The 56,293-nt window shown below is 69.7% G+C and carries 50 protein-coding genes and 1 tRNA gene (1 of these 51 cut by a window edge); 25 read left to right on the plus strand and 26 right to left on the minus strand.

Features of this window, described 5'->3' with window-relative positions:
- A partial coding sequence (locus B9O00_RS19420) for a transposase (protein WP_143596279.1) occupies nt 1-211 on the plus strand: 211 nt, incomplete at its 5' end.
- Between the two features lie 269 nt (nt 212-480).
- Nucleotides 481-1,524 carry a hypothetical protein gene (locus B9O00_RS32570; protein WP_143596280.1) on the plus strand — a complete coding sequence of 348 codons (1,044 nt, stop codon included), beginning with the start codon at nt 481-483 and terminating at the stop codon, nt 1,522-1,524.
- 218 nt (nt 1,525-1,742) lie between these two features.
- Here B9O00_RS32570 and B9O00_RS19425 read toward each other — a convergent pair whose 3' ends face one another.
- From B9O00_RS19425 to B9O00_RS19440, 4 genes are all read right to left on the minus strand, one after another.
- The gene (locus B9O00_RS19425) at nt 1,743-3,662 is read right to left on the minus strand and encodes a hypothetical protein (protein ID WP_143596281.1); all 1,920 of its coding nucleotides are present in this window, start codon (nt 3,660-3,662) and stop codon (nt 1,743-1,745) included.
- Nucleotides 3,659-4,225: a hypothetical protein gene (locus tag B9O00_RS19430; protein WP_143596282.1), complete on the minus strand. Its 567-nt coding sequence runs from the start codon at nt 4,223-4,225 to the stop codon at nt 3,659-3,661. Before B9O00_RS19430 ends, B9O00_RS19425 begins: the two co-directional genes overlap by 4 nt.
- Nucleotides 4,222-5,391, minus strand: coding sequence for a dsDNA nuclease domain-containing protein (locus B9O00_RS19435; protein WP_159460267.1), 1,170 nt, complete (start codon nt 5,389-5,391; stop codon nt 4,222-4,224). The genes B9O00_RS19430 and B9O00_RS19435 overlap by 4 nt, the downstream gene beginning before the upstream one ends.
- 1,005 nt (nt 5,392-6,396) lie before the next feature.
- The gene (locus B9O00_RS19440; RefSeq protein WP_085124372.1) at nt 6,397-7,443 is read right to left on the minus strand and encodes a 1-aminocyclopropane-1-carboxylate deaminase; all 1,047 of its coding nucleotides are present in this window, start codon (nt 7,441-7,443) and stop codon (nt 6,397-6,399) included.
- 156 nt (nt 7,444-7,599) lie between these two features.
- Here B9O00_RS19440 and B9O00_RS19445 point away from each other — a divergent pair, with 156 nt between their 5' ends.
- The gene (locus tag B9O00_RS19445) at nt 7,600-8,061 is read left to right on the plus strand and encodes an Lrp/AsnC family transcriptional regulator (RefSeq protein WP_085124373.1); all 462 of its coding nucleotides are present in this window, start codon (nt 7,600-7,602) and stop codon (nt 8,059-8,061) included.
- A gap of 19 nt (nt 8,062-8,080) precedes the next feature.
- Here B9O00_RS19445 and B9O00_RS19450 read toward each other — a convergent pair whose 3' ends face one another.
- Complete coding sequence (locus B9O00_RS19450) at nt 8,081-8,962, minus strand: LysR family transcriptional regulator (protein WP_085124374.1); 882 nt, start codon at nt 8,960-8,962, stop codon at nt 8,081-8,083.
- Between the two features lie 98 nt (nt 8,963-9,060).
- Here B9O00_RS19450 and B9O00_RS19455 point away from each other — a divergent pair, with 98 nt between their 5' ends.
- Together B9O00_RS19455 and plsY are read left to right on the plus strand one after the other, a co-directional pair.
- Entirely contained in the window at nt 9,061-10,092 is a 1,032-nt protein-coding gene (locus B9O00_RS19455) for an EamA family transporter (protein WP_085124375.1), read from the plus strand.
- A gap of 115 nt (nt 10,093-10,207) precedes the next feature.
- Nucleotides 10,208-10,831 carry a glycerol-3-phosphate 1-O-acyltransferase PlsY gene (gene plsY / locus B9O00_RS19460; RefSeq protein ID WP_085124376.1) on the plus strand — a complete coding sequence of 208 codons (624 nt, stop codon included), beginning with the start codon at nt 10,208-10,210 and terminating at the stop codon, nt 10,829-10,831.
- A gap of 96 nt (nt 10,832-10,927) precedes the next feature.
- On the opposite strand, the gene B9O00_RS19465 is transcribed toward plsY, so the two are convergent.
- On the minus strand, nt 10,928-11,143 hold the full coding sequence (locus tag B9O00_RS19465) for a hypothetical protein (protein WP_085124377.1): 216 nt from the start codon (nt 11,141-11,143) through the stop codon (nt 10,928-10,930).
- Between the two features lie 28 nt (nt 11,144-11,171).
- A complete protein-coding gene (rpoD, locus tag B9O00_RS19470) occupies nt 11,172-13,151 on the minus strand; it encodes an RNA polymerase sigma factor RpoD (protein ID WP_085124378.1) in 1,980 nt (659 codons plus the stop codon).
- Between the two features lie 433 nt (nt 13,152-13,584).
- Between rpoD and B9O00_RS19475 the strand changes: the two genes are divergently transcribed.
- Complete coding sequence (locus tag B9O00_RS19475) at nt 13,585-15,030, plus strand: aromatic amino acid lyase (protein ID WP_085124379.1); 1,446 nt, start codon at nt 13,585-13,587, stop codon at nt 15,028-15,030.
- A 72-nt stretch (nt 15,031-15,102) separates the two neighbouring features.
- Here the strand turns inward: B9O00_RS19475 and B9O00_RS19480 are convergent, their stop codons facing one another.
- The 3 genes from B9O00_RS19480 to B9O00_RS19490 form a co-directional block, all read right to left on the minus strand.
- On the minus strand, nt 15,103-16,179 hold the full coding sequence (locus B9O00_RS19480) for a PLP-dependent cysteine synthase family protein (RefSeq protein WP_085124380.1): 1,077 nt from the start codon (nt 16,177-16,179) through the stop codon (nt 15,103-15,105).
- Between the two features lie 234 nt (nt 16,180-16,413).
- On the minus strand, nt 16,414-19,524 hold the full coding sequence (locus B9O00_RS19485; RefSeq protein WP_085124381.1) for an efflux RND transporter permease subunit: 3,111 nt from the start codon (nt 19,522-19,524) through the stop codon (nt 16,414-16,416).
- Nucleotides 19,521-20,615 (minus strand): efflux RND transporter periplasmic adaptor subunit, encoded by a 1,095-nt coding sequence (locus B9O00_RS19490; protein WP_322111206.1) that lies wholly within the window; start codon nt 20,613-20,615, stop codon nt 19,521-19,523. The genes B9O00_RS19485 and B9O00_RS19490 overlap by 4 nt, the downstream gene beginning before the upstream one ends.
- A gap of 106 nt (nt 20,616-20,721) precedes the next feature.
- Between B9O00_RS19490 and B9O00_RS19495 the strand changes: the two genes are divergently transcribed.
- From B9O00_RS19495 to B9O00_RS19545, 11 genes are all read left to right on the plus strand, one after another.
- Nucleotides 20,722-21,405 carry a TetR/AcrR family transcriptional regulator gene (locus tag B9O00_RS19495; RefSeq protein WP_085124383.1) on the plus strand — a complete coding sequence of 228 codons (684 nt, stop codon included), beginning with the start codon at nt 20,722-20,724 and terminating at the stop codon, nt 21,403-21,405.
- Nucleotides 21,406-21,410: 5 nt separating this feature from the next.
- Complete coding sequence (locus B9O00_RS19500) at nt 21,411-22,226, plus strand: oxidoreductase (protein ID WP_085124384.1); 816 nt, start codon at nt 21,411-21,413, stop codon at nt 22,224-22,226.
- Nucleotides 22,227-22,723: 497 nt separating this feature from the next.
- Nucleotides 22,724-23,806 (plus strand): methyl-accepting chemotaxis protein, encoded by a 1,083-nt coding sequence (locus B9O00_RS34170; protein WP_089229748.1) that lies wholly within the window; start codon nt 22,724-22,726, stop codon nt 23,804-23,806.
- Between the two features lie 119 nt (nt 23,807-23,925).
- Nucleotides 23,926-24,162 (plus strand): DUF1858 domain-containing protein, encoded by a 237-nt coding sequence (locus tag B9O00_RS19510; protein WP_085124386.1) that lies wholly within the window; start codon nt 23,926-23,928, stop codon nt 24,160-24,162.
- Nucleotides 24,159-25,358, plus strand: coding sequence for an NnrS family protein (locus tag B9O00_RS19515; RefSeq protein ID WP_235017156.1), 1,200 nt, complete (start codon nt 24,159-24,161; stop codon nt 25,356-25,358). The genes B9O00_RS19510 and B9O00_RS19515 overlap by 4 nt, the downstream gene beginning before the upstream one ends.
- 135 nt (nt 25,359-25,493) lie before the next feature.
- Nucleotides 25,494-26,894, plus strand: a complete 1,401-nt coding sequence (locus B9O00_RS19520) for a YcaO-like family protein (RefSeq protein WP_159460268.1) — start codon at nt 25,494-25,496, stop codon at nt 26,892-26,894.
- A 118-nt stretch (nt 26,895-27,012) separates the two neighbouring features.
- Nucleotides 27,013-28,332, plus strand: a complete 1,320-nt coding sequence (locus tag B9O00_RS19525) for a YcaO-like family protein (protein WP_159460269.1) — start codon at nt 27,013-27,015, stop codon at nt 28,330-28,332.
- 419 nt (nt 28,333-28,751) lie between these two features.
- Nucleotides 28,752-30,653, plus strand: a complete 1,902-nt coding sequence (locus B9O00_RS19530; RefSeq protein WP_085124389.1) for a hypothetical protein — start codon at nt 28,752-28,754, stop codon at nt 30,651-30,653.
- A gap of 7 nt (nt 30,654-30,660) precedes the next feature.
- The gene (locus B9O00_RS19535) at nt 30,661-31,281 is read left to right on the plus strand and encodes a hypothetical protein (RefSeq protein WP_085124390.1); all 621 of its coding nucleotides are present in this window, start codon (nt 30,661-30,663) and stop codon (nt 31,279-31,281) included.
- Entirely contained in the window at nt 31,278-31,826 is a 549-nt protein-coding gene (locus tag B9O00_RS19540) for a hypothetical protein (RefSeq protein ID WP_085124391.1), read from the plus strand. The genes B9O00_RS19535 and B9O00_RS19540 overlap by 4 nt, the downstream gene beginning before the upstream one ends.
- Nucleotides 31,823-33,091, plus strand: a complete 1,269-nt coding sequence (locus B9O00_RS19545) for a hypothetical protein (protein WP_085124392.1) — start codon at nt 31,823-31,825, stop codon at nt 33,089-33,091. Before B9O00_RS19540 ends, B9O00_RS19545 begins: the two co-directional genes overlap by 4 nt.
- A 28-nt stretch (nt 33,092-33,119) precedes the next feature.
- Here the strand turns inward: B9O00_RS19545 and B9O00_RS19550 are convergent, their stop codons facing one another.
- A complete protein-coding gene (locus tag B9O00_RS19550; protein WP_085124394.1) occupies nt 33,120-33,812 on the minus strand; it encodes a DUF2306 domain-containing protein in 693 nt (230 codons plus the stop codon).
- 187 nt (nt 33,813-33,999) lie between these two features.
- On the opposite strand from B9O00_RS19550, the gene B9O00_RS19555 reads away from it, so the two are divergent.
- Nucleotides 34,000-34,818: a LytTR family DNA-binding domain-containing protein gene (locus B9O00_RS19555; protein ID WP_085124395.1), complete on the plus strand. Its 819-nt coding sequence runs from the start codon at nt 34,000-34,002 to the stop codon at nt 34,816-34,818.
- 101 nt (nt 34,819-34,919) lie between these two features.
- Nucleotides 34,920-35,558 carry a PAS domain-containing protein gene (locus tag B9O00_RS19560; RefSeq protein WP_089229747.1) on the plus strand — a complete coding sequence of 213 codons (639 nt, stop codon included), beginning with the start codon at nt 34,920-34,922 and terminating at the stop codon, nt 35,556-35,558.
- A 26-nt stretch (nt 35,559-35,584) separates the two neighbouring features.
- On the opposite strand, the gene B9O00_RS19565 is transcribed toward B9O00_RS19560, so the two are convergent.
- From B9O00_RS19565 to B9O00_RS19600, 8 genes are all read right to left on the minus strand, one after another.
- A complete protein-coding gene (locus B9O00_RS19565) occupies nt 35,585-36,817 on the minus strand; it encodes a metal-dependent hydrolase family protein (RefSeq protein ID WP_085124398.1) in 1,233 nt (410 codons plus the stop codon).
- Nucleotides 36,818-36,856: 39 nt separating this feature from the next.
- Complete coding sequence (locus B9O00_RS19570) at nt 36,857-37,558, minus strand: ABC transporter ATP-binding protein (protein ID WP_085124399.1); 702 nt, start codon at nt 37,556-37,558, stop codon at nt 36,857-36,859.
- Nucleotides 37,555-38,322, minus strand: a complete 768-nt coding sequence (locus B9O00_RS19575; protein WP_085124401.1) for an ABC transporter ATP-binding protein — start codon at nt 38,320-38,322, stop codon at nt 37,555-37,557. The genes B9O00_RS19570 and B9O00_RS19575 overlap by 4 nt, the downstream gene beginning before the upstream one ends.
- Nucleotides 38,315-39,205 carry a branched-chain amino acid ABC transporter permease gene (locus B9O00_RS19580; RefSeq protein WP_085124402.1) on the minus strand — a complete coding sequence of 297 codons (891 nt, stop codon included), beginning with the start codon at nt 39,203-39,205 and terminating at the stop codon, nt 38,315-38,317. Before B9O00_RS19580 ends, B9O00_RS19575 begins: the two co-directional genes overlap by 8 nt.
- Nucleotides 39,206-39,218: 13 nt before the next feature.
- Nucleotides 39,219-40,091 (minus strand): branched-chain amino acid ABC transporter permease, encoded by an 873-nt coding sequence (locus B9O00_RS19585; RefSeq protein ID WP_085124403.1) that lies wholly within the window; start codon nt 40,089-40,091, stop codon nt 39,219-39,221.
- Between the two features lie 74 nt (nt 40,092-40,165).
- Entirely contained in the window at nt 40,166-41,401 is a 1,236-nt protein-coding gene (locus tag B9O00_RS19590; protein ID WP_085124405.1) for an ABC transporter substrate-binding protein, read from the minus strand.
- 34 nt (nt 41,402-41,435) lie between these two features.
- The gene (locus tag B9O00_RS19595) at nt 41,436-42,086 is read right to left on the minus strand and encodes a TetR/AcrR family transcriptional regulator (protein WP_218822899.1); all 651 of its coding nucleotides are present in this window, start codon (nt 42,084-42,086) and stop codon (nt 41,436-41,438) included.
- Between the two features lie 146 nt (nt 42,087-42,232).
- Entirely contained in the window at nt 42,233-42,601 is a 369-nt protein-coding gene (locus B9O00_RS19600; protein WP_085124408.1) for a DOPA 4,5-dioxygenase family protein, read from the minus strand.
- A 455-nt stretch (nt 42,602-43,056) separates the two neighbouring features.
- Between B9O00_RS19600 and B9O00_RS19605 the strand changes: the two genes are divergently transcribed.
- Nucleotides 43,057-44,661 (plus strand): adenylate/guanylate cyclase domain-containing protein, encoded by a 1,605-nt coding sequence (locus B9O00_RS19605; protein WP_159460270.1) that lies wholly within the window; start codon nt 43,057-43,059, stop codon nt 44,659-44,661.
- A gap of 1 nt (nt 44,662) precedes the next feature.
- On the plus strand, nt 44,663-47,500 hold the full coding sequence (locus tag B9O00_RS19610; protein ID WP_143596286.1) for an nSTAND1 domain-containing NTPase: 2,838 nt from the start codon (nt 44,663-44,665) through the stop codon (nt 47,498-47,500).
- 126 nt (nt 47,501-47,626) lie between these two features.
- On the opposite strand, the gene B9O00_RS19615 is transcribed toward B9O00_RS19610, so the two are convergent.
- A tRNA-Val gene (locus tag B9O00_RS19615) sits at nt 47,627-47,701 on the minus strand.
- Nucleotides 47,702-47,810: 109 nt separating this feature from the next.
- Nucleotides 47,811-48,176 carry a response regulator transcription factor gene (locus B9O00_RS19620; RefSeq protein ID WP_085124413.1) on the minus strand — a complete coding sequence of 122 codons (366 nt, stop codon included), beginning with the start codon at nt 48,174-48,176 and terminating at the stop codon, nt 47,811-47,813.
- A 261-nt stretch (nt 48,177-48,437) separates the two neighbouring features.
- On the opposite strand from B9O00_RS19620, the gene B9O00_RS19625 reads away from it, so the two are divergent.
- The 3 genes from B9O00_RS19625 to B9O00_RS19635 all read left to right on the plus strand — a co-directional run bounded on the left by B9O00_RS19625 (nt 48,438) and on the right by B9O00_RS19635 (nt 50,700).
- On the plus strand, nt 48,438-49,340 hold the full coding sequence (locus B9O00_RS19625; RefSeq protein ID WP_085124416.1) for an N-formylglutamate amidohydrolase: 903 nt from the start codon (nt 48,438-48,440) through the stop codon (nt 49,338-49,340).
- Nucleotides 49,341-49,433: 93 nt separating this feature from the next.
- The gene (locus B9O00_RS19630; RefSeq protein WP_085124418.1) at nt 49,434-49,982 is read left to right on the plus strand and encodes a GNAT family N-acetyltransferase; all 549 of its coding nucleotides are present in this window, start codon (nt 49,434-49,436) and stop codon (nt 49,980-49,982) included.
- Nucleotide 49,983: 1 nt separating this feature from the next.
- Entirely contained in the window at nt 49,984-50,700 is a 717-nt protein-coding gene (locus B9O00_RS19635) for an MBL fold metallo-hydrolase (RefSeq protein WP_085124420.1), read from the plus strand.
- A gap of 48 nt (nt 50,701-50,748) precedes the next feature.
- Here B9O00_RS19635 and B9O00_RS19640 read toward each other — a convergent pair whose 3' ends face one another.
- Both B9O00_RS19640 and B9O00_RS19645 read right to left on the minus strand, forming a co-directional pair.
- A complete protein-coding gene (locus tag B9O00_RS19640) occupies nt 50,749-51,924 on the minus strand; it encodes a M24 family metallopeptidase (RefSeq protein ID WP_200808582.1) in 1,176 nt (391 codons plus the stop codon).
- A complete protein-coding gene (locus tag B9O00_RS19645) occupies nt 51,921-53,006 on the minus strand; it encodes a diaminopropionate ammonia-lyase (RefSeq protein WP_085124422.1) in 1,086 nt (361 codons plus the stop codon). Before B9O00_RS19645 ends, B9O00_RS19640 begins: the two co-directional genes overlap by 4 nt.
- 118 nt (nt 53,007-53,124) lie before the next feature.
- Between B9O00_RS19645 and B9O00_RS19650 the strand changes: the two genes are divergently transcribed.
- On the plus strand, nt 53,125-53,604 hold the full coding sequence (locus B9O00_RS19650) for an Lrp/AsnC family transcriptional regulator (protein WP_085124423.1): 480 nt from the start codon (nt 53,125-53,127) through the stop codon (nt 53,602-53,604).
- A 207-nt stretch (nt 53,605-53,811) separates the two neighbouring features.
- Here B9O00_RS19650 and B9O00_RS19655 read toward each other — a convergent pair whose 3' ends face one another.
- The 3 genes in view from B9O00_RS19655 to B9O00_RS19665 are tightly spaced (each overlapping or abutting the next) and all read right to left on the minus strand, a layout consistent with a single transcriptional unit that may run on beyond the window.
- The gene (locus B9O00_RS19655) at nt 53,812-54,855 is read right to left on the minus strand and encodes an ABC transporter ATP-binding protein (RefSeq protein ID WP_085124425.1); all 1,044 of its coding nucleotides are present in this window, start codon (nt 54,853-54,855) and stop codon (nt 53,812-53,814) included.
- Complete coding sequence (locus tag B9O00_RS19660; protein ID WP_085124426.1) at nt 54,852-55,658, minus strand: ABC transporter permease; 807 nt, start codon at nt 55,656-55,658, stop codon at nt 54,852-54,854. Before B9O00_RS19660 ends, B9O00_RS19655 begins: the two co-directional genes overlap by 4 nt.
- Nucleotides 55,658-56,293, minus strand: partial view of an ABC transporter permease gene (locus tag B9O00_RS19665; protein ID WP_085124499.1) — the 3' portion only. 228 nt of this gene lie beyond the right edge of the window; the window shows 636 of its 864 coding nt (coding positions 229-864); its start codon lies off the right edge, out of view; it ends in the stop codon at nt 55,658-55,660. Before B9O00_RS19665 ends, B9O00_RS19660 begins: the two co-directional genes overlap by 1 nt.

Raw genomic sequence — 56,293 nt, forward strand, 5'->3', positions numbered from 1 at the left:
CGATGAGAACCCAGCCGCGATGCGTCAGCGGCGCGAGACGGTCGAGCATCCCTTTGGGACGATCAAGGCGCGGATGGGCGCGACCCACTTCCTGATGAAGCGGCTCCGCAACGTGAAGACGGAGACGGCGCTCGCCGTCCTCGCCTACAACCTGACGCGGGTCATGAACATCCTGGGCGTCGGCGCGCTGATGGCGGCAATCCGGGCCTGATCCGCCTCCCTCCGGCCCAGAACACTGCTGGAGCCCGTCAGGTCGCCAACGACGGCAAGACGCCGAACCGCCAGCTCGATCCACGCCCGAGCACCAGCGGCGGCCAGGTTGAGCCGATGCCGCCAGCGTTTTCACACGACCAAGACCCAGAGGAGACATTCGTCAGATTCATCACCCGATGCTAGTCGAGGCGAATCCTCGCGGTCGCCTGCGAGTGCGCACCGACGTTTCGCGACCACTTGGTTGGTCCGTCAGAACGCGCCCGGACCATGGAAGTTGTCGATCCGTATCGCTTTGGGCACTATTCGCGGATGCTTCTCTTTCTTGCCGGCGTTCTCGAGCAGATGGACTTGGCGCTTGAGCATATCTCAACGCGCGAAGTCCATGATTCGCGATTTGGACTGATGCTTACCGACAACGCTATTGAGCTCGTTTTGCACCAGATTGCTAAAGAGAAAGATCTTCGATTGAAGGCATTCTATTTTTCTCAACCAGACTACGCGCACAAACGGGAGCTTGTCGAAGCGTTGGGAGGGTCGTTCGACGCGAAGCTGAAATTCGCGCGAATTGAAGGCATGATCTCTGAGGAACGCTCTCGCACAATTAAGATCCTACACTCGCTCCGCAATGAGTTGTATCACGTCGGACTCCAGCACGAGGCGATTTTGCCGGACCTTGCGGACCTCTATTTCGACACGGCCTGCCAATTCCTCGCTCGATACGAGCCTTATGGGCTTAGCTGGATTTCGAATCAAAAGCTACCTGAGCGGGCGAAAAAATACTTCAAAGGTCCCGAATCTTTTCCAGCACGCCCCGATGATTTTAGGAATGCTTGCAGCGAATTGGAAATCGCGTGCGCTCACGATAGTACTCAGACCGTCGAAAGCTTAGCCGATCACATGGAGCACGTGGTCAGCGAGTGTGACACCTATATCGACATCATTGCTGGCGGCATCTATGTCGGCCAGCAGAAGCCGCGTGATGCAGCGATTGTTGACTGCCAAGCATGGCCGCTTGCCTTCACGAAGGAAGGGCAGCTCTTTGCGAAGGAGCATGGTTGGGCGGGCGAGAACGTCCTACAGTTAGCTGAATGGTTGGGTCAAAACTACCCGTTTCGACTGAAGCGCGACCCGGTATCGTCATGGAGGAAGCAAGTGGCACGCCTACGGTCCAAAAAGAATCCACACGTTGCTCTCTTCAACTACCAGTCGTTTATGGACGCGACATCAAGCATTCGTGAAGCACTCTATGAGAATGCAGCTCAGGTCGAAATCGAAATCGATCGCCTGATCGATCAGCGGCGCGGCAAATAGGGTGAGCTTTGTCGATTTAGGTGAGCCGCCTCGCGCCTATATTGATGCCATCCAAGAGACCGCGGAATACAACTTGCCGCGCTTGTTGAGTTCGCGCAGTCGCAACGTCTGTGGCATGCCTCCGGTACGCAGCAAAGATCTACCCTCGACCGGCGGCGGCGGGCAGATTCCGAACTTTCTATGCATGACAGCGTCGTTCGGTCGAGTAGGCAGTGCGGCTAGGCTGTATAGACATGCTGCAGCTCCCTCCGCGTGACCTTCTCCAGTCCGCTGAAAGATGCACCAGTGATGATGAGTTGACAGCACTGATATTCTTCCCTGGACAATAAATCGATAAAAGGCTGGACGATAAAGTTTTCTTTGTCTTCAATAGACTCCCCTGAAAACTCCCCTGGAACGTCGATAATGGAGATGCCCGGGTAGTGGTAGCCGTCTTTGCCACTGAGGGTCAGCAGGCCGTAGTGGTAGGCCATGAGAAAATACAGAGTATCGGTTCCGCCCAGCACGGCGCTCCAACGCCGGGCTCCGACCTTGATGCTGAACCCGGACCTGGAAATATCGATGCGAACCCGATTGTGGCGCCAGGCCCCTGGCTTAAGCGTGTCGATCGCAGAGAGGTATCCGTTCATGCCGTCTTCGAGTTCGGCGGCCGCGGATTCAAAATCGGTTGATCTCGCTGCTTGATCGACCCGAGCCTGCAGTGGAACTATCTTCTTCTCAATCTCGCGGACACGCTCGATGATTTCAGCCCCCGCAGCAACTGCGGAGGATAGCCGCCCTATCTGACGCTGCCTCTCGCTCGCTTCTCCCAACGCTACGTCCAGGGCACTGACATCGTCTTGCACGAGCGCACTGACGGCTTCGCGCGAAGGCGCGAGTTCATTTTCGACAAGACGCAGCCGCTCTTGTACTGAAGTAATCTCACCTTGAAGTCGCCCAAATTCAGAACGCAGGGCGACGATAATTTCATCGACCTCTTTAATCTCGCCGGCAAGCCTTTCGCGTTCGAACCTGATGCGGACGGCGCCGAGCTCCTGCACTACAGGCTGTTCCGGGAGCGGTTGATGGCACAGGAAGCACTCACGGTCGTGGGTGTTGATTTGGCGAATTTTTTGGTCGCACGCCGGGCAGTGCGTGATCCTGAGGTCTGCTAAGAGTTGCCCGGCTTCTTCCGCTCGGTTCAGGCGGTCGAACTCCGTCACCAGCTCCGCGCGGTATCGATTCATCTCGGCTAGCCGCTCGGTCGCATCATCAAGCCTCCGATGCAGCTCCTCCAGTGCAACCAAGCTCGCAGCTCTTGCCTCCCCGAGTTCGGCAACTCGGCCGCGACCATGGGGAGCGAGCGCTTGATCGCGCGCGGATCCAATCAATTTGGCGCGTTGGTTCCTGAGAGAATTGATTTCCTCAGCAATCCTGCCCTCAGCAGCCCTGACAGTAGCGGCCGAAACTCCTACGGAAAGGCCGGGCTCAGACAGAACGTCCCTGGCAAGCGCTTCGAGCGCCGCGCCATAATACTCGTGGCTTGCCTTAAGGCGCTCCGCCTGCAGCTTCATGGATACAAGCTCGCCATATTCTTTGGTGAAGATTTTCTCCGCCAGCCCGAGGAACTGCATAAGGCATGCCAGTTGCTCGCCTTCAGGCTGTTTGTCGGCAAGGTCGCCCCAGAACCGTTGCTGCCGGTAGATATGGCGCAGCAGCATTCGGAAGCTGAGCTGAGGCCATGTCTGTCCGGACATGGGATTGCCCTTCGGAAAGTGAAGAAGCGGGACTCCCAGCTTCTCCATTAGCCACTGCTGGAATTCACGGGCTGGCATTGAGTCGTCATTAACGAATACCTTGGATTTCGCGCCTGCTTCCCGCCACCTACGCTCGACCCAGAACATTTCCTCTCCGATGCGAAATTCGACGCCGGCAGCTTCATACTTCTCAGAAAGTCCGGTCTCCTCGGCGCCCTCAAATGGATTGTCTCCGGTATCCCCGAGTAGGAAATCGAGAGTTTGAAGCCACTTAGTCTTGCCAGTATTGGGGGGGCCGACGAGGACATTCACGCCAAGATCAAAATCGATCTCTTCGACGTTCCCGGTAGCCAATCGGCGTAGGAGCCGACCTACCGAAAGAAATGAGCCACCATCATTCATTCAATCACCTGCCCCATGGGACGGCGCCCTACCTCTTCATCAAATATTTTGTAAATGTGGTCCTTCAGAAAAGTTCCGCTCTTTCCGCCGAAAACCTTCTTTATCTTGCGCATGCGATCGACCAAGCCTGAAAACGATGGCGCCAAGGCAAGAGCTCTTGCACGTTGCTTGCCGAGGTCCGTCAGTGCCAATCGATAGGTCTTGCCCTCCTTCGTCACGGTGATCAGCCCCTTGGCTTCCAAGTGGGCGAGAACGTGGTAGTAGCGCTTGTCCCAGGGGCCATAGTGGTGGCGCACCATGGCTGACTCGATGGCGGAGTCGCCGTTTTCGTCCTGCGCCACCTCATCGGACGACACTGGCATTCTGGCGGCAGCAACTTCGAAGAAGTCAGGATACCTGGCGAAGAAGTCGAGCTTGGCCATCTTTGTTAAGCCGTCGATGCGGCCGGCGACCCCGCAAAGGTTAAACAGGAGGAGCAAGCGGGCGGCGTGGAACTCCACTACGTCGTCGGCCGAGAGCGGCAGACTTGCTGGTCTGGTTCCGATGCGATTGATCGACCTCATTGGGGTCTCACAAATCGCATCATGCAGCGGTCAGCGATGTCGTACATGCATCCTTTCAGGAATGCGGATCGGTCATCGGCACCGGGCTCACGTGCAGCGTTTATCTTGTCCAGTCGCGCAACGCAGAGCGCGTGGAAGCTCGGCCCGTCCAGGTCGAGTTCACCGGCAATAAGCTTCGAACGCAGCGACAGCACTTCTGCCTCCACACGGTCCCGCAGAGTCTCGCCTAATTCCGCTTCCATGTATCGGGAGGTGCGGGAGGACTTCGCGTAGCGACGGCGCAGATCCAGAGCGAGCGCAACAAGGTCCTGCGGGAGCTCCGCGTCCTCCATCTTCCTTTTGAGCTTTCCTCCGGACGGAGCCGAGACGCCGGTGACAAGTTCTTCCATTCGCTGCTCCCACCAACTCCGCAGCGTGGACTGCGTGATTATCTTTTCATGCCACTTGGATTTTGGCTTAGCGTCCCCTGCCGCCTTCGCGCGGCGGCGCAGCTCAATTAGAAGTAATTCCGCCTGATCAAACAATAATGTTCGCCCTTCGCTGTTGCTTATCTTAATCAGACGAAGAAGGTTTTCTCTCTTGATGGCGGCCTCACTGTGCCGCACATCCCAGTGGCAATTGGTAATCCAGTAATCTGTGCAGTTCCCCTTCTCGGATTTGGAGCCGGGGCATCGCTTCTCGATTGCGGCGAGGAGTGCCTTGCAGTCATCGCACTCCGGCTGCCTAGCAGGAGCGTCGGCCCCATAAGTGAGGAGCTTTAGATCGTTATCAACGTCGCGCAGCGTCACAATCCGGAACAGAGCTGTCTCTTTGTACTTGTCCCGCGCCAGGGAAATCTCAAATATAGACGTACCAGGCTTGCTCTTCTTGCGCTGGCAGAGGCCAGCGACCGACCAAAGGTGCTTCGGCTCGCCCGCCTTCACCTGAACAAACTCTGCAATCCGTTCCGCTGCACTCTCATGAGTGCGAACTACGAGAATATCGTCATGGGTTTCACAGTGGATTTTTTCGATGTCGGAGCGTTCCAACATATCCAGTAAGAAGCCGACTGCGATCTCGTCCTGGTAGTTGAAGCCTGTACGCGCGACCGGGCCACCTTCCTCAACGGGAAGACTTTCGTCGACGGAAGGCCATTCGACGGGGTGAATGTGGGTGTTGTCGCTCATCGCCCCCAATTGCTTCAAGCCACCGCACTTTTCGTGGGTGATGGTAGACTTCATGAGGCTATATTCTAGCTTTGTTCGCCACCATGTTGAGAGGTAGAATGTCGCGGACGGCCGCGTAGTGCAACCACACGATGCACTTGGGCCGCCCTACATCTAAGAAATTGATCTCTAATGCAACGGTTTCGTGCGCGCGCACCTCTGATGTCGTGTGATGACATTGATGGGAAGCCCATGTGACGAAGGCCCGCTTTCGCCGCTGGAATGCAGTGGCACTGATGCCCGCCGACCGGTCGGCGAAGGGTCTGAGCTGACTTTACCTCGCTGTCCGCTCCTGGCGCTGATCGGAAGCGGCGCCGGAAGCGCCGCTTCCGACGATAAGGCAAAGAACTAGATCGTGAAGCCATGAGCGGGACTATTCGCAACTGGTGGTTAGCGGTGGTCCCGCGCCGCTAGCGTCCTTACCTTTTTCCGCGTTCCCCGCGTATTGTAGCGCGCCAATGCAAGTCGAGGCGGACGCTCCCGACGGATGACGACATCAGCCCCACGCTCTCGCAAGAAGCGTCGGAGCCGTTGGCAGTTCTTTCGGCCCCACACACCGACGTATCGTTTCATCCAAGGTGCTTGACGGTATGAGGCGTAGCCGCTGAATGCTTCGTCGAGTTCAGCAAGCGTCAGATACTCGGAGAGTTTCGAAAGTCGCACCACGCACACGACTGGGTCGCTGCCGACGACAAAGGCAGCGTCTGAAAACTCGTAGGCGACGATTTGATGCACCATGTTGGGAGCATCTTCGCGATTCCGACCGTCCGCAAGTGGCGCACAGCCGTCGCCCTATCCGCGCTGTCGGACACCGAACAGACTTGCCCTCAAACGGTGGACTCCTGGCCCCCGGCAAGGCCTCGGGGGCAGACAGCAGCGCGGCCGGGAGCACTGGCTCCCGGCCGCGAACTCGGGCGCTTGAAGACGGATCGGACCGGGGTGGCTCCCGCCGCCGCCCCTCTCCGCTCAGCCGTCCTTGAAGTAGTAGCTGTAGCCGTTGAGCGCCGGTGCGCCGCCCAGGTGGGCGTAGAGCACCTTGGAGCCCGCGGGGAAGAAGCCCTTGCGGGTCAGGTCGATCAGGCCCTGCAGGGATTTGCCCTCGTAGACCGGGTCGGTGATCATCGCCTCGGTGCGGGCGCCGAGGCGGATCGCCTCGTTGGTCGCCTCCGAGGGCACGCCGTAGGCCGGATAGGCGTAGTCGGGATTGATGACGATCTCGTCCTCGCGGATCGGCCGGCCCAGCTCCAGCAGCGCCGCGGTGTCGTCGACGATGCGGCGGACCTGGGCGCGGGTCTGCTCGGGCGTCGCCGAGGCGTCGATGCCGATCACCCGCTCGGCGCGGTCCTGGGCGGCGAAGCCGACGATCATGCCGCCCTGGGTCGAGCCGGTGACGACGCAGACGACGACGTAGTCGAAGCGGAAGCCCAGCGCCCTCTCCTGCTCGGCGACCTCCTCGGCGAAGCCGACGTAGCCGAGCGCGCCGTACTTGTGCACCGAGGCGCCGGCCGGGATGCCGTAGGGCTTGCCGCCGGCGTCGCGCACCGACTGCATCGCGTCCTCCCAGCTCTTGCGGATGCCGATGTCGAAGCCCTCGTCGACCAGGCGGCTGTCGGCGCCCATCAGGCGGGTCATCAGGATGTTGCCGACCCGGTCGTAGACGGCGTCGTAGTGCGGCACCCACTTCTCCTGCACCACGACGCACTTCATGCCGATCTTGGCGGCGGTGGCGGCGACCATGCGGGTGTGGTTCGACTGCACCCCGCCGATCGAGACCAGCGTGTCGGCGCCCGAGGCGATGGCGTCGGGCACGATGTACTCCAGCTTCCTCAGCTTGTTGCCGCCCATGGCCAGGCCCGAGTTGCAGTCGTCGCGCTTGGCGTAGATCTCGACCTTGCCGCCGAGCGCCGCGGTCAGGCGCGGCAGGTGCTCGATCGGCGTCGGGCCGAAGGTCAGCGGGTAGCGCTCGAAGTTCGCGAGGAGCGACGTGGCGGGGGACTTGGCGGGCGGGGACATGGCGGGGCCTCCGGGCTGCGTGAAGGACGGCATGCTAGGAGAAGAGCCCTGAAAGGTGCTCTCGAATTGCTTCCCTCGGTCGCATCGATTGGGTAAGCAGATGCCCCTTGTCGCCCTGATCTCTCGTCCAGATCCCTATTTTGGGAAGATTCTTCCATGAGCGAGCTCGACCGGATCGACCTGAACATCCTGCGCGCCCTGCAGGCGAACGGGCGGCTGACCAACGCCGAGCTGGCGAGCCGCGTCAACGTCAGCCCGGCGACCTGCCACCGCCGCACCCAGCGGCTGTTCGAGGAGGGCTACGTCGCCGGCGTGCACGCCCAGATCGCGCCGGAGCCCGTCGGGCTCGGCGCCCTGGTCATGGTCGGCGTCGTGCTCGACCGCTCGACGCCGGACAGCTTCGCCGCCTTCGAGGCGGCGGTGACGAAGATGGCCTTCGTGCTGGACTGCAACCTGGTCGCCGGCGACTTCGACTACCTGCTGAAGATCCGGGTCAGGGACATCGGCGACTTCAACAAGCTGCACGGCGAGCAGCTGATCGCGCTGCCCAGCGTGCGCCAGACCCGCACCTTCTTCGTCATGAAGCAGGTCAAGGAGAACGCGCCGCTGCCCTTCTGAGGCGGCCAGCCCCGGCGCCTCAGCCGGCCGCGGCCTGCGGGCCGTCCGCCGAGCGGAAGCAGTCGAGGATCCAGTCGACGGCGGCGCGCACCGAGGGGTTGCGCGCCAGGTCCGGATGGGCGACCGCCCAGTAGTCGGCTCGCAGCGCCTCGATCGGCGCCGAGAGCCGCAGCAGGCCCGGCAGGGCGTCGCCGAGGAAGCAGGGCAGCACGGCGACGCCGACCCCGCCGGCGGCCGCGGCGGCCATCAGGTCGCTGCGCATCAGCCGGGCGGCCGGCGGGCGCTCGCGCATCCGCTCGCGTAGCCAGCGCATGGTGACGTAGTGCTCCTGCTCCTCGACGAAGCCGAGCCAGGGCAGGCTGGCCAGCTCGGCCGGCCCGAGCGGCAGGGCCCGGCCCTCGGCGAAGCGCGGCGCGCCGTAGAGCGCGCAGTCGAGCGCCCCGACCCGCCGGGTCAGCCCCTCGCCCGTCTCCGGGATGCCGTGGCGGACCAGGATCTCGGGGGCGCGGCCGGCGCCGGGCGCCGGCGCCCCGGTGACCAGCAGCTCGATGCCGGGCCCCTCGGCGATGCCGGCCAGGCCGCGCGCCAGCAGTGCCGCCGCCCACTCGCCGGCGCCGACCCGCAGGGTCTCGGCCAGGCCGCCGACCAGGCCGTGGGAGCGCCGCTCGACCCGCAGGGCGGCGGTCTCGACGGCGCGCGCCTCCGGCAGCAGCACCGCCCCCGCCGCCGTCAGGCGGTGGCCGTCGCGCTCGCGCTCGAACAGCGGCAGGCCGAGGTCGGCCTCCAGGCCGCGCAGGCGCCGCGCGATCGTCGGCTGGGTGACGCCGAGCGCCTCCGCGGCCCGGCGCAGGCTGCCGAGCTGGGCGACGGCCAGGAAGGCTCGGAGATCGTCCCAGTCCATGAAACGAAAATATAACACTCGGATATAAAATGTGGAATATCAGCCTTTCGCCGGCCGTGCCACGCTCCGCCCGCCCTCACCCAGCGGAGCCGCCTGCCATGCCCCTGGCGATCCTGGTTACCCTCGGCGCCCTGCTGTCCTGGGCGGCGCTGCTCGCCGCCAGCCGCGTGCTGCTGCTGCGCCTCGGCCTCGACCCCTGGGCCTTCAGCTTCGTGCAGCTCTGCGCCGGCGGCCTCGTGCTGCTGGCGGCCGGCGGGCGCCGGCGCCCCGACCTCTCGAGCTTCCGCCGGCCGGCGACCTGGGCCCTCGGGGTGCTGCGGGTGCTGTCGGCCGCCTGCTACACCGCCGTCCTGGTCCGGCTCAGCGTGCTGGAGGCCGGCGTGCTCGGCGCGGTCAACGTGCCGCTGGTCGCGCTCGCGGTCTGGCTGGCCTTCGGGCGGCGGCCGGCGCGCGGCGAGTGGCTGGGCCAGCTGGTGATCCTGGCGGCGATCCTGCCGCTGGTCGCCGGCCTGGAGGGCGGGCTCCGCGATCCGGCGGTCGGGCTGATGCTGCTCAACGAGCTCTGCCTGGTTGCGGCGACGCTGCTCGCCGAGCGGCATCCCGACAACCGCTCCGACCGGCCCGGCGCGCGCTTCCGCCTGACCGGCGCGGTGCTGCTGGTCACCGCCGCGCTGTTCCTCGCCGTCCGCCTCGCCGAGGGTGGCAGCGCCGGCGGCCTCCTGGACCGACCGCTGCTGGCCGCCGGCGCCGCGGTCGGCGTCGCCTTGCGGGCGCCCTCGATGGTCCTGTCGTTCTGGTCGATCCGGCTGGTCGGCGCCCGCAACTACATGGCCGCGGTCTCCCTGCTGCCGCTGCTCGGCCTGGGCCTCGAGCAGGCCGCCCTCGCCGCCGGGCTGATCGAGGTCTCGCGCTTCCGCCCCGGCACCGCCCTGCTGGCCCTCGGCGTCGTCGCCGGCACCCTGCTGGTCGTCGCCGCCCGGATCCGCGCCCGCCGACCGGCGCCGCCCCGGGGGCAGGAATCGGTTGCCCGGACCTGGCGCAGGCGCCAGATTCGACCCTGGCATCGAGGCCATCCGCCGGCCCGTAAGGCCTTGTCGCCCGATCGCCCCGTCGCCCGGGATCCGGCGTAGCTCCGGCAGTCGTCCGTCGATCGAGCGGCGGCCGAAGCGGTCCGGCCTGGCGACGCCCGACCCCGGCGGCGATGGGAAGCAAGGGAAACGCGACGCAGTCCGCGGGAGGGGATCGTTGATCGATATCTTGAAGATCCTGGCGGCCCTGGCCTCGGGCTACCTCCTGGGCAGCCTCAATACGGCGGTGATCGTCGGCAGGCTATACGGCAGGGACATAACCAGCCATGGCAGCGGGAATGCCGGGCTCACCAACGCCCTGAGGGTGCTCGGGAAGCCCGCCGCGGCGCTGGTCCTCGCGGGCGACATCGCGAAGGGCGTGATCGCCTGCCTCATCGGCCTGCGCCTCGGCGTCCATGTCCAGTCGGGAGACGCCGGCGATTGCGCGAGCCTCCTGGCGGCCGGCGCCGGCGCGGTCCTGGGGCACAACTGGCCTGTCTATTTCCAGTTCAAGGGGGGCAAGGGAGCGCTGACGGCCGTGACCGTGCTGTTCATGCTGAACTGGGTCATGGCTCTCATCTGCCTCGGCTTCTTCGTGATCGTCGTCGCCTCGACCCGCTATGTTTCCCTGGGCACGCTCTGCGCCACCGTGCTTTTCGCGGCCATCTCGTTCGTGCCCGCCTTCGGCAACGCACTCTACTTTCATGTCTTCGCGTTGCTGATGGTGCTCATCATCGTCTTCAAGCACAGGGCGAACATAGGAAGGCTGCTCTCGGGAACGGAGAACAAGCTCGCTTTCTGAGTTCCCGGGACGGCGGGCATCGACCGTTCGACGGGCGGCGTCCCGTCGGAACCGGCAAGCTCCTGGAGTTCGCGCCCCTCGCGAGGCGCGCCGCCGTCAGTGGGTCAGCTCGTGCGCGTGGCGCTGCGTCCGGGTCAGGTCGTCGATGGCCTCGACGATGCGGTTCCAGAGATGGCAGCCCTCGAGGTCGCCGGTATCCAGCAGCGCATCGGCCCGCCGGGCCGCCACGGCCGCCGCGACCTCGCCGTGGTCCCGGATCAGCAGGGCGGCCGAACGGAAGATGTCGAGGTCGGAGCTCATCGGGTCGCCCATCCAGGATCCGTCGAGGGCCGTCGCGCGCTCAGGTCTCCAGGAACGACCGGAGCTTCCGGCTGCGCGTCGGGTGCTTGAGCTTGCGCAGCGCCTTGGCCTCGATCTGGCGGATGCGCTCGCGCGTCACCTTGAACTGCTGGCCGACCTCCTCGAGAGTGTGGTCGGTGTTCATGCCGATGCCGAAGCGCATGCGCAGCACGCGCTCCTCGCGCGGCGTCAGCTCCGCCAGAACGCGGGTCGCCGCACTCCGCAGGTTCGACTGGATGGCCGACTCGAGCGGCAGGACGGCGTTCTTGTCCTCGATGAAGTCGCCGAGGCGGCTGTCCTCCTCCTCGCCGACCGGCGAGTCGAGCGAGACCGGCTCCTTGGCGATCTTCGAGATCTTGCGGATCCGGTCGATCGGCAGCTGGAGCTTCTCCGAGAGCTCCTCGTCGGTCGGCTCGCGGCCGAGCTCGTGGATCATGATGCGCCGGGTCCGCGTCACCTTGTTGATCGACTCGATCATGTGCACCGGCACGCGGATGGTCCGGGCCTGGTCGGCGATCGAGCGGGTGATCGCCTGGCGGATCCACCAGGTCGCGTAGGTCGAGAACTTGTAGCCGCGCCGGTACTCGAACTTGTCGACCGCCTTCATCAGGCCGATGTTGCCCTCCTGGATCAGGTCCAGGAACTGCAGCCCGCGGTTCGTGTACTTCTTGGCGATCGAGATCACCAGACGCAGGTTCGCCTCGACCATCTCCTCCTTGGCCTTGGCGGCGTCGCGCTGGCCGGCGCGCACGGTCGAGACGACGCGGCGGAACTCGCCGACCGGCAGGCCGGTCTCCCGGGAGATCGCGGCGATCTTCTCGCGCAGCTCCTTGACCTCGGCCTCCTCCTTCTCCGCGAAGGCGGCCCAGCCCTTGCCGGACAGGCGCTTGACCTTGGAGAGCCAGCGCGGGTCGAGCTCGCGGCCGTAATAGTGCTTCAGGAACTCCTCGCGCGGCACCTTGTGCTGCTGGGCGAGGCGCAGCAGGCGCCCCTCCAGGCCCACCAGCTGCTTGTTGTGGCCGTAGAGCTGCTCCAGCAGCTGCTCGATGCGCGCGTTGTTGAGGTGCACCTCGCCCATGATGTCGACGAGCTTGTCGCGATACTCGGCATAGAGCGCCTCGAGCTCGTCGGGCACCTTCTCGCCGCGCTCCATGTGGGAGAAGCGGCCGCGCTGGACTTCGACCAGGGCCTCGAAGGTGGCGCCCATCCGGTTCAGCGTCTCCAGGACGACCGGCGTCAGCTGGATCTCGCGGGCCGCCAGCGAGACGTTCTCGCCCTCGTCGTCCTCCTCGTCGCCGGCCGCCGCGGCATCGGCGTCCTCGTCGTCGGCCGCCTTGCCGGCGGGCGCGGCGGCCTCCTGCCCGGGCGCGGCCGCCGCTCCGGCGTCCGCGGCCTCGCCGCCGTCCGGGCTGTCGGCGCCGTCGGACGCCGTCGCCTCGAGATCGACGACGTCGCGCAGCAGGATCTCGCCGCTGACGATGCCCTCGCGCCAGGCGAGGAGGGCGCTGACGGTCAGCGGGCTTTCGCAGAGGGCGCCGATCATCCTCTCCCGGCCCGCCTCGATGCGCTTGGCGATGGCGATCTCGCCCTCGCGCGACAGCAGCTGCACGCTGCCCATCTCGCGCAGGTACATGCGTACGGGATCGTCGGTGCGCCCGACCTGCTCGTCGGTGACGTTGCCGGCCTGCTTGGCCTGGGTCGGCTCGTCGAGCGAGTCCTCGCTCTCCTCCTCCTCGTCGCCATGGCTCTCGACGGCGTTGATGCCCATCGAGGACAGCGTCGCCATGACGTCCTCGATCTGCTCGGAGGAAACCTGGTCGGGCGGCAAGACCTCGTTGAGCTCGTCGTAGGTGACGTAGCCGCGCTTCTTGGCGCGCTCGATCATGTCCTTGACCGACGTCTCGATCGCGTCGCCGAGCTCGTCGGCGGTCGTGTCGAGGCGTTCGTCTTCCGCAACTGCGCTCTGGCTTGCCTTGCTCAAGGTGGTTCCCTTCTTGCCGGATGCGACTTCGGCGAACGTCTTCCGTGCGGGAGCAGCGCTGCCCGAGGCCTTCGAACCAACAAGGCTCCGCACCCGCGGGCGCAACTGCGTGCTCGACCCCCCATGATCGCCGATGCGACCCGGACGCTCAAAGCCTTCGTCGATTCGGGAAGACTGGAAGGTGGTAAGTGACCTCTGAGCCCCCCGCTGTCAAGGCTGGCGGCGCGTCTCCGGGATCGCCCGCGCCGTCGCCGGTGCGCCGCGCGCCCTGCGGGAATCGCCGACCGAGCCGGCCGGCGTCCCGGACGCCCTCGATTCAGGGGCCTCCCGGGCTGCCCGACCGCGAGCGCGCGGCGCTGCGCGCCTTGCGGCGGGCCGGGAATCGCGGGCCTTATGCGCCTCCCCGCCCCATCCCGAAGAACGGCGCGCGCCCATGACCCTGGACCTCGTCTCCCGCAGCGACTTCACTCTGGAGAGCTACCGTGCCGTGGCCTGGGACGGCCGGCCGGTGCGCTTCGGCGCGGCGGCGCTGGCGCGCATGGCGGACTGCCGGGCGCAGTTCCTGCGGCTGCTCGACAGCGATCCCGACGTCACGATCTACGGTGTCACCAGCGGCTACGGCTCGCGCGCCGACCGGCGCTTCGGCCCCGAGGAGCGGCGCGAGCACGCGCGGCAGCCGCCCTTCGGCGTCTGCGTGGCCTTCGGCCCGCCGCTGCCGCAGCGCGTCGCCCGCGGCATCGTCTTCGCGCGGCTCGCCAACTACGTCGAGGGCCACGCTGCGGTCTCGCCCGAGCTGGCCGCCGCGGTCGCCGGCCTGCTCGACGGCACTCCCCTGCCGGCGGTCTCGGCGATGGGCCAGGGCGGGGCCGGCGAGATCCTGGGGCTGGCGCCGCTGTTCCTCGAGCTCGCCAGCCGCTTCCCGCTGGCCGAGAAGGAGGCGCTGGCGCTGATCAACGGCTCGCCCTGCGCGACCGCCCTGATCAGCGACGCGGCGCTGGCGGCCGAGCGGCGGCTGGCCCTGGCCGAGGCGGTCTTCGCGCTCTCGGCCGAGGCGATCCGGGCGCCGCTCGAGGCCTATGCGCCCGAGCTCGAGGAACTCTGGAACGATCCCCACGAGGCCGCCGCCCTGGCCGCGCTGCGCCACCTCCTGCACGGCGGCGGCGCCGAGCGGCGGCCCTACCAGGCGCCGGTCAGCTACCGCATCCTGCCGCGCGTCCTGGGCCAGTCGCGCCGCGCGCTGGCGGCGGCGCGCGAGGTCGCCGGGCGCGCGCTCGGCGCGGTCACCGACAACCCCGTCTTCCTGCCCGCGGACGCCGCCCACCCGCGGGGCCGCGTCTACAGCACCGGCGGCTACCACAACGGCGCCGCCTATCCGGCACTCGACAATCTCGCCGCGGCGGCCGCCGACCTCTGCCTGATCGCCGACCGCCACACCTCGAGGCTGCTCGACGGCCGCCATTCGCTGCTGCCCGACCAGCTGCAGGCCGGCGAGGGGCGCCTCGGCCTGCTCGGCGCCGTTCAGGTCGGCTATGCCGAGGAGGCGAAGCGCGCCGCGCAGCGCAGCTTCCTGCCGGGCAGCGACGGCGGCGGCTTCGGCCAGAACGACGTGTCGCCGCCGACCTTCCTGGCCTGGCGCGGGCAGGAGACGGCGTCGCTCTGCCTCGAGGCAGCGCTGGCCGGGCTCGCCGCGGTCGCCTCCCAGGCGCTCTTCGTGACCGAGCGGCCGGCGCCGCCCGCGCTGCGGGAGCTGCTCGGCGAGATCCGCGCGACCGTGCCGCCGGTCGTGTCACCGCGGGCGCTCGGCCCGGAGGTCGGGCGGCTGGCCGCAGCCTTCCGCCGGCGCATCCACGACGTCGCCCCGGCGCTGGCGGAGGGCTGACGGCCGGCCGGGCGGGTGAAGACCGACGGCAAGCCGCTCTGCCTCTGCGAGTTCGGACGACCCGCCCGCCGGTCAGCCCATCTGGAAGCCCGGCGTCGACTTCGACAGGGCGGCCTCCTCCTCGGTCATCGCCTCGGGCACGCCCTCGAAGAGCGGCGAGGAGAGGTAGCGCTCGCCGGTGTCGGGCAGCATGGCCAGGATGACCGTGCCGGGCGCCGCCTTCTCGGCGATCCCCATGGCGACGGCGAAGGTGCCGCCGCCGGAGATGCCGGTCAGGATGCCCTCGTGCCGGGCCAGCTTGCGCGACCACTCGATGGCGGCCGGGCCGGCGACCGGGATCAGCTCGTCGTAGTAGCCGCCGTCGATCGACTCCTGCAGCACCAGCGGGATGAAGTCGGGGGTCCAGCCCTGGATCGGGTGCGGCTCGAAGGCGCCGTGGCCGACCGCGGGCGAGCCGTCGGCGGCGCGCTCCTGGGCCTGGCCGCTGCCGATCAGCTGGGCGTTGGCCGGCTCGCTGAGCACGATCTTCGTCTCCGGGCGCTCGCGGCGCAGCACGCGGGCGACGCCGGTCATGGTGCCGCCGGTGCCGTAGCCGGTCACCCAGTAGTCCAGGCGGTCGCCGGCGAAGTCGGCCAGGATCTCGCGCGCCGTGGTGTTCTCGTGGATCGTCGCGTTGTCGGCGGTCTCGAACTGGTGGGCCAGGAACCAGCCGTTCTGCTCGGCCAGCTCGACGGCCTTGCGGTACATGCCGAAGCCCTTGGCGGCCTTCGGCGTCAGCACGACCTTGGCGCCGAGGAAGCGCATCAGCTTGCGCCGCTCGATCGAGAAGGACTCGGCCATGGTGACGACCAGGGGGTAGCCCTTGGCGGCGCAGACCATGGCGAGGCCGATGCCGGTGTTGCCGCTGGTCGCCTCGACGACGGTCATGCCGGGCTTGAGCTCGCCGCGCCGCTCGGCCTCCTCGATGATCGAGATCGCCAGGCGGTCCTTGACCGAGGCGGCCGGGTTGAAGAACTCCGCCTTGACGTAGAGGCGCACGCCCTCGGGCGCCAGGTTGTTGATGCGGATCGCCGGCGTGTTGCCGATCGTGTCGACGACCGACTCGTAGAGCCGGCCGCGCCCTTCGGTGGTCCGGGACTGCTTGGCCATCCTTCGTTCCTCCCGCTGGCTGGTTCGGCGGGGATTGGAACGGATCGGCCGGAGCGGGTCACGCGATATTTTCGCGGCTCCGGAATGCCCGGCAGTCGAGCGATCGCGCGGACGCAACCTGCAGCCTGCGGCACTGTTCAGGGCCAACGGCGCGCCATGGCCTGCGAATGGTCGATCGCGCTTGCGGTGAGCACGGGATCGACCGTCGACTGGACGCCCTCGCACATCGGAGCCCTATTCGGCAGCCCTTGCCGTTCGTACCTCCAGCTGGTCCGCAGACCCCTCATGGAGGTCATCGGCCGTGGGCTTGATCCGGAACCACGCGGCATAGAGCGCAGGAAGGAACAGCAGGATCAGAGCCGTGCCGGCCGCGGTGCCGCCGATCAGCGTATAGGCCATCGATCCCCAGAAGACGGAGTGCGTGAGGGGGATGAAGGCCAGCACGGCGGCGAGTGCGGTCAGGACGACGGGCCTGGTGCGTTGCACCGTGGCCTCGATGACGGCGTGATAGTCGTCGAGACCGGCCGCACGGTTCCCCTTGATCTGCTCGGTCAGGATCAGCGTGTTGCGCATCAGGATGCCGGCCAGTCCTATCAGGCCCAGAATGGCGTTGAATCCGAAGGGCTGGTTGAAGGCGAGCAGCATGGGCACGACGCCGACGAGGCCGAGCGGCGCCGTCAGCATGACCATGGCCATCGTCGAGAAGGATCGCACCTGCAGCATGATGACGATCAGCGTGGCGGCGATCATGACCGGGAAGACCTTGCCCAACGCAGTATTGGCCTTGGCCGACTCCTCGATCGATCCGCCCATTTCGATGCGGTAGCCCGCCGGAAGGGATGCGATCAGCGGCTGAAGGGCCTTCATGACCTGCTTGGAAACCTCCGGAGGCTGGGCCGCCTCGTCGATGTCCGAGCGGATCGTGATGACGGGCGTGCGATCGCGGCGCTTCAGCACCGGCTCTTCGAGACGGATTTCCGAGTGGCCGATCTGGTCGAGCGGAATCGCGCGGCCGTCCCTGCTTACCAAGGAGAAGTCCGCCAGACGTGTCGGATCCAGCCGCTCGTCGCCGGCGCTGCGTGCCACGACGGAGACATTGCGGATGTCCTCTCGGACCTGCGTAACGGGAATGCCGGTGAGGAGGAACTCGAGCTGCTGGCCGACCTCGGCCGGCGAGAGGCCGATGAGATCGAGTCGATCCTGGTCGGGGACGAAGCGAAGCACGGGCACGCGATCGCCCCAGTCGCGATTGGCCTGGCGCACGTCCGGGACGCCCCGCATGATGCCGAGAGCCTTCTCGGAAATGCGGTAGAGCTGCGCGGGATCGGGTCCCATGACCCGGAACTCGACCGGGAACGGCGTGTAGGGCCCGAACACGAGCTGGGTGACGCGCACATAGGCCTCGGGCACAAGCCCCTGGGCCACCGCCGCTCGGAGCCGATGCTTCAACGCCTCGCGCGCCTCCGCGTCCGGTGTCAGCACGACGATCTTGGCGAAGGCGGGATCAGGCAGTTCCGGCGCCATCGCGAAGAAGAAGCGGGGAGCGCCCCGACCGATATAGCTCGTGACGATCTCGGCCTCGGACTGGTCGTGCAGCCAGCGTTCGAGCTTCTTCACCGCGGCGGTCGTCGTCTCGATGCTGGTGCCTTCGGGCAGACGAACCTCCACCAGCACTTCGGGACGGTCGGAGGTCGGGAAGAACTGCTGCTTGACGGCGCCCATGCCGACGCCGGAAAGCGCGAAGACGATGCCGACGACAGCGCAGGTCACGAACTTGTGGCGCACGGCAAAGGTGATGAGCCGTCGCAGACGCCGATAGTTCGGCGTGTCGTAGATCGCGTGGTGACCGCCCTCGACCGGTTCGATCTCGGGCAGCATCTTGACGCCGAGATAGGGCGTGAAGACCACCGCAACGACCCAGGAGACGATGAGGGCGAACCCCACGACCCAGAAGATGTTGCCGGCGTATTCGCCGGCTGACGAGCGCGCGAAGCCCACCGGCAGGAATCCGGCGATCGTCACCAGTGTTCCGGACAGCATCGGCGCCGCAGTGTGGCTCCACGCATGGGCCGCCGCCTTGATGCGGCCCATGCCCTCTTCCATCTTCACCACCATCACCTCGATGGCGATGATGGCGTCGTCCACGAGAAGACCCAGCGCCAGGATGAGGGCGCCGAGCGTGATGCGGTCGAAGAACCGGCCGGTTTCCAGCATGATGAGGAACACGACGGCAAGCGTCAGAGGGACGGCGGCCGCCACGACGATGCCGACGCGCCAGCCCATGCTGATCAGGCTGATCAGCAGGACCACACCCAGCGCCATCGCGAATTTCAGCATGAACTCGTTCACGGCCGAGGAGATGTTGACGGCCTGGTCGGTTACCTTGTCGAGGCTCAGCCCCAAGGGCAGCGTCCGGGCCACGGCCGCGGTCTCGACCTCCAGCGCCTTGCCGAGCGAGAGGCCGTTCCAGCCCTCCTGCATCACCACGGAGAGCAGGAGCGTGGGCTCGCCCTGGTTGCGGATGAGGAAAGTCGCGGGGTCCTCGTAGCCGCGCCGGACCTCGGCGATGTCGGAGAGCTTCAGCATCCGCCCACCGGCCGAGATCGGCGTGCTGGCGATGGATGCGACGCTGTCGTAGGCGCCATCGACGCGAATGAAAAGCTGCGGGCCCCGGGTGTCGATCGACCCAGCCGGCGTGACGCTGTTCCGCCGCTGCAAGGCGGCCATGATGTCCTGCGCCGACACGCCGAGGGTCGCCAGTTTGGCATAGGAAAACTCGACGAATATCCGTTCGGGACGTTCACCGAGGATGTTGATCTTCTTGACGCCGGGCACATGCAGGAGATCCTGGCGGATCACCTCGGCCTGCCTGGCCAGCTGGCGCATCGGCATACCCTTGGCCTTGAGCGCGTAGAGGGCGAAGCTGACGTCCGAATATTCGTCGTTGACGAAGGGGCCGAAGACGCCGGACGGCAGGTTGCGGGCCTCGTCCCCGAGCTTCTTGCGGGCCTGGTAGAACTCCTCCTGCACGACGGATGGCGGTGTGCTGTCCTTCAGCGTGACCGTCATGTAGGCATAGCCCGGCCGTGTGGTCGTCTGCACCCGGTCGTACCAGGTCAGCTCCTGAAGCCGCTTCTCCAAGGGCTCGGCGACGAGGTCCTGCATCTCGCGCGCCGTCGCGCCCGGCCAGGCCGTCGTGACCGTCAGGGTCTTGATGGTGAAGCTGGGGTCCTCGGCCCGTCCGAGCTTGAGGAAGGCATAGGCGCCGGCAGCCACCAGCAGGAGAATGAAGAACAGGGTGACGGCCCGCTCGCGAACGGCGAGCGCGGAAAGATTGAAGCTCATCGGTTGCCCCCGCTGCCGGGCGCGGTCCTGACGCGAGCGCCTTCGTGCAGAAGGTGAGCGCCGAGCGAAACGACCGGCTCGCCGGAGCTCAGCCCGGAGACCACGGCGGTCTCGCTGGTCACGCGCACAAGCGTGACGGGCCGGAAGTGCACGGTCGAGGCGGCACTGTCGAAGACCCAGACGCCGGTCTTCTCGCCGTCGTCGAGCACGGCTCCCAGCGGCACCTGGACTGCCGGCCGACTCGCCTCGCTTGCGAGCCGAATGGTCACCGTGGCGCCGAGCGGCGCATCGGCTGCGTCGCCCTTCAGGACATAGCGGGCTTCGTAGGTGCGGGTCTGGGGATCGGCCGTGTCGGACAGTTGGCGGAGCTGTGCGGCGTAAGGTTGGTCGCCCCTGCGATAGAGGGTCGCCTCGGCCAGGGAGCCGATCGAAGGACGGACGGTTTCAGGCAGAAAGACCATGGCCTCCCGCGGTCCGGTATGCGCAAGCCGCACCACGGTCTGTCCCGCCGTGACCACCTGCCCCGGTTCGCCCAGCGTTTCGACGACCGTTCCATCGCTGTCGGCCTTCAGAACGGAATAGCCCGCTTCGTTTTCCGCGATTCGGGCATCGGCCTCTGCTGCGGCGAGTTGCGCAGCTGCCGTATCCCGCTCCGCCCTGGCCTGTTCATAGCGCTGCTTGGAGACAGCGAGCCCGTTCCGTGACAGTGCGGCATAGCGCTTCTCGTCCGCCTTCTTCTGGACCAGGACGGCCCGCGCGGCCTCGACGGCCTTTTGCTTGGCCGTCAGGGCGAGAAGGAGGTCGGCGTCGTCGATCCGCATCAGCGGCTGCCCTGCCGCCACCTGCTCGCCGTCATCCACATAGCGCTCGACGATCTTGCCGGGCACACGGAAGCCGAGATTGCTCTGCACCCTGGCCCCGACGATGCCCGTGAAGCTTCGTTCCGACTCCATCGCGGGCGCTGCCGTCGCCAGCCTGACGATCGGGGCTTCCTGCCTCGGGTCGCTGACGGCAGAGGCTTCCTGTGTGCGGAGGGAAAATGCGCCGATCGCGGCCACCCCCGCCATCGCAGTCAGGATGCCCCCCAGCACGACGGCGGGTCTCCTTCTCATGGCCAAGCCTCGCCTCATTTAGATTGCAGTCGAACGCTATGTAGGCTATATAGATTCCGAGCGCAATCTAAAAAGGGAGTCGCCGATGCGCGTGAGTCGCACTCAGGCCGCTGAAAACCGCCAAGCCGTGATCAACGTGGCAAGTCGCCTGTTTCGGGAGCACGGCTTCGACGGCATCGGCCTGAAGGATCTGATGAAGGGTGCCGGGCTGACCCAGGGCGCCTTCTACAAGCAGTTCGCATCGAAGGAGGACCTGGCGGCGCAGGCGTCCAGACGGGCATTGGAGAGCGCAACCAGCCGATGGGCAGCCGCGGCCGCGGCGAATCCCGATGATCCGCTCGGCGCGGTGATCGCCTTCTACCTCAGCCCGGAACATCGCGAAGAAAAGATGGACGGCTGCCCCATCGTCGCGCTCGGTTCGGATGCCGCCAGGCAGAGCGCCGACGTGAAAGCGTCGTTCGAAGCCGGGATCAAGGCGCATCTCGAAGTCCTCGATCGCCTGATCGCCGGGACCGACGGCAAGGCGCCCAAAGGCAAGGCCATGGCCATTGCCTCGACGATGGTCGGTGCGATGACGTTATCGCGCATCGTCAGCGACCCCGACCTCGCCCAGGCCTTTCTGGATGCAGCGGCCGAACAGGTTCGCGAAGCCGTCGCCGCTTGCGTGGATGGGCCGACGCTGCCGTCTGCGCGGACGCGCTCTATCGGCGGACATGAAGCAAGCGGCGGTCGCGAAGCGCGCCGCAACCCAGCACAAAGAAAGAAGTGATTTCCATGAACAAGAGCAATCCTGACGTCGCCCTGGTGACAGGCGCTTCCTCCGGCATCGGGCACGCAACGGCCAAGGCCCTGCAGAACGCGGGCTATCGCGTGTTCGGAACCAGCCGCCGCGCCGCCGCCGAAGGCCCCGACGGCGTTGCCATGCTGACCTGCGACGTGACCGACGACGCGTCCGTGGCGAAGCTGGTCGACGAGGTGCTGGCCGAGGCAGGGCGCATCGACTTGCTCGTCAACAATGCCGGCATTGGCCTGCTCGGCGGCGCGGAGGAGTCCTCGACCGCCCAGGCTCGGGCGCTCTTCGACGTGAACGTCTTCGGCGTTCTCCGCGTGACCAACGCGGTTTTGCCGACGATGCGACACCAAGGGAAGGGAAGGATCGTCAACCTGAGCTCGGTGCTGGGTTTCATCCCAGCTCCCTATTCCGCGCTGTATTCGTCGACCAAACATGCCGTCGAAGGCTATTCCGAGTCGCTGGACCACGAACTGCGCCCGTTCGGAATTCGCGTTGTGTTGGTCGAGCCGGCCTATACCGATACGTCATTCGAAGAGAATCTCGCGAGGCCGGATCGGTTGCTTGATATCTATGACTCTGCACGGGCCGGCATGAATGCGGTCCTGCGGAAGGCGATCGAGACAGGCGATGCGCCTGAAGTTGTCGCCAGGACGGTCTTGAAGGCAGCCACCGATTCCGTTCCAAGAAGGCGCTATGCGGCGGGAAAGATGGCGCGCCAAGTCAGTTTCCTGCGCCGTTTCGTCCCCGCCTCCGCATTCGACAAGAGCCTGCGAAAGCAGAACGGACTGCCGGTCTGACCTCCGCGATGTCCTGGTTGGCCCGACCCGGCGGCGCCGCCTGAGCGGCTACTGGGAGGCGGACCCTGGAAGGCCCGCGTTTCCCAGGCGCCCCTGTCCGGGACCGAGGCAGGCGCTCTTGCAGATTCACGAATGGACGGGACCCGGCTGCGGGCGCGTGACGGAAAGGTAGCAGGCCCTGCCTTCTCGCCCCGGCGGCTGCCCGGACGCGGTCGAGGGCCCAGACCTCTCGAGTATTCGCAGGCCGCCCCCAATTCGGGAAAGCGAGCCGCCACGCCGGGGAAGCGGCGACAGCGGGCCCGTCAGTCTGCGGAACGAAGCGGAAGCTTTTCGCTGCGGCCCCGAAAAGCGCCTTCTTTGTTGGTCTTCATATGCACATAATTTGTGCATATCTGCACAAGATAAGAGCAGATTCGATTAGATTCTCGATTTACCTTCCGATTACCTTTTCATGGCCAGACTCCGAGGCAGTCACCCACGACCTCAAGGCGTCGATCATGGCTCAGTCTCCCGCCGCGGCCCAGGACAGCGCGGCCTCCGCCGACACCCCCGAGCGGGTCGTCGAGCTCGCCGACGAGGCGGCGCGCGTCGCCGGCAGCAAGGCGCACGCGATCCAGCGCATCACCGGCCAGACCCGGATCCTGGCACTCAACGCGACGATCGAGGCGGCGCGGGCCGGCGAGTCCGGCAAGGGCTTCGCGGTCGTCGCCGGCGAGGTCAAGGCGGTCAGCTCCGAGATCGGCCGGCTCGCCGCCGAGATGGAGAACGAGCTGCGCTCCGCACTCGACGAGCTGCGCGCGGTCGGCGGCCGCATGGCCGAGGACGTGCGCGGCCAGCGCCTGGTCGACCTCAGCCTCAACGCCATCGAGATCATCGACCGCAACCTCTACGAACGGACCTGCGACGTGCGCTGGTGGGCGACCGACGCCGCCGTGGTCGAGGCCGCCGCCGCCCCGACGCCGGAGAGGCTGGCCGAGGCCCAGCGCCGGCTCGGCGTCATCCTCTCGGCCTACACGGTCTATCTCGACCTCTGGATCTGCACCCCGAACGGCCGCGTCGTGGCCCACGGCCGGCCGGACCGCTATCCGAACGTGCTCGGCCTCGACGTCTCGCGCGAGAGCTGGTTCCGCGAGGCCATCGGCTCGGCCACGGGCGACGACTACGCGGTCGCCGACGTCGTGCCCTGCACGGCCCTGGAGGGCGCGCCGGTCGCGACCTACGCCGCCGCGGTGCGCGAGGGCGGAGAAGCGCGCGGCCGGCCGATCGGCGTGCTCGGCATCCACTTCGACTGGGGGCCGCAGGCCCATGCCGTGGTCGACGGCGTCCGCCTCTCGCCCGAGGAGGCGACGCGCTCGCGCGTCCTGCTGGTCGACGCGCGCGGCCGCATCCTCTCGGCCTCGGACCGCCGGGGCGAGCTGAGCGAGACCATCGCCCTCGAGCGGAACGGCCGGCGCAGCGGCGTGCAGACCGACGCCAAGGGCCGGACGACCGCCTTCCACCTGACCCCGGGCTACGAGACCTACCGGGGCCTGGAATGGGCCGGCGTCATCGTGCAGGAGGCCACGGCCGGCGGCGACTGACCGGCCGGCCGGCGACGGAGGCCGCGGGCCTCGGCGAATCGCGCGCCATTTGCGCCGCCGCAAAACGAGGCGGCCCGTCCGTCCCTAGCTTCGGGATGCCCCGAAGCCGAGGTGCCGAGATGGAGTCCGCAGAGCTTTCCCAGATGATCGTCGGCGAGCTGATGCGCCGCTGGCCGGCCAGCGTGCCGCTGCTGCTCGGCCGCCGCATGGCCTGTCCGGGCTGTCCGATGGCACCCTTCATGACCGTCGCCGAGGCAGCGCGGGAGTATGGCATCGATCCCGACGAGCTGGTCCGCGAGCTGGTCGCGGCGATCGAGCAGGAGCCGGCCCCGGCCGGCAAGGAGCCCCGGCCGTGAGCACGATCCGCACCGCCGTACCGCGCTACCGGCCCCGCCAGGGCCCGGCCCTGCTCGACGCCGGCTTCCGGCCCTTCTTCCTGGCGGCGGCGCTCTGGGCCGCGGCCGCCCTGCCGCTCTGGCTGCTCGCCTTCACCGGCGGGATCGAGCTGCCGACCGCCCTGGCGCCGCTGACCTGGCACATCCACGAGATGCTCTACGGCTTCGTCGCCGCGACCCTGGCCGGCTTCCTGCTGACCGCGATCCCGAACTGGACCGGCCGCCTGCCGCTGCAGGGCCGGCCGCTGGCGCTGCTGGTGCTGGCCTGGCTGGCCGGGCGCCTCGCGACCGCGACCTCGGGCTGGATCGGCGCCGGACCGGCTGCGGCCCTCGACCTGCTGTTCCTGGCCACGATGCTGGCGGTGGTGCTGCGCGAGATCGTCGCCGGGCGCAACTGGAAGAACCTGCCGATGGCCGGCGCCGTCGCGCTGCTGCTCGCCGGCAACGCCCTGATGCACGCCGAGGCTGCCGGGCTGATCCCCGACCGCGGCCTGGGCTGGCGGCTGGCGCTGGCCGTCCTGGTGCTGCTGGTCAGCCTGATCGGCGGCCGGATCATCCCGAGCTTCACGCGCAACTGGCTGGCCAAGCGCGACGCCACGGCCCTGCCCGCCCCGTTCGGCCGGCTCGACAGCCTGACGCTGCTCGCGACGGCGCTGGCCGGAGCGGCCTGGACGGCGGATCCCGACGGTGCGGCGACCGCCCTCCTGACGCTCGCCGCCGGCGCGCTGCAGGCGCTGCGCCTGGCGCGCTGGCGCGCCCTCGCGACCCTGGCCGAGCCGCTGGTCTGGATCCTGCACCTCGCCTACGCCTGGCTGCCGCTCGGCCTGGTCCTGCTCGGGCTCGGGCACTGGTGGCCGGCACTGCCGCCGAGCCTGGCGATCCACGCCCTGACCGCCGGCGCCCTCGGCAGCATCACCCTGGCAGTGATGACCCGGGCGACGCTCGGCCACACCGGACGGCCGCTGACCGCGGGTGCGGCGACGCTGGCGATCTACCTGGCGATCACCCTGGCCGCCGCGACCCGCCTGGCCGCCGTGCTGCTGCCGGAGCTGATGCTGCCGCTGCTCGCCGTCTCCGGCACCGCCTGGGTCGCCGCCTTCGCCGGCTTCGCCCTGGCCTACGGCCGCGCCCTGCTGACGCCGCGCGCCGCCGCCTGAGCCGGCGAGCCCCCCCTGCGAATCACGCGGGATTCACGCCTCCTGGCATCAAGTTCGCGGCATGGGACGGTGGCACCTCTCCCGACCGGAGCCGCCGGCCCGTCGCCCTTATCGCTTTGGGGGAGCGTCATGTTCATGGAATTCGAGCAGGGTTTCCTCGCCGCCTGTGCGGAAGCCCTGCAGCAGATCGAGGACGCGCGACCGCTGGAGCCGCAGCCCCGCGGCACGGTCTCCTCTCTGCGCAAGCGCACGCAGGCCTTCCTGACGGCGCTCGGCTACCTGCCGCCGCAGGGCGCCGGTCTCGCCGGCCGCGACCTGAGGCGCAACCGCCTGGCGCTGATCTCGCTGTCCGGCTGGTTCGACCGTGCCTTCCAGCTGCAGATGCGCCATGCGCCCGGCGCCCACTTCTTCGGCGGCCAGCTGTCGCCGCTCAGCTTCGCGATCGCGGCGTCGGGCGACCGCTTCCTGGGCGTCGCCGGGCGCGGCCTGACGCTGCAGCAGGCCTTCGAGAGCTGCGTCGGCGAAGCGGCGGAGCGGCTGTCGGCCTTCGAGTGGCCCGGCGACCGCGAGCGGCCGGCGCCGGGCCAGGCCGCCTGGCCGGCCCCGCTGCAGATCCGCGCCAAGGCCGCCGGCGACCCGATCCTTGCCGGCTGCGAGCTGAGCTGGGCCTGGCGCCGCATGGGCCTGCCCTTCGACCAGGATCCGCGCGGCGTCGACTGGGTCGAGGGGATGTCGCTGGTCGACGGCGAGCCGCGCCTGCTGCCGGCGGCCCTCTGCCTGCGCCCGGCGGCGGGCCGTCCCGACGCGCCGAATCCGGCCGGCAGCGCCGGCTGTGCCGCCGGCGCCTCGCTGCCGGCCGCGACGCTGGCCGCCCTCGAGGAGGTGATCGAGCGCGACGCGGCCGTGCGCTGGTGGCGCGGCGAGACCTCGCCCTGCCCGGTCGCGCCGGAGCTGCTGAGCCGCCTCGGCCTCGACGAGCTGGGCCGGCAGGTGCGCGGCGACTCGCCCCGCCGGCACTGGTTTCTCGACATCACCGGCGACCTGCAGGTCCCGGCGTTCGTCGCGCTGTCGGCGGAGCCCGACGGCCGCGCCGTGGTCGGCGGCTACGGCGCCAGCCTGGATCCGCGCCGCGCGCTGACGAACGCCCTGCTCGAGCTCTGCCAGAGGGAACTGACCCAGGAGCTGGCCCTGCAGAAGCGCGAGCGGCGCGGCGTGCGGGCGCTCAGCGCGGCCGACCTCCGCTGGGTCGAGCAGCACGCGCGGGTCAGCCTCGACAGCCACGACCGGTTCCGAGCCGGGGGCCCGCCGCGGTCCTGGAGCGACCGGGCCGAGCCCCGGTCGCTCGCCGCGACGCTCTCCCGCCTGGCCGATGCCGGCTACGACGCCTACTGCGTCGACCTGTCCCGGCGGCCGCTCGGCGTCAAGGTCGCGCGCGTCGTGGTGCCGGGCCTGGAGACCGAGCGGCCCGACTGGACGGTCCCGACCCGCAGCGCCATCACGGTCGAGGCCTGCCCCCGGGCGGTCGGCGCGCTCTGACCGCCGCGCAGCGCCGGCCGGACCGCCTGTCGGCGGCCGGGGCGCCATGACATACTGGCGTCACGGGTCCTCGGCCGGCCACGACCGGCCAAAGGGGCCAGAGAGGCCGGGGGGCGCGATGTTCGTGGAGTTCGAGCCGGGGTTCCTGGCCGCCTGCGCCGAGACCCTGCGACGGCGGGGCGCGGGCGAGCCGGCGGCATCCCGGGAGACGGAGACGATCGCCTCCGCGGAGCAGCCCGCGGAGGCCTTCCTGCGGTCGCTGGGCTACCTGCCGGCGGACGCCACGGATGCCGACACGCTGCGCAGCCGCCTGGCCCTGGTCGCGCTCGCCGGGCGCTTCGATCGCGCCTTCCGGCTGCCGATGCGCCATGCGCCGGGCGCCTTCTTCTTCGGCGGACAGCTGTCGCCGGCCGGCTTCGGGCTCTCGAGCGAGCGCGGCCGCCATCTCGGCGTCGCCGGCCGCGGCCTGACCCTGCAGCAGGCCTTCGAGAGCTGCGTCGGCGAGGCCGCCGAGCGGCTGTCGTTCCACGAGTGGCCCGGCGACCGGACGCCGCCGGAGGGCCGCCCCCTGATCCGCGCGCCGCGGCACGACGACCGGCTCCTGGCCGGCGCCGAGCTGGACTGGGTCCTGCGGGAGATGGGTCTGCCCGGCGACAGCGATCCCCGGATGCTCGACGGCATCGAGGCGATCTCCCTGGCCGACGGCGAGCCCCTGCTGCTGCCGGCCGCGCTCTGCCTGCTGCCGGCGCCCGGCCGGCCCGGCGTGCCGCAGCCGGCCGGCAGCACCGGCTGCGCCGCCGGCCCGTCGGTCGCGGCCGCGACCCTCTCCGCGCTCGAGGAAGTCGTCGAGCGCGACGCCGTCGCCGGCTGGTGGCAGGGCGCGATCCCGCCGCGGGCGGTCGCGCCGTCGCTGCTGCAGGAGCTCGGCCTCGACGCGCTGGCCGGCAGCCTGCGCGACGGCTCGCCCCGTCGCCACTGGTTCCTCGACATCACCGGCCCCCTGAAAATCCCGGCCTTCGTCGCCCTCTCCGCCTATCCCGAGGGACGCGCCGTGGTCGCCGGCTACGGCGCCGGCCTCGACCTCCGCCGCGCCCTGCTCGGCGCCCTGCTGGAGCTCTGCCAGGCGGAGCTCGCCCAGGAGCTGGCCCTGCTCAAGCGCCGGCAGCGCGGCGAGGAGGCCCTCAACGCGGTCGACCGCCGCTGGATCGAGCAGTACGAGCAGGCGACGGCCGACAGCCATCCGCGCTTCACGCCGGGCGCGCCGCCGCAGGACCACGCCGCGGGGTCGCGATCGCTGGCCGCGACGCTGTCCTGCCTGACCCGGGCCGGACGCAAGGCCTACCGCGTCGACCTCTCCCGCCCGCCGCTCGGCCTCGCGGCCGTGCGCGCGGTGGTGCCCGGCCTGCACACGGGACTGCCGGCCTGGACCGCGCCCTGATGCCCGGCGCGCGCGAGCGCCGGGCGCCGGCGGCCGATCGCCGACGATTCACGCTGGACTCACGGGACCTCTGACAATCTCGCCTCGTGGCTGACCGGGTAGCGGGCCACGGGCGGCGAGCCGCCCCCGGGAGGAGACGGAGCGGAGGCGCTCAACGTCAGGCGACCCGATCTGCCGCCCGACCCTCCCTGCCGCAGCCGGCTGCAGCCTCGGCGCACCCGCCTCTGCGGGGGCCCCCCAGCTCCGGGGGGCGGGTGCGTCTCCTTTTCCGGCACGGTGGCGAGCCGCCGGCCGGCGCGGCGAGAGAGCCGGCCGGACACCACTCAAGATGGCAGAAATTTTCCCTTTTCGATTGCACTGACCCTCTCGAAGGCACACCATGCCCGTCGGTCGGTCGGATGTCCGGGGGGGACAGGTCGATGATCCGGAAGATCGTCAACGCCGGCGGCATCGTGCTGGCGCTCCTGCTGATCGCCGCGACCCTGGGCTGGCTCTGGCTGGAGCGCAGCTGGTCGCGCTGGGACCGGCCCGAAGGACCACTCGCCGAGACCGGCTACCAGGCCTTCACCCACGGCGCCTTCGGCCTCGAGGCCCTGCCGGTCAAGTACGCGGCGGTCATCGACAAGGTCTCGGCACCCGCCTTCACGACGACGCTGGAGGACGGCCGCTCGCCGTGGCGGACCTACGGCTTCATCACCGACGAGAGCGGCAAGGGCGGCGACAGCCAGCTCTGCCAGTCGAACGCCGAGAACCTGCTGCCGCACGGCTTCGCGGTCACCAACTACCTGCCGCAGCGCGCCATCCAGACGCCGTTGAAGTTCGCCGCGCTGACCTGTGCCTCCTGCCATTCCGGGCGGCTGCGCACCGCCGAGGGCCTCAGCGAGACGATCACCGGGATGGGCAATCCCGAGCTCGACGTCATCGCCTTCGGCGACGCCGTGCGCAATGCCGTGCTCGACCCGAGCCTGACCGCCGGCAAGATCATGGACGCCTACGACCAGGCCTGCCCGAACGACCGGACCGGCTTCTTCACCCGCCAGGTCGAGAAGCTGGTGATGTCGGCCTGGCTGTCCGGCATCCGGAGCCAGACCGGCTCAGAGACCGGCAAGTACGGCCTGCCCTACCACGGTGCCCAGATGAAGGACGCCGCCGACATCCCGGCCGGCCCCGGCCGCACGCGGCCGTTCCGCTCGATCGTGCGTGTCGCGCTGAACCTGCCGGGCGAGGAGAACTACGCCTATTCCAAGATCCCGGCGGTCTTCGAGCAGCGCCGCGACCTGAGGCCGCGCGCCCAGTACGACGGCTCGGTCAGGAATCCGGTGACCCGCAGCTTCATCGCGGTCTACGCCTCGGGCGCCAGCGTGCTGGCCCTCTCGAAGCCGGAGGTCGCCTGGGACGTGCGCACCGCGGCGGCCTACACCGAGGAGCTCGGCCTCTCGATCCCGGTGCCGAGCTTCGCCGAGACCTTCCCGAAGCACCTGCCGGACCCGACCCAGGTCGAGGCCGGCTTCCAGGTCTACAAGACCTGGTGCGCCGACTGCCACGGCTACCGCCCGGTCGGCGGCGGCCAGTGGGTCGCCGAGGGCAGGTGGATCCACCGGTTCGACTATCTCGACGGCCGCGGCGGCGGACCGAAGCTCGGCGTCGATCCGGCGCGCGTGACCTTCCGCTACGCGAGCCTGCTGCCGCTGTCGATCTGGGCGACGCTGCCCGGCAGCGGCCCCGCGGTCGCGGCCCAGGAGCAGCGCCTCCGGGACGCCGGGGCCGCCGCCGAGAAGGCCGGCGAGCCGGCGCTCGCCTGGTTCTGGCAGCAGCAGCTCGACGGCTTCCTGCTGGCCAAGCGGCAGTACCGCCTCGGCCATCCGCTCTACTTCCCGGCCTGCCCGTCCGGCCAGGCGGACTGCGACGAGACGAAGCTGCTGGCCTCGGCGCCGCCCTGCAGCGAGGACGACCCTCAGAAGTGCCAGCTGACCGACGAGGTCGCCTACTACAACAACCCGGTGCCGGAGCTCTACCTGCGCGCACCCTTCCTGCACAACGGCTCGATCCCGAACGCCCGCCAGCTGATCAACCTGGAGCCCCGGCCCGAGCGCTTCTGCCGCGGCGAGAACCTCTACGACCCCGACGCGCTCGGCTTCGTCGCGACCGAGCCCGGGCCCGACGGCCGCTGCGACGACCCGCGGGTCGCCTTCCTCTTCGACACCACGGAGCTCGGCAACTCGAACCGCGGCCACGACTTCCCGCCCTGGGACCCGAAGACCCTGACCGACGAGCAGCGCAGCCAGCTCGAAGCCCTGCTCGCCTACCTGAAGACCCTGTGAGGCCGCCATGGCCGCCGCAGCCCCCCAGGCGATCCGATCCATCGGCCGGCGCGAGGCGGCACGCCTCGAAGCCGTCTCGGTCACGCTGCTGCTGCTGGCAGTGGGCTTTGCGCTCGCGATGTTCGGCGGCCTCGTCGCCGGCGACGCCGACTTCTTCCGCGCCCATGCCAGCGCCTGGGTCTCGGCGCTGCTGGCGACCCCGGCGCTGTCCGTCTTCGTGCGCCGCTTCGGGCGCGCGCCGCTCGGCGACTGGTGGCGGCTGTTCTGGAGCGCCGGCTGGGTGATGATGGCCGTGCACCTCTGGTGGGGCCTCGGCGCCCTGCACCAGTGGGACGCCGCCAGCGTCTTCCAGCGCCAGGGCTTCCTGGTCGCCGCGCCGATCTTCCTGATCCAGGCGATCTGGCCGCTCGACGTCGCGCTGGCCTGGACGCGGCGCGACTGGGCCCGGGCCGCGGGCGGGTACCGCTGGTGGCAGGCGCTGGCCGGGCTCGCCGTGTTCCTGACCTTCTTCGTCTCGCTGGTCGTCTTCCGCAACGACCTCGAGAGCCTCGTCCTCGGCCTGGTCCAGGCCGCGGCGGTGCTGCTCGCCGGACTGCTCAGAAAGCTCGACAGGGAGGGCGCGGCATGAACGGAACGCTGGTCAGGCCGCCGGTCGCGGTGCTGCTGCTCTTCGCGTTCGGCTTCGCGCTCTCGATCTTCGCCGGCCTGATGGCGAGCAACGCCGCCTATGCCCGCGCGCAGTACACGATCTGGCCCTGCCTGCTGCTCGGCGGCTGGGCGACGGCGATCCTGATCCGCCGGGCGCCGGCGCTCGGCCGAACCGGCTGGCGGGCCTGGTGGATCGGCGGCCTGGTCGCCTACCTGGTCCACCTCTGGTTCGGCTTCGGCGTGATCTACGGCTGGAGCTTCGCCGCGGTCTATGCCGGCCAGGGCAGCCTGGTCGCCAGCGCCAACTTCGCGCTCGCCCTGCTGTGGCTGGCCAGCGCGCTGGTGCCGGCCGAGGGGCGGCCCTGGATCGTCCTGCACCTCGCGACGGCAGCGCTCTTCATCGCCGCGAGCCTGGGCTCGACGCTGCTCTTCGCGCGCGGCCCGAGCTGGGCCGGCGGCCTGGCGCTCGCCGTCGCCTGGCTGGCCGCCCTCTATCTGCGCTTGACGAGGGGAGAGGATCGATGACGGTCACAGCCCATCCGAGCGAGCCTTCCGCCAACCGCGCCGCGCTGCACGTCACGCACCGCGCCAGCGACGGCCCGACCGACAGGCCGAGCGACTGGGAGCGGCCGAAGGGCGCGAAGCCGACGCCCCCGGGCGTCCCTGGCTCCTTCCTGCTGGTGCAGTTCTGGCGCGACATCTTCGGCAAGGAGGTGCAGAGCGCGGCGACCTACTCCTACCTCTGGATGGCAGACCAGATGGGCCACATCGCGATCGGCCTGCTGGTCCAGGTCGTCGGCTACTTCGTCTTCAACCGCCTGGGCACCTGGGTGCCGGGGCTGGCGTGGCTGCTCGCCTGGGCCAACGGCCTGTCGTTCCTGCTGGTCTCCGGCGTCGTCTCGTTCTGGGAGTTCCGCGCCTACAGCGTCTCCAGGCGCGAGGCGGCCAACCTGCAGTTCCCGTTGGACAACGACCTGCTGCGCCGCAACGCGGTGATCGCGGCGGTCTACATGATCATCGGCGCCCTGGTCGGCTACGACGTCAACCTGCGCACGCCGGGCGCCTGGACCTGGTTCTGGAACGTCGTGCTGTTCCTCGGCGCCATGGGCATCTGCGTGGCGGCGGCCCCGCCCTGGCTGCGCCAGAAGATCGTCTGGCAGAAGGCCGCGCTGCCCTATCTGGCGCGCCTCGCCGACCTGCGCGCGCAGATCGACGAGGAGGTCGCCGAGCAGCTGCGCCGGCTGATCGCGGCGCCCTTCGACAGCAGCCGTCCGCGCCAGATCATGGTCGTCGGGCCGATCGGCTCGGGCCGCACCCCGATGGTCTGCGGCCTCGGCACAGAGCTCGCGTTCAAGGGCAAGAAGGTCCGCTACTGCTCGTTCGACACGCTGATGGAGATCTCGGACCAGTACGACCTGCCGCGGCCCGACGGCCTGCCGCCGATGGGCAGCTGGGGGCCGAAGAACATCTACTACTGGCCCTGGTTCGAGGCGGAGACGCTGATCATCGACGACATCAGCCCGATCATCAGCACGGCGATCGAGCGCTTCGGGCCGCAGGCCTTCACCGAGATCCTGGACATCGGCCTGAAGCAGGCGGCCGGGCAGATCTGCAACCGCAACACCGTCTGGGTCTTCGGCGCCGACGAGAAGGATGTCGCCGAGACCAGGGGCGTGACCTCGCTCGACGAGCTGATCCGGATCTACGCCAGGGGCATCCAGGACTTCTGCCGGGCCGAGGAGCCGCCGCTCATCGTCCACCTGCCCCGGCCGGCGGCGAGCGCCGGCTGACCGCCGGGCCGGGCGCACGGGCGGACCGTCAGGCCGCGGCGCGGCGCTGCGCCGGGCGGCGCAGCCGCCAGCGCCACCAGACGATCACCGGCGCCAGCAGCAAGGTCGGGCCGAGCCAGCGCGCGAGCTCCGGCAGGAACTGGGCGTTGACCACCGTGAAGGCGGTCAGCGCCGCGACGAAGCCACCGGTCATGTGGCCGAGGTGGCGGCAGATCCGCAGCGCCCCCTGCGGACCGCCGCGCCGGAAGAGCCGGAGGTCGGCCACCGCCTGGCCGCCGCCGATCAGGCCGAAGACCAGCAACACGGGACCCGGGAAGGCCTCGCCGCGGGCGAGCTGCAGCAGGCCCCAGGCGATCATCACCGACGCGGCCGACAGCATCGCCGCGGCGAGCGCCCAGTCGAGACGGCGCGGCCGGCCGTCGCGCAGGCGGGCCGCGCGCCAGCCGACGGCGACCAGATAGAGGCTGAACAGCCCGACCAGGAACAGGAAGGCGTTGGGCTTGAGCACAGCCATGACCAGCGCATCGGCGACGATCGCCAGCATGGCGACGGCGAAGATCCGGCCGGCACGGCGGTGCCAGAGACCGCCCTTGACGGCGACCATGGCGGTCAGCCCGGCGGCGAGCGCGAGCGTGCCGCCGATGACGTGGCAGGCGAGCAGCAGGCCGTAGGGCGTCAGGAGGGGCGTCAGGAGGGACGTGAGGGCGGTCGGCAGGGCCATGGTGACCTCGTCGGTTGGATCGAAGGGTTGGGTCGGTTGGATCGAAGGGTTGGGCCGAAGGGATCGGGTCGAAGGGGCGCGTCGGGAGCCCCGGACGCCAAGCTGGCCGGCCGCCGCGTGCCCGGCCAGCGGATCTGCGCCGGCGGGCGTCCCTTCTTCGCGACGGGCGTGCTAGCGTCCCTTCACGATGCGTGAAGGGATCGTCGGCCGCGCCCAGTTCCTCGCCGCCCGCCTGCTGCCGCCGCTCGCGGTCGGCCTGCTGCTGGCGGCCCTGGGGCCGTTCGGCACCTTCGAGAGCCTCGGCTTCGGCCGGCGCGCCCTCTTCTGGTGCGGCGCCGTCGGGCTCAACTGGGTGATCGGCGAGCTGGCGATGCGCACCGTGCCGGCGACCCTGCCCGGCCGCTGGACGCGGCATCGGCTCGTCGCCCCGCTGGCATCGTCGCTGGTCGTCTCGCTGCCGGCCACCGCCGTGGTCGCGGGGCTGTCGGCCCTGCTCAGCCTCGGCATGCCGGCCCTGCCGAGGCTCTACGGCGAGGTGCTGCTGGTCACCGCGGCGATCTCGCTCGCCCTCTACCGGCCGGGCCAGGCGTCGCCCGGCGCCGAGCGCGAACCGCAGCCCGAGCGCGCTCCCTCGCCGTCGCCCGGGCCCGAGCCGGACCTCTTCGCCCGGCGCATCCCGGCCTCGCTGGAGGGCCGCCTGCTCTGCCTGGAGATGGAGGACCACTACCTGCGCATCCACACCGACCGCGGCAGCGCCCTGGTGCTCTGCCGCATGGAGGACGCGGCCCGCGAGCTCGACGGCCGGGGCCTCCGGGTGCACCGCTCCTGGTGGGTCGCCAGCGATGCCCTGGCCGGCAGCGAGCGCGACGGCCAGCGCCTGCTGCTGCGGCTCGACAACGGCCTCCGCGTACCGGTCGGCAAGACCTACCGCGCCGCCCTCAAGGGCGCCGGCTGGCTCCAGGGCCTGGCACCAGCCGGCGAAACCTCGACGCCCTCGCGACGTTAGGCTATTTTCCGCCGCATCCCAGCAATGTCCGGCCCTCGGCGGCCCAGGAATTGCCGCAAGCCTCCGGTATTCGGCGGTCTGTCAAGGCGTGGAGTCGCTTGGTGTCCGAGAGTTCGCCCGGTGAAATCTGCTACGATCCGTCGGATGCGCAGATTCTCTCGGCGGCCGCGGCAGTCGTCGCGGGCGACGCCTTGCCGGCCCTCGGCGACTATGTCGAGCGTGTGTTCTTCGTCGAGCGGCCGGAGGACCTGGAGCACCCCAAGCTGCGCTTCCTCTACGGCTATTGGAGCGGGCTCGCGGCACGCAAGCCAGGCGGCCGGGTCGCCAGGCAGGACGTCGACGTCACCGAGCTCAAGGTCGCGCTCGGCAACCTGCTGCTGCTCGACGTCGAGCGCGAGGGCCTCGACGCGGTCTACCGGGTCTACGGCAGCGGCGTCGCCGACCAGGCCGGGCGCGACTGGACCGGCTGGCGCGTCTCGGAGATGAACCGCCAGGCCCGGACCCCGCTCGCCCTGCTCTACCGCGCCTGCTACCGCGCGGTCTGGGAAACCGGGCGACCGCTCTTCAGCCTCAGCAAGTCGCCGCCCTGGCTGCCCGCCAGGGCCTGGCAGCGCCTGATCCTGCCGCTCTTCGGACCGGACGGCGACTGCCGCGCGTTCCTGGTCGGCAACGTCCCGGTCGAGCCGAGGCACATCAGCTACGAGGACCGGCAGAAGATCCGCAAGCGCCACCAGGGCTGACGGCCGGCCGCAGCGGGCGGCCGCGATCAGCCCTTCGCGACCTGCACCGCGCCTTCCTTCATGACCAGCCGGATCGTCTCTTCCGGCCGGGTCCAGGGCTCGACCGAATGCAGCACGTCGCCGTCGACGACCAGCAGGTCGGCGAGGAAGCCCTCGCGCACCTGTCCGATCGAGCCGCTCATCCGGAACAGGTTGGCAGCCTCGGTCGTCGCCGAGCGGATGATGTCGATCGGCTGCTGGACCTTGGCCCTGAGGGCGAACTCGTTGAGCTGGTGGCGCTGCATGACGCCCAGCAGGTCGGTGCCGTAGACCATCTTGACGCCGGCCTTGGTGGCGAGCGCCAGCGCGTGGGCCCCGGCCTCCAGCACGTCGTAGACCTTCTTGTTGAGCTCGGGCGGCATGCCGGCCTCCACGCCCTCGCTGGCAAGCGCCTCGTAGATCGACAGCGTCGGCACCAGCCAGCGGTCCAGGCGGACCAGGGTGGCGACCGCCGCCTCGTCGAGCAGGTTGCCGTGCTCGATCGAGTCGACGCCGGCCTCCAGGGCACGGACGATGGCGCGGCCGGTGTAGGCGTGGGCCATCACCGGGATGTTCGCGGCCTCGGCCTCGTCGCAGGCGGCGCGGATCTCGTCGACCGAGAACTGGGTCGAGTCGATGCGGTCGGTCGGCGAGGCGACGCCGCCCGAGACCATCAGCTTGAGGTGCGTGGCGCCCTTGCGGATCTCCTCGCGGCAGGCCCGGCGCATCTCCGAGACGCCGTCGCAGACGTGGCCGAAGCCGGCGCAGCACATGCACTGGTCGAGCGAATGCTCGCCGGGCCCGCGCATGTCGGAATGCCCGCCGGTCTGGGACAGGGCGTGGCCGCAGAACAGCAGGCGCGGACCGACGATCCGGCCCTCGCGCAGCGCCCTGGCCAGGCCCCAGTCGGCGCCGCCGGCGTCGCGCACGGTGGTGAAGCCGCGCCGGGTCATGCCGTTGAGCAGCTCGCCGGCCTTGATCGCGACGTAGGACGGCGCGGTGCGCATCAGGGCGGCGAAGTCGGCGGTGATGGCGGTGACATGGACGTGGCCGTCGCAGAGCCCCGGCATCAGCACCCGGCCCTTGACGTCGATCTCCTCGACCCCGGCGCCGGCCTGCTGGTGGGCGTCGGCGGCGACCGCGGCGATCCGGCCGTCGCGCACCAGCACCGACTGGCCGTCGCGGTAAGCGCCCTCGACGACGTCGAGGACCCGGGCGTTTCGGAAGAGGATTTCGCTCATCTGTTCGTTTCCTGAAGGACCTGGAGGGAGGGAGGCGTCTCAGTGGTCGCCGAGGTAGAGCTCGGCCATCCGGCTGTCGGACAGCAGGCGCTCGGCGGTGTCGGCGATCACCACCGTGCCGCTGTCCAGTATGTAGCCGCGGTTGCTGATGGTCAGGGCCTGGCGCGCGCGCTGCTCGACCAGCAGCACCGAGACCTTCATCCTCGGCAGCTCGCGGATCGTCTCGAGCACCTGGTGGACCAGGGCCGGCGACAGCGCCGCGGTCGGCTCGTCGAGCACGAGCAGGCGCGGCTCCGGCATCAGCGCGCGGGCGAAGGCGAGCTGCTGGCGCTCGCCGCCCGACAGGGCCCCGGCCCGCGCCCGCGCCCGCTCGCGCAGCACCGGGAAGCTCTCCAGCAGGGTCGCGATGCGGCCGCGCCGGTCGGCGACGCCCTCGACGACCTCCAGGTTCTCCATGACGGTCAGCGAGGCGAAGACGTTGGCGACCTGGGGCACGTAGGAGATGCCCATCGCCAGGCGCTTCTCGGCGGGCAGGGACAGCAGGGAGGTGCCCTCGAACTCCAGGCGGCCGGAGACCCGCGGCACCAGCCCCATCAGCGCCTTGACCAGGGTCGACTTGCCGGCGCCGTTGGTGCCGGCGATGGTGACGATCTCCAGCGGCTCGACCCGCAGGTCGACGCCCGACAGGATGTCGACGTCGCCGTAGCCGGCGGACAGGCCCGCGACGGTGAGGACGCTCACGCGCTGCCTCCCATGTAGGCCTCGCGCACGGCGGCGTCGGCCAGGACCTCGGCCGGCGCCCCCTCCGCCAGCAGGCGTCCGCGGTCGAGCACGAAGAGGCGGTCGACCAGGCGCGACAGGGCCGCCAGGTTGTGCTCGACGATCAGGAAGCCGATGCCCTTGGCCGAAAGCTCGCGGATCCGCTCGGAGATCTCGCCGACCAGCACCGGGTTGACGCCGGCGAAGGGCTCGTCGAGCAGGATCATGGCGGGCCGGACCATCAGCGCGCGGCCCAGCTCGAGCAGCTTGCGCTGGCCGCCCGACAGGCTGGAGGCCGGCGCGTCGGCCACGCGCTCGAGGTTGAGAAAGGCCAGCCACTCCTCGGCCGCAGCGGCGATCGCCGCCTCCTCGGCGCGGATCCACCCGGGCCGGAAGAAGACGTTGCGCAGCTTCTCGCCGGCCTGCCCCGGGGCCGCCGCCATCAGGTTCTCGCGGACCGTCAGCGAGCCGAACTCCCGCGGCACCTGGAAGGTCCGCGCCATGCCGAGGCGGACGCGCTGCACGGTCGGGAGGGCGGTGACGTCCTGGCCCTTGAAGAGCACGCTGCCGCCGTCGCCGGCCTGGAAGCCGGTGACGATGGCGAAGAGCGTGCTCTTGCCCGCCCCGTTCGGCCCGATCATGCCCGACAGGCCGCCGGCCGGCGCGGCGAAGCTGACGTCCTCCAGCACCGACACTCCGCCGAAGTGCTTGCGGATGCCCTGGACGCAGAGGCTCGCCTCAGCCACAGCCGGCCTTCCCCCCGAGCAGCCCCTGGGGCCGGAAGCGCATCAGCAGCATCATCGACAGGCCGATGACGCCGAGCCGGACCGAGGACATCTCGACTGCCGAGACGCCCGGCAGCAGGTCGTGCAGGAAGCGCGAGCCCTCGATGAAGCCGAGCAGGATGGCCGAGCCGACCAGCGCGCCGCCGACGCTCCCGGCCCCGCCGAGGATCATCGCGACCCAGATGTAGAAGGTCAGCAGGGCGCCGAACTGGTCGGGCGCGAGGTAGGTGATGTAGTGGGCGTAGAGCCCGCCCGACAGGCCGACGAAGAGGCAGCTGACGACGAAGACCGCGACCTTGAAGCGGCCCGGGCTCTTGCCGAGCGCGCGCACCGCGTCCTCGTCGTCGCGGATCGCCTGGATCATGCGGCCGAAGGGGCTGTGGACCAGGCGCCGGCTGACCAGCACGGCGCCGACGACGCAGGCCAGCGCCAGGGCGAAGGCGACCAGGGTCGGGTCGCCGGGGATGCCGAGGCCGACCGACAGCGAGGCGATGCCCGGCAGGCCGCGGACGCCGCCGGTCAGCCACTCCTCCTGGGAGATCACCAGGCGGATGGTCTCGGCGTAGCCCAGCATGACGATGGCGAAGTACTCGATGCGCAGGCGCAGCGACAGCAGCGCGACCGGCCAGGCCGCCAGGCCGGCGGCGAGCGCCGCGCAGGGCAGCGTCAGCTCCAGCGGCAGGCCCGCCTGGCTGAGCAGCGCGCTGGTGTAGGCGCCGATCGCGAAGAAGCCGACCACGCCGAAGTTGATCAGCCCGGTGAAGCCGAACTGCAGGTTCAGCGCCAGGGTCATCAGCGAATAGATCAGCGCGACGACGGCGACGGCGAGCAGGTAGGACAGCACGGCGCCGGCTCCCTCAGCGCACCAGACTGTTCTTGGCGAACAGTCCCTGGGGCCGGATCAGCAGGGTCACGAGCAGCACCAGGAAGCCGACGCCGAGCTTGTAGGTGAAGCCGACGAAGGGCGTCGAGAGCTCCTGGGCGAGGCCGATCAGCACGCCGCCCAGGACCGCGCCGACCGGGTTGCCGATGGTGCCCAGGATCGTCGCCGCGAAGGCCGGCATCAGCAGGTCCCAGCCCATCTCCGGCGAGACCACCGTCTTGACCCCGAGCAGCGTGCCCGACAGCCCGGCCAGCAGGCCGGCGATCAGCCACATGGCGACCAGCACGCGGTTGGCGCGGATGCCGCTGACCCGGGCCAGCTCGGCGTTGTCGGCGACGGCGCGCATGCGCTTGCCGATCGGCGTGAGATGCAGGATCGAGAAGACGGCGGCCAGGGCCAGGACGGCGGCCACGACGATCTCGATGTCGGTCGGCTGCACGCGCAGGGGCCCGACCGGCATCGCCCGCACGATCGGCAGGGGATAGACCCGCTGGTCGTGGCCCAGGAAGAAGGTCAGGGCCGCGCGCACGAAGAAGGCCATGCCGATCGAGGCGATCAGCGAGGAGACCGCCGACTTGCCGGCCAGCGGCCGGAACAGCAGGAAGTAGAAGGCGACGGAGAGCAGGGCGCCGGCGGCCATCCCGCAGAGGATGATCCAGAGCGTGCCGCCGCCGGCCAGCGGCCCGAGCAGCCCGGCGAAGGCGCCGACCGTCGCGACGTCGCCGGCCGCGGCGTTGGGGAAGCGGGCGATGCCGAACACCAGGGTGATCGACAGCGCCAGCAGCGAGACCACCAGGCCGGTGATCAGGCCGTTGAAGGCCAGATTGGCGAAGAGGGAAAAGCCCACCCGGACGCTCCTGACGGTCGGCGGGCCCCCGGATCCCTTCCGCGACGGAACGGATCCGGGGGCGACCGCGGGCCTTACTTGCCGATCGTGACCACGCTCTTGCGGACGATCTCGCCCTTCTCGACGACCGACAGGCTGAAGTCCGGCGTGACGTCGCCGTACTGGTCGAAGGCGAGCTGGCTGGAGGCGCCCTGGTAGTTGATCGCCTTGCCGGCCTCGAGCGCCTTCTTGCCCTCGGCGAAGGTGAAGACCTTGTCGCCGGAGGCGCTGTCGACGCCGCGGATGCGGCCGTTGATCGCCTCGGGCGTCAGCTTCGAGCAGTCCGCCTGCATGGCCAGGCCCCAGAGCACCATCATGTCGTAGGTCATGGCGGCGTAGACGTTGCTGCCGGCCGGCTGGCCGGTCGCCTTCTTGTAGGCCTCGGCGAAGTGCGCGTAGGAGGGTGCGTTCTCGTTGCTGATGCTGTCGACGGCGATCACGCCCTGGGTGACGTCCGGGCCCAGCGCCTCGACCAGCTTCTCGTTGGCGGCCCAGCCCGGGATGATCCACTTGAGGTCCGGGTTCTGGCCGCTCTGGTACCACTCGCGCAGGATGATCGTGGTGTCGGGCAGGTAGGAGCCCATGACCACGACGTCCGGGTTGGCCGCGAGGATCTGCTGCAGCTCGGAGCGGTAGCTCGCCTGCTTCGGCTCGTAGACGACCGAGGCGACGACCTTGCCGCCGTCTTCCTTCCAGGCCTTGGCGAAGCCCTCGGTGTTGCCCAGGCCGGAGGCGTTGTTGTAGGCCATGGTCGCCGGCCGCTTGAAGCCGCGCTCCTTGGCGATCTTGGCGAAGGCCTGGCCGAAGCGCCCGTTGGTCGCCTGGAAGCGCCAGACCAGGTCGGCCTTGTCCTCGGTCGAGATCGCCGGCGCGCCGGAGGTGTTCATCTCGGGCAGGCCGGCAGCGGTGGTGATCGGCATGACCGCCAGGGTGACGCCCGAGGACCAGGTGCCCATGACGACCTGGACCTTGTTGACGTCGATCAGCTTCTTGACGGCCAGCACCGCGGCGTCCGGGGAGGTCTGGGTGTCCTCGGACACGACCTGGATCTGCCGCCCGCAGGCGCCGCCGTCGGCGTTGATCTCGTCGGCGGCCATGGCGATCGCCTTCTGCATGCCCGAGCCGTAGGGGCTGCCGGCACCCGAGACGGGGTTGAGCGCGCCGACCAGGAACGGCTCCGCCGCGAATGCCTGCCCGGAGGCAATCCCGAGCGCCGCCACGCCGGCCGCGGCCAGCAACACCTGTCGCATCGAAAGAACCGGTCGTTCCATGTCTGCTCTCCTCTGTTCGCTTGTGGGGCCGGGGCTACGACCGTCCGGTTGTCTCCAGACGCACCCGGCCGTCCAGGATGGCCCTCAGCATGATCTTCCAGACGCCGCGCAGGTCGTCGTAGTAGGCCGGATCGTCGGGCCTCAGCACGGTCTGCACGCCCATGCCGCGCAGCAGGCAGAGCGTCAGGTTCAGCACGGTCGCAACCCGGCTGCGCGGCAGCGCCGCGGCGCTGAACAGCGCGCCCCAGATCTCGTCGAGGGCGAGGTGGAACCGCCGCACCACCGGGATCAGGGCGGCACGGATCTCATCGTCCGTGCGCGCCGCCGTGACGTGCTCGAGCGTCAGGTAGAAGAGCCGGCCGGAGAAGTGCTCGAACCAGAGGTAGTCGACGAACTCCTCGGGGGTGATCTCCTGGGCGCGCACCCGGTCGGCCTGGGAGCGGATCTCCGCCGTCGCCGAGACCAGCAGCTCGTCGATGGCGGCGACGATCAGGGACTGCTTGTCGCGGAAGTGGTGCAGCATCGCGCCGCGCGAGACGCCGGCGGCATCGCAGATCCGCTGGGTCGCGAGCTTCAGGTAGCCCTCTTCCAGGAGCACGTCGAGGGTCGCGGCGATCAGCTTGCCGCGCGTCTCCAGCGTCCGCTCCTCCTGCGAGCGGCGCGGCCGCTTCGCTGCCGTCGTCACACCGTCCAACACGCCCCGCCCCGACCGTTCATTCGCAAGGGAAGCTTCCGCTTGCCATAAACAAACAGTCAAGACTGTTTTTAAATGCGCCGCGATACGCGCGAGGGTTGGAGCGGGCCGGCTGCGCGACGACCGGGAGGCCGCCGTCAGTCGGCGGCCGCCTCCCTCTTGAAGGCCGAGAGATCGAGGCTCAGGCTGCGGCCGAGCCAGATCGCGCCGGCGCTGTGGTCGAGCAGGTCGGAGAGGCCGGAGCTGGGATGGACGAGCACGTCCAGGCCGTCGCGGCTGGCCATCAGCCAGGGCACGATCTCGCCGAACAGCGCGGCCGGGAAGACGACCTGGTACATCGCCTGGGGATGCGGCCCGACCGGCTGGTCGCGCCAGCGGCCCATCCGCACCGCCTCGCCGAAGCGCCCGACGATCGCCTCGCGCAGCGCCGCCGCGCGGGGCCGGCTGGCCTCGTCGTAGTAGACGTGGGCGTGGAACTCACCGATGGCTTCCGGATCGAGCTTCATGGCCCATCATGGCGCGAGGGGAGCCGGCCGGAAAGTGCGCCGCAAGCAAAGCGGACCCGCAGCCTCGGGAAACGCCCTGCCCCGCTGTCCGCCACGGAGCGGCCGGGCGACCTGCCCCCACCGCGCGATGCGTACGGGACTCCCCTCTGGGCCCTCGAACGTCCGCAGACCCTCGTGTGATGATTCGCACGGACCTCGACCACCCGGATCTCGCGATCGGGATACCGTGGCACCGCTGCCTCGGCGACGAAGCCGACTCGAGAGCGCTTCGCGAGCCGTCCTGCCGCAAGCGGCTAGACTCTCGGCACCTTATACGTTTCACTAGATAAAGAACATTGGGGGACCCGTTTAACGGGCATGACCCTCGCACCGGGGAGGCTTGCCTCATGGCTTCGGGTACGAGTTCCCCGGCCCCTCACAGCTTGATCGACTGGGCCGGGAGTAGGCGCGTCACATTGGCCATCGTCTTCACCGACGTCGTCGATTCCACCGCTTTGGGATTTCGGCTCGGCGACGAACGAATGGACGACGTCCGCCGCGCGCATTTCGGCCGCAGCGAGAGTCTCATCGCCGACTTCGGCGGGCGTCAGGTCAAGACGATCGGCGACAGCGTGATGGCCGTGTTCCGCTCGGCTGGCGACGCCTTCGATTTCGCCTGCACGCTGCATCGCAATCCGGGCGCCGCCGAGCTGCGCGCCAAGGGAATCCGGGCCGGAATACACAGCGGCGAGGTCGACGTCGTCGAGAGCGACGTCTTCGGCACCGAGGTGAATTTCGCCGCCCGTGTCACTCACGCCGCGGAGGGAGCCGAGATCTGGCTGAGCGGGAGGGCGCGCGAGGCGATCGACCGTGCCGGCGCGCGTCACCGGCAGGGACTGAATTGGCGACACCACGAAAGGATCGATCTCAAGGGACTCGGAAAGTATTCACTCTGGTCGTTCGTCCCCGACGCGACGGCGGCCCCCGCCGCTCTCGTTCCGTCCCGGCGGAGCGAGCAAGCGGCCGTCGTCGCACCGTCACCGGACCTCCGGTCGGAGCCGGAGCGGCGTAAGGTCGCCAGTCCCGACGTCACGCCCAACGGCCGCACGGTCTTCGTGGCGCGGCCGGCCAGCGACATGGGCCAGGGCTATGTCCGGATCGTCGAGGAGCTGAAGGGGCGCGGATACGCCGTGGTTCCGGACGGCGACATCCCCAACGACGAGAGCGCCGTGGCTTTCATCGACGCGGCTCTCGCCAAGGCGGAGCTGTCGGTCCATCTGCTCGGCGACCGGCCGGGAATCACGCCGGACGCGCCGGACATGATGGCGATCGGCCAGCTGCAGCTCGTTCGGGCCGCGCTCCGATCGGAGCAGGCGCAGGAAGACGGCACCGGCACCCCTCAGTTCCGGCGGATCATCTGGGCACCCAGGTTTCTGGAGGGCGCCGCCACGCCGCAGGCTGCCGCTCCCGTCGAGCGGAATCCGATTGCCGTCCTGCAGCGTTTCGCCGAACAGCTGCCCACCGATCGGGTCCTGGGCGAAAACCTGATCCAGTTCATAAACTATCTGCATCAGCACCTGGACAAGACCAGGCCCCGTACCTTGGCGCCGCAGTGCGATATCGGTTCGGGCGAGAAGATATTCATCGATCACGCGGCGGAAGACTACGAATACGCGACCGAACTTGCCTATGTCCTGCAGCAACTCTCGTTCGAGCCGACGTTCGCAGCGCCGCTTGACGAGAACGAGGACCGGCGAAAGGTCGAGGCGTTCAACCGCAACGAGGTGCTGAGCTGCTCGGCGGTCGCCTATTGCTGGGGCAATGCCAGCGAGCTATGGCTGCGGACACGGCACAGCAAGATCGACAGCTGGCGCAGCCGAGCCAAGCGTGATCGGATCGAGCTGACGCTGATCGAGGCACCGCCGACCCACCGCGCCAAGAAGCGGTTCCTCATCGTAAAGCTGGCCGGCATCGACCGCGTCGTCGACATGACGAACGTCGACAGGCCCTCGCCTGCCGACCTCGCCGAATGGCTCCGGCCTCAGACAGAAGGTATGGGTGGCCAGGCCGGGGGAGGCTGACATGCCCTCCGCGGAAGCGCTCTCGGCCAGTCGCCCGTTCCCCGGGCTGCGCCCCTACCGATTCCACGATCGCGCCTATTTCTGCGGCCGCGAGGAACAGAGCTACGCGCTCTTCAACCTCATCGACACGAGCCAGTTCGTCGCCGTCGTCGGCAGCTCCGGCAGCGGCAAATCGTCTTTGGTGCGCGCCGGCCTGCTGCCCCTGCTGGAGCAGGAAACGGAAGAGACCGAGGCGCGGGAGCGACAGGGTGGAGCGTCGAGCGGTCGGAGATGGCGCTGGATCCAGTTCCGGCCCGGCGACGCGCCGCTGAGCCGCCTTGCCGAACAGCTCGCGGAGGTCGGCGGCGCCGTGACAGAGGACCCCATTGAGCGGGCGGCCCGTCGCGAAGAGCTGGATGCGACGCTGCGCCGCTCCAGCTACGGGTTCGGCGAAGCGGTGTCGGCGATCGATTCGATGGCCGGCTGCTCGCTGCTGATCGTCGTCGATCAGTTCGAGGAGCTGTTCCGCTATGGCGTTGCCGGCCCGGCCCGGATGCGCCTGCAGGAAGAGCGCGATCAGTTCGTCCAGCTGCTGCTGACCGCAACCGGCGGGCGCGATCTCGACCTCCACGTTCTGATCACGATGCGCTCGGACTTCATCGGCGACTGCAGCCAGTTCTACGGCCTGCCCGAAGCGGTCAGCGAGTGCCAGTTCCTGGTCCCGGCGCTGACCCGACTGCAGTGCGAGGAGGTCGTCCGCCGCCCGCTCGACGAGGAGCATGCGAACGCCTTCATCGAGCCGGCGCTCGTCGAGCAGCTGCTCAATGATGTCAGCGGGGAGCTCGACCAGCTGCCGGTCCTGCAGCATTGCCTGTCGCGCCTCTGGGAGGTGACCGGGCCGTCCAGGCCGGTGCCGCCGCATCGCGAGCTGCGCCTCGAGCACTACAGGCAGGTCGGCGGCATCGCCGGCGCGCTGTCGAACCACGCGGACGAGATCCTCGCTGATCTCGCCGGCCACGAGATCGCCGTCGAGCAGGTGTTTCGCGCGCTGAGCGAAGAGGACAACGAGGGCCGCGCGACGCGCCGGGCGCTGACCTTCGCGCAGCTGCGCGACGAGACCGGGGCCGACGATGCCGAGCTTCGCCTGGTCGTCGATCGCTTCCGGTCGGACGATTGCTCGTTCCTCGTCCCGTCGATCTCGGCGCAGCCGCAGCTCAACGATGCGACGACGGTCGACATCGGTCACGAAGCGCTGCTGCGGCGCTGGCAGAAGATCGGTGCCGAGGCGAGCGACACGCTCGACGAGGACGCCAGGGCCGGATGGCTCCAGGCCGAGGCGAGCGACGCACACGACTATCGGATGATGCTCAGGCTCGCCGGCAACGATCCCGACGCGACGCTGCCGCTCAACCGCGTCGGCCGGCTGCTGGTGCGTTGGGAGGAGCGGCCGCGCACCGCGGCCTGGGCCGAGCGCTACGGCGGCCACATAGAGCGTGTCGAGCGGCTGTTCGATAACACGCTCGCTTCCCGGCGCCGACGCTGGTGGTCTGGTGCCGCCGTCGTCTCACTCATCGCGTTGCTCGCGATCGGCGGCCTCCTCAAGGCCTATCTCGACTACACGCGGCAAGCCGAGCTCGCCGCCGACGCTCGCCAGGAGCGCACCGCGGCGCTGGGCAGGATAACCGAGATCACACAGGCCGTATCAATTGAATTGCGATTCATTCCGGGAACGAATCGTACGATTTATGAAATGCTGGAAAGCATCCAGCATTTTTCCGACGAGTTCCGCGCGATGTTGAAGAACCACTACCCTGAAGGACTGGACACGGGAGAAATCATAGTCCAGGAAATACTTTCGAATCGAGCCGCCCTGATGAGAGCCAACTACCTCACGAACTTTGGCAACATCTCAGAGGCGATAGATCTTCTCGTGGAGACGAAAGCGAAAATCGACGAGATGCCGAAAGCCGAGGGGCGCGAGCCGCTCGAGGTCCAGTTGCTCCGCGGGGACGTCCTCCTCAGCCGCGCGTCGGCCGAGGTGATTTATGGCCGCTTCGACGTCGCCCGGCAGGACTACGCGGCCGCGGAGGAGATCTATCGAACGATCGTTCGACTGCAAGAAAGCTCGGCGGGTGCGCAGTCGGCGTCGGCCGCAGAGGTCACGTCGGCCGGAACCCGGGAGCACGAGGACCTCGAGTACATCGAGAAGGCAAGGCAGAAACTCGCTGCGCTCTACCAGGGCCGCATATTCCTCAACGTACAGTACGACGAGAACGAGAAGGAGGCCGCAAGCGATCTCGCGGCTTACAAGAAGCTCGTCGAGGAGGAACGGGCTGCCCATCCCTCGCCGGACTCGGATGAGAACAGCAAGTTCTGGGCCCGGCAGACGGCCCCGCTCGACCGCCTGGAAGCAGATGTGTTGGTCGCGCGGAACGAATTCGACAAGGCGATCGAAAAGTACGAGGGTCTTCTGGACGACCGCAACACGATCCCCAACGTATCACGGGAGCTGTATCACGCATTCCTCGAATACAAGCTTTCGCTCGCGCTGTTAGGGCGCGCGCGGAACGACGATGTCGCCGAGGCGATCCGGCTCCTGGATCGAGCCAAAGGCACCTTCGGCGGTCTGACCGAGACCGACCCGAAGAACATGTGGTGGCTGCTGGTTTCGAACTGGATCGACTACGCGCTCGGCCGCGCCTGTGAGGTGCAGCTCGACAGGGACTGTGCAGAAGAGGCCTACAAGGCCGCTAAGGACATCGACGCGAAGTTCCTCGAGAACGACCCCGACAACCTGCGGGCCAGCAAAGATCTGGCGCGAGACGAACAGGCGCTGACGGCCCTGGGCCGCGGCGAATAGGACGGGGGCAAAGCCCCCCAGGCGACGAGCGATGGCCCTCTCGTTCCATCCGATCCCGATCCAACGGCGGGGCCGGCGAAGAAGCCACCGGGAGTCTGCCAGATCCGGGTCGTCCGACCGGGAGGATGGTGGGCGCGGCTGGGATTGAACCAGCGACCCCTACGATGTCAACGTAGTGCTCTCCCGCTGAGCTACGCGCCCCCAAGGGGTTCAGGCGGCGGCCCGAAAGGCCGTTCCGTCGTCGGGAGGCAGGCATCTAGCATCGGCCGGCGGGCATTGCAAGAGCCTGCCGCCGCGGCTTGCCGCGCCGCTACGACGCCTGCGCCAGGACCGCCTCGACCTCCTGCACCAGCTCGCGCAGATGGAAGGGCTTGGAGAGCACGCGGGCGCCCAGCCGGTGCCGGTCGCGGCCCTGCAGGGCGACGGCGGCGAAGCCGGTGATGAAGACGATGCGCAGGCCCGGCTGCCGCTCGGCGGCGCGGCGCGCCAGCTCGACGCCGTCGAGCCCGGGCATCACCACGTCGGCCAGCAGCAGGTCGTAGGGGCCCTCGTCGAGCAGCCGCTCGGCGAGCAGGCCGTCGCCGACGTCGGCGACCTGATGGCCGGCGTTGCGCAGCGAGGCGGCCAGGAAGGTGCGGAGTCCCTCGTCGTCCTCCGCCAGAAGAATACGGGCCATGGGCGGCCGGAAACCTCGTCCAGGTTCAACGGAACCCCGGCCTTCGGCGAAGAGCGGGGCAGCTCGGCGGCCGGCGCCGCGGACCGGCAGGCCCCGCCGGCCGGCCGCGGAACGGAGGCGTCGGGGCGAAGCGGACTATGGCACGGCGGCGAACCGCTCGCGAGACGCTTCTCAGGCGCTCCGCGACGCGGCATGCTTGCCGCGTGACAGCCTGCATCCGAATGCGTAAACAAGCTGCGAACGAAGACAGTTACCGGATCGATGGACGCTCCCGCCCTCTCGGCAGATCCCAGAAGCGCCCAGGAGGAGGACTCCCACGAGGTCCTGTGGCCGCGGGAGCAGAGCCTGCCCCTGGTGGTCGCCAGCCCACACAGCGGCAGCAACTATCCTGCCGCGTTCGTCGCCGCCTCGCGGCTCGACCCCCTGGCGCTCCGGCGCAGCGAGGATTCCTTCGTCGACGAGATCTTCGCCGCCGCCCCCGAGCTGGGCGCTCCGCTGATCCGCGCACTCTTCCCGCGCGCCTTCGTCGACCCGAACCGCGAGCCCTTCGAGCTCGACCCCTCGATGTTCGCCGACCGCCTGCCCGACTATGCCAACACCCGCTCGCCGCGGGTCGCCGCGGGCCTCGGCACGATCGCCCGGGTGGTCGCCAACGGCGCCGACATCTACCGCGACAAGCTGCGCTTCGCCCAGGCCCTGCAGCGCATCCAGGACTGCTACTGGCCCTACCACGCCAGCCTGCGCGAGCTGGTCGAGCAGACCCGCGCGCAGTTCGGCTACTGCCTGCTGCTCGACTGCCACTCGATGCCCTCGAGCGGCGGTCCCCTGGAGCGCGACGCCGGCGGGCTGCGCTTCGACATCGTGCTCGGCGACTGCCACGGCACGGCCTGCGGCAGCGCGATCAGCGAGGCGGCGGCGCGCTTCCTCGCCCGCCACGGCTACCGGGTGTCGCGCAACAAGCCCTACTCCGGCGGCTTCGTGACGCGCCACTACGGCCGCCCCGAGGAGGGGCTGCACGCCCTGCAGATCGAGATCAACCGGGCGCTCTACATGGACGAGGAGCGGATCGCGCGCGGCCCAGGCCTGAAGACCCTGGCCGCCGACATGGCGGCCCTGCTCGAGCATCTCGGCGAGACCGCGCGGGAGACGCTCGCCCGGTCATGAGCGTCCGTCACCCCTGCCCCATCGACAGCCCCCGGCCATGAGTTTGCGCCCATGAGTTTGCGCCCATGAGTTTCCGCCCGTGAGCGTCCCGTCGTGAGCAGCCAGCCCGCGATCGAACGGCCGACGCTGCGCGCCTCGCTCGACGGCGACCTGCCGGCGATCCAGGCGATCTACGCCCACCACGTGCTGCACGGCAGCGGCTCCTTCGAGCTGGAGCCGCCCGACCTCGACGAGATGACAGCGCGCCGCCGGGCGATCCTGGAGCGCGGCCTGCCCTACCTGGTCGCGGACTGGCAGGGCGCGGTCGCCGGCTATGCCTATGCCGGCCCGTACCGGCCGCGCCCGGCCTACCGCTTCACCCTGGAGGTCTCGGTCTACGTGGCGCCGGACCGTCAGCGCCTGGGCCTCGGCCGGCTGCTGCTCGGCGGCCTGATCGAGCGCGCCGAGGCGCTCGGCTACCGCCAGCTGATCGCGGTCGTCGGCGACAGCGCCAACCTGGCCTCGATCGGCCTCCACGAGTCGCTCGGCTTCCAACGGGCCGGCGTCCTGCGAAGCGTCGGCTGGAAGCACGGCCGCTGGCTCGACTCGGTCTTCCTGCAGCGCAGCCTGGGCGCCGGCGACGACGCCCCGCCGGAGCGCTGAGATGCGGCGCGTCACAGCAGCGGACTGGTACGCGGTGAAGCGGCTCGACGACGGCGTGACGCTGATCGAGGAGCCCTTCATCAAGGCCTTCTACCGCTGCAACGTCTGGCACGTGCGCGGCCGCGAGCGCGACCTGCTGGTCGACAGCGGCATGGGCGTGGTCGGCCTGCGCGAGCAGGTGCCGCTGGTCACCGAGCGGCCCCTGGTCGCGGTCGCCAGCCACACCCATTTCGATCACATCGGCGCCCATCACGAGTTCGCCGAGCGCAGCGTGCACCGCGCCGAGGCGGCGATCCTGGCCGATCCGACGCCGGCCTCGACCTACTCCGACAGCTACGTCAGCGACGAGATCTTCACGGCCCTGCCGCCAGCGCCCTACCGCTCGGCCGAGTACGCCGTCGCGGCGGCGCCGGCGACGCGGATCCTGGAGGACGGCGACGTCGTCGACCTCGGCGACCGGCATTTCCAGGTCATCCACACGCCCGGCCATTCGCCGGGCGGCATCATGCTCTGGGAAGCGGCCAGCGGCATCCTGTTCTCGGGCGACACGATCTACGACGGCCCGCTGATCGACGACGACGTCGAGGCCTATGTCGCGACCATGAAGCGGATCCACGACCTGCCGGTGCGCGTCGTCCACGGCGGCCACTTCCCGAGCTTCGACGGCAGGCGCTACCGTCTGCTGATCCGCAGCTTCCTGCTGGAGAAGGGGGCGTAGCGCCCCCTCGCCCGTCCACGCCTCGCGTGGGCGGGCGAGGGGGGGGGGTCAGATGACCGGCAGCTCGCGCGGGGCGCGGCGGCTGAGCAGCTCGGCGCCGTCGGCGCGCACCACCAGGTTCTCCTCGTGGACCTGGCCGCGGCCGGGCGCGAAGGCGAGGCCGGGCTCCAGGGTCAGCACCATGCCCGGCTCCAGGACGGTCCCGTCCCAGGCGGCGTTCGAGGGATGCTCGGTCAGCTGCAGGCCGAGGCCGTGGCCCATGCGGCCGACGTTGCCGGCCCGGTAGCCGTCGGCCTCGATGACCGCCTGCATGGCGCGGAACAGGCCGGCGCAGCTCTGCCCCGGCCGGGCCGCGGCGAGGCCGGCCTCGGTCGCCCGCCAGAGCGTGTCGTAGGCGCGCGCCGCCGCGGCGTCGGCGCGACCGATCGCGACGTTGCGGTCGAAGTCGCAGAAGTAGCCGTCGAAGGTCGCGCCGGTGTCCATCATCAGCAGGTCGCCGGACGCCAGCGGCCGCTCGCTCGGCGGCGAGATCACGTCGTCGTAGCCGCCGGGCGCCGCGGCACCGACCAGATAGGGCACGTCGTCGGCGCCGCGCCGGATCAGCTCCAGGCGGAAGGCGCGGAACACCTCGGTCAGCGGCATGCCCGCCCCGACCAGGCCCGGCAGCGCCGCGAAGCCCTCGGAGGCGATGCGGCAGATGTGCGCGGTCTTGGCGATCTCGCGCTCCGACTTGACCCGGCGCAGCGCCCGGATCGCCGGGGTCGCGTCGAGAAAGGCGGCCTCCGGCAGGGCGGCGCGCAGCCGCTCGAAGTCGGCGAGCGGCATGCGCAGCGTCGTCTCCGGGCCCATCGGCAGGCCGATCCGCCCGCCCGCGGCGCCGATCTCGCGGAACACCCCGGCCAGCAGCGACAGGCCGTCGTCCTCCGGCTGCGGCGCGGGCCAGGCCCGGATGTCCTCGATCCAGGTCCGCGCCATGACGGGGGCGCCGATCTCCGGCACCACGGCGACCGGCTTGCCGGCGCGCGGCACGACCAGGAACCAGGGCCGCGTCGGGCTCTGCCAGAACAGCGTCAGGAAGCCGGTGAACCAGCGGATCTCCGGCTCGGTGGTCAGGAACAGGGCGTCGAGGCCCGCGGCCGCCATCAACCGCTGAGCCCGCTCCAGCCGCGCCTCGAACTCCGCGGTCGGGAAGCCGCGCGGCGGTGCCTCGCCGGCCGCGCTCACGAGGCGTCCTCCGGGCCCTCGGTCATGAAGGCCAGGACCCGGCTCGCCGCGTCCAGCCCCAGCGCCGCGCGCCGCGCGCCGGCGTGCTGCAGGGCGGCGACCCCGGCGGCGCCGGACGGCGTCGTGCGCAGCCCCTCGGCCGCCAGCAGGGCGACCGTCGCGGCGCAGGCCTCGTCGTCGAGCGTGACGAAGACGTCGGCCGAGTGCGCCAGCTCGCCGAGCGCCAGGTGCGAGGCCTCCTTGCAGTCGAGCCGGCCCATGATCGAGGCCGGGCCGGGCGCGCGCACCGGCCGGCCGGCCCGCACGCTCTCCAGCAGGCAGCGCGCGCTCGCCGGCTCGACGACGACCAGCGTCGGCCCGTCGCCCCAGCGCGCCCGGAACAGCGCCGCCATGGCCGCCGCGAAGCCGCCGACCCCGGCCTGCAGGAAGACGTGGCTCGGCGGCCCGGACAGCGCATCCGCCGCCTCCTGGGCCGCGACAAGGTAGCCCTCCATGACCCGCGCCGGCAGCTCCAGGTAGCCGGGCCAGGAGGAGTCGGACAGCAGGGTCCAGCCCTTCGCCTCGGACTCGACGGCGGCCGCCGCCATCGAGGCCTCATAGTCGGCGCCGTCGCGCCGCACCTCGGCGCCGGCCCGGCGCAGGCGCCCGGCGAAGGCCTCGGGCACCGTCTCGCTGAGGAAGATCACCGAGCGGCCGCCGAACAGCCGCGCGCCGGTCGCGACCGACAGGCCGTGGTTGCCGGCGCTGGCGCAGCAGTAGGTCCGGCCGGCCAGCGCCCGCGCCATCGCCTCCCGGTCCGCCGGGTCGGCCAGCGCCGCCGCCTCGCGCGCCAGCACGTAGGCGGCGCCCAGGGCCTTGAAGCTGCCCAGGCCCATGCGCCCGCTCTCGTCCTTGATCCGCAGCGCGCCGACGCCGAAGGCCTCGGCCAGGGCCGGCAGGTCGCGCAGCGGCGTCGCCGCGGCGGCCGGACAGCGCGCCAGCAGCGCCAGGGGCTCGGCCGGATCGGCGCTCACGGCGCCCGCGGCGAGGCCGCTGCCCTCCGGCAGGCCCCGGCCGCGCCAGGGATTGCGCAACAGCTCCATCACCCGCCTCCGCGCTTCGGTCGGATGGCAGGATAGCAGCGACCGGACGCAGGATTTTTGCGCGTATTGGCCTATTTTGCTAAATTCCTTGCGGCAGAATGCTATTTGGAGCGGAATCATGAAGCCGGCAGCTCTCGATGCCCTCGACCGCCGGCTGCTCGACCTGCTGCAGCAGGACGCCGGCCGCTCGCTGGAGAGCCTGGCCGGCGAGGTCGCGCTCTCCGCGCCGGCGGTGCAGCGGCGGATCCGCCGGCTGCGCGAGGGCGGCGTGATCACCGGCGAGGTCGTGCTGGTCGAGCCGGCGGCGGTCGGCCTGCCGATGACCTTCGTCGTGATCGTCGAGCTGGAGCGCGAGCGGGCCGACCAGATCGACGGCTTCCGCCGCAAGGCGGCCGCCGAGCCGCTGGTCCAGCAGTGCTACTACGTGACCGGCGAAGGCGACTTCGTGCTGATCGCCCAGGCCCGGGACATGGACGACTTCGAGGCGCTGACCCGGCGCCTCCTCTTCGACGACCCCAACGTGCGCCGCTTCCGCACTTCGGTGGTCATGGGCAAGCCGCTGCGCGGCACCGCGGTGCCGGCCGGGCACGCGGGGTGACGTGCCACGGCTGGCGCCGCCGCCGTCGAGCCCGACCATGCCGTCCACGCGAAAGGCTGCAAAAATGGCTTCATCCTGAGCCTGTCGAAGGACGCGTAGCGTGGCGCGAAGCGCGGGCCATTCGGCACCGCCCGTGCGGGGTTCGCTCCATCTTTCGACAGGCTCAAGATGAAGCGAATTGGGCGTGGCCCTCGTACGACTGCCCCCTTATTCCGCCAGCGGCACCAGGTCGGCCGGATCGAGGAACAGCGAGAGGCGCTCGCCCGGCCTCGGCGCGGCCTGCTGCGGCAGGCGCAGGCGCAGGGCGAGGCCGCTCTCGTGGCGCGCGACGCCCTGGTGGTGGGTGCCGAAGAAGCTGGCCTCCTCCAGGGTGGCCGCGCCGGCCGCCAGGCGGCCCGCGCCCGGTTCCAGATGCAGGTGCTCGGGGCGCAGCGACAGCGCGAGCGTGCCCGCCGCCGCCGCGACCGGGAAGCGGCCGAGGGCGGTCTCGACGCCGGCGTCCGCGGCACGCGCCTCCAGGATGTTGTTCTCGCCCATGAAGCGGGCGGAGAAGCGGGTGCGGGGCCTGAGGTAGACGCGCTCGGGCGTGCCGCGGTCCTCGATCCGGCCCCGGTTCATCACGACGATCTCGTCGGCGATCGCCATCGCCTCCTCCTGGTCGTGGGTGACGTGCACGAAGGTCGTGCCGACCCGGCGCTGGATCGCCTTCAGCTCCTCCTGCATCTGGCGCCGCAGGCCGAGGTCGAGGGCGCCGAGCGGCTCGTCGAGCAGCAGCACGCTGGGCTCGACGACCAGGGCACGGGCCAGCGCGATGCGCTGGCGCTGGCCGCCCGAGAGCTCGTGGGGCTTGCGCCGCGCCGTGTCGGCGAGGCCGACCAGCTCGAGCGCCGCGGTCACCCGCCGCGCCCGCTCCGCGCCACCGACGCGGCGCATCCTGAGGCCGAAGCCGACGTTGGCCTCGATCGTCATGTGCGGGAAGAGCGCGTAGTCCTGGAAGACCGTCGTAGTCGGGCGGCGCGCCGGCGGCAGGGCGGTGACCTCCCTACCCTCGATCAGCACCTGGCCGGCGCTCGGCGTCAGGAAGCCGCCGAGCAGGTTGAGCAGCGTCGTCTTGCCGCCGCCGGAGGGGCCGAGCAGCACCAGGTAGGCGCCGGGCTCGACCGGGAGCGAGACCGACTCGACCGCGGTGACCGCGCCGAAGCGCATGGTGACCGCGCGGAACTCCACGGCGGGCGGGACCGGCAGGGTCATCTGCGCTTCCTTCCGAAGACGACGAGCTCGAGCAGCAGGACCAGGGCGACCGAGATCAGGAAGACGAAGCTGCCGACGGCGTTGGTCTTCGGGTTCAGGCCGCTGCGCAGCATCGACCAGATCTCGACCGGCAGGGTGACGTCGAAGCGGCTGGTCAGGAAGGCGATCAGGAACTCGTCCCAGCTGAAGGTGAAGGACAGGAAGAAGCAGGCGAAGAGCGCCGGCCAGAGCAGCGGCACGGTGACCAGCAGCAGGACCTGGTGCTCGGCGGCGCCGAGGTCGCGGGCGGCGCGCTCGATCTGCGCCTGGTGGCCGCCCATCTGGCTGTACAGGATGGCGAAGCAGAGCGGCAGGTTGATCACCACGTGGCCGATGCCGACGGTCCAGAGCGAGCGCGGCACGCCGAGGCTGTTGAAGGTGATCAGCAGGCCCATGGCGATGATCAGGTAGCTGACGGTCAGCGGCGCGGTCAGCAGCAGCTGCAGGCCCCGGGCGCCGGGCAGGCGGTGGCGCGCCAGGCCGTAGGCCGCGAGAAAGCCGAGCAGCAGCGAGACCGCCGAGGCGCCGAGCGCGACCAGCAGCGAGTGGCCGAGCGCGGCCATCACCCGCGGGTCGTCGAAGACCGCGCCGTACCAGCGCAGCGAGGGGCCGTCGAAGGGCGGCACCGGCAGCCGCGAGTCCTGGAAGGAGAAGAGCACCAGGACCAGCACCGGCAGGAGGATGAAGCCGTAGAGCAGCGCCGCGTAGGCGCCGGCGGCCAGGCTGCCCGGGCTCGGCAAGGCGCTCCGCAAGGCCCTCGGCATCACACCCGCTCCAGCTTCAGCCAGCGCGCGCAGGCGAGATAGACCAGGGTGACCAGGGCCATGAGGACCATGGCCAGGGCCGAGGCCATCGGAAAGTCCGAGCGCCGGGCGATCTGCAGCATGATCGTCTGGGGCAGCAGCAGCTCCCTGTTACCGCCGAGGATCTGCGGCGTGATGTAGTCGCCGATGCAGAGCACGAAGGTCAGGAAGGCACCGACCATGATGCCCGGCAGGGTCAGCGGCAGGATCACGTGCAGGAAGGTCCGGACCGGGCCGGCGCCCAGGTCCTGGGCCGCCCGGCGGTAGTTGCGCGGCAGCTGCGACAGGTTGGCGTAGATCGTCAGGGTCAGCAGCATGACGAAGAAGTGGACGAAACCGATCACCGTGCCGGCCCGGCTGTTGGCCAGCGAGACCGGCCCGTCGACGAGGCCCAGGTCCTGCAGCGCCGTCGACAGCAGGCCGCCCTCCGAGAGCACCAGCAGCCAGGAGTAGGAGCGCACGACGTAGGAGGTCCAGAAGGGCAGGACGGCCAGCGCCAGGCCGATCCGCTGCCAGCGCGGCGGCACCTTCTCGGCCAGGATCCAGGCCAGCGGGTAGGCGAAGAGGATCGAGAGCAGCGTGACGGTGACCGTCAC

The organism is Tistlia consotensis USBA 355 (genome assembly GCF_900177295.1).
Classification (GTDB): Bacteria; Pseudomonadota; Alphaproteobacteria; order Kiloniellales; family DSM-21159; genus Tistlia; species Tistlia consotensis.

Excerpts from the sequence above, each read along its gene's own strand:
- B9O00_RS32570 (WP_143596280.1), top strand. The coding sequence starts at position 481 with ATGGAAGTTGTCGATCCGTATCGCTTTGGGCACTATTCGCGGATGCTT.
- B9O00_RS19425 (WP_143596281.1), bottom strand. The coding sequence starts at position 3,662 with ATGAATGATGGTGGCTCATTTCTTTCGGTAGGTCGGCTCCTACGCCGA.
- B9O00_RS19430 (WP_143596282.1), bottom strand. The coding sequence starts at position 4,225 with ATGAGGTCGATCAATCGCATCGGAACCAGACCAGCAAGTCTGCCGCTC.
- B9O00_RS19435 (WP_159460267.1), bottom strand. The coding sequence starts at position 5,391 with ATGAGCGACAACACCCACATTCACCCCGTCGAATGGCCTTCCGTCGAC.
- B9O00_RS19440 (WP_085124372.1), bottom strand. The coding sequence starts at position 7,443 with ATGTCCCCGCCCGCCAAGTCCCCCGCCACGTCGCTCCTCGCGAACTTC.
- B9O00_RS19445 (WP_085124373.1), top strand. The coding sequence starts at position 7,600 with ATGAGCGAGCTCGACCGGATCGACCTGAACATCCTGCGCGCCCTGCAG.
- B9O00_RS19450 (WP_085124374.1), bottom strand. The coding sequence starts at position 8,962 with ATGGACTGGGACGATCTCCGAGCCTTCCTGGCCGTCGCCCAGCTCGGC.
- B9O00_RS19455 (WP_085124375.1), top strand. The coding sequence starts at position 9,061 with ATGCCCCTGGCGATCCTGGTTACCCTCGGCGCCCTGCTGTCCTGGGCG.
- B9O00_RS19465 (WP_085124377.1), bottom strand. The coding sequence starts at position 11,143 with ATGGGCGACCCGATGAGCTCCGACCTCGACATCTTCCGTTCGGCCGCC.
- B9O00_RS19475 (WP_085124379.1), top strand. The coding sequence starts at position 13,585 with ATGACCCTGGACCTCGTCTCCCGCAGCGACTTCACTCTGGAGAGCTAC.
- B9O00_RS19480 (WP_085124380.1), bottom strand. The coding sequence starts at position 16,179 with ATGGCCAAGCAGTCCCGGACCACCGAAGGGCGCGGCCGGCTCTACGAG.
- B9O00_RS19485 (WP_085124381.1), bottom strand. The coding sequence starts at position 19,524 with ATGAGCTTCAATCTTTCCGCGCTCGCCGTTCGCGAGCGGGCCGTCACC.
- B9O00_RS19495 (WP_085124383.1), top strand. The coding sequence starts at position 20,722 with ATGCGCGTGAGTCGCACTCAGGCCGCTGAAAACCGCCAAGCCGTGATC.
- B9O00_RS19500 (WP_085124384.1), top strand. The coding sequence starts at position 21,411 with ATGAACAAGAGCAATCCTGACGTCGCCCTGGTGACAGGCGCTTCCTCC.
- B9O00_RS34170 (WP_089229748.1), top strand. The coding sequence starts at position 22,724 with ATGGCTCAGTCTCCCGCCGCGGCCCAGGACAGCGCGGCCTCCGCCGAC.
- B9O00_RS19510 (WP_085124386.1), top strand. The coding sequence starts at position 23,926 with ATGGAGTCCGCAGAGCTTTCCCAGATGATCGTCGGCGAGCTGATGCGC.
- B9O00_RS19520 (WP_159460268.1), top strand. The coding sequence starts at position 25,494 with ATGGAATTCGAGCAGGGTTTCCTCGCCGCCTGTGCGGAAGCCCTGCAG.
- B9O00_RS19525 (WP_159460269.1), top strand. The coding sequence starts at position 27,013 with ATGTTCGTGGAGTTCGAGCCGGGGTTCCTGGCCGCCTGCGCCGAGACC.
- B9O00_RS19530 (WP_085124389.1), top strand. The coding sequence starts at position 28,752 with ATGATCCGGAAGATCGTCAACGCCGGCGGCATCGTGCTGGCGCTCCTG.
- B9O00_RS19535 (WP_085124390.1), top strand. The coding sequence starts at position 30,661 with ATGGCCGCCGCAGCCCCCCAGGCGATCCGATCCATCGGCCGGCGCGAG.
- B9O00_RS19540 (WP_085124391.1), top strand. The coding sequence starts at position 31,278 with ATGAACGGAACGCTGGTCAGGCCGCCGGTCGCGGTGCTGCTGCTCTTC.
- B9O00_RS19545 (WP_085124392.1), top strand. The coding sequence starts at position 31,823 with ATGACGGTCACAGCCCATCCGAGCGAGCCTTCCGCCAACCGCGCCGCG.
- B9O00_RS19550 (WP_085124394.1), bottom strand. The coding sequence starts at position 33,812 with ATGGCCCTGCCGACCGCCCTCACGTCCCTCCTGACGCCCCTCCTGACG.
- B9O00_RS19555 (WP_085124395.1), top strand. The coding sequence starts at position 34,000 with ATGCGTGAAGGGATCGTCGGCCGCGCCCAGTTCCTCGCCGCCCGCCTG.
- B9O00_RS19565 (WP_085124398.1), bottom strand. The coding sequence starts at position 36,817 with ATGAGCGAAATCCTCTTCCGAAACGCCCGGGTCCTCGACGTCGTCGAG.
- B9O00_RS19590 (WP_085124405.1), bottom strand. The coding sequence starts at position 41,401 with ATGGAACGACCGGTTCTTTCGATGCGACAGGTGTTGCTGGCCGCGGCC.
- B9O00_RS19600 (WP_085124408.1), bottom strand. The coding sequence starts at position 42,601 with ATGAAGCTCGATCCGGAAGCCATCGGTGAGTTCCACGCCCACGTCTAC.
- B9O00_RS19610 (WP_143596286.1), top strand. The coding sequence starts at position 44,663 with ATGCCCTCCGCGGAAGCGCTCTCGGCCAGTCGCCCGTTCCCCGGGCTG.
- B9O00_RS19620 (WP_085124413.1), bottom strand. The coding sequence starts at position 48,176 with ATGGCCCGTATTCTTCTGGCGGAGGACGACGAGGGACTCCGCACCTTC.
- B9O00_RS19625 (WP_085124416.1), top strand. The coding sequence starts at position 48,438 with ATGGACGCTCCCGCCCTCTCGGCAGATCCCAGAAGCGCCCAGGAGGAG.
- B9O00_RS19635 (WP_085124420.1), top strand. The coding sequence starts at position 49,984 with ATGCGGCGCGTCACAGCAGCGGACTGGTACGCGGTGAAGCGGCTCGAC.
- B9O00_RS19645 (WP_085124422.1), bottom strand. The coding sequence starts at position 53,006 with ATGGAGCTGTTGCGCAATCCCTGGCGCGGCCGGGGCCTGCCGGAGGGC.
- B9O00_RS19650 (WP_085124423.1), top strand. The coding sequence starts at position 53,125 with ATGAAGCCGGCAGCTCTCGATGCCCTCGACCGCCGGCTGCTCGACCTG.
- B9O00_RS19655 (WP_085124425.1), bottom strand. The coding sequence starts at position 54,855 with ATGACCCTGCCGGTCCCGCCCGCCGTGGAGTTCCGCGCGGTCACCATG.
- B9O00_RS19660 (WP_085124426.1), bottom strand. The coding sequence starts at position 55,658 with ATGCCGAGGGCCTTGCGGAGCGCCTTGCCGAGCCCGGGCAGCCTGGCC.